Below are 56,144 nucleotides of genomic sequence, written 5' to 3'. Positions count from 1 at the left end.
GAGCCCGCGGAGCCGTCCGAGCCCGCGGAGCCGTCCGAGCCCGCGGAGCCGTCCGAGCCCGCGGAGCCGTCCGAGCCCGCGGAGCCGTCCGAGCCCGCGCCGCCCGTCGAGCAGCCCGCTCCCGCTCCCGCACCGGAGCCTGCGCCTGCTCCGGCACCCGAGCCTGCTCCGGCACCCGAGCCAGCTCCGGCACCCGAGCCTGCACCGGCACCCGAGCCGGCGCCGGAGCCTGCACCGGAGCACCCCGGCCAGGGGTGCGAGAATGGCACCCTGCCGGGCGGTCTGCGCACGGCGCAGTCGCGGCCGCGGCCGACCCGGAGGGGCGAGGGCGACTAGCCCCGCCCGATCAGCTCCCGCTCAGCGCCTGGGCGGCGGGTCGCCCAGCTCGACCTCGACCCGCGGACCGGCCTCGCCGTCGGCCTCGACCAGGTCGAGGGCACCGGTGACGACCCCGGCGGCGCGCAGGTCGCGCTCCACCGCCCGCACGGCGGCGACGGTCGCGGCCGAGCCGGTGACCGTGCCCGCGACGACCGGGGTGCGCATGCCGACCTTGGCGGTCGACTTGGCCCCCCGCAGGCCGGCGAGGACCGCGGCCGCGACGGTGACCACGGCGGGGTCACCCGCGGTGCCGGCCTCGCCGAGCTCGTCGGCGACGGGCCAGGCGGCGTGGTGCACCGAGCCCTGCTGCCACCACGACCAGACCTCCTCGGTCGCGTAGGGCAGGAAGGGCGCGAGCAGCCGCAGCTGCACGTGCAGGGCCGTGGCGAGGGCCGCGCGGGCCGAGGCGGCGCCCGCGGCATCGCCGTCGGCGTACGCACGCTCCTTGACCAGCTCGACGTAGTCGTCGCAGAAGTCCCAGAAGAAGCGCTCGCTGACCTCGAGGGCCGTGGTGTAGTCGTAGGCCTCGAAGGCGGCGGTCGCCTCGTCGACCGTGCGGGTCAGGCGGGTCAGCAGCGAGCGGTCGAGCGGCTCCGTGACCGCGTCGGCACCGACCTCGGTGGCGCCCACGCTGCCGATGACGAACTTCGCGACGTTGAGGACCTTCATCGCGAGCCGACGACCGACCTTCATCTGGGTCTCGTCGAAGGGGGAGTCGAGGCCGGGCCGGGCCATGGCAGCACGCCAGCGAACAGCGTCGGCACCGTAGCGCTCCAGGATGTCCGTCGGGACGACGACGTTGCCCTTGGACTTCGACATCTTCTTGCGGTCGGGGTCGACCACGAAGCCCGAGATCGCGGCGTGGTGCCACGGCACCGTGCCGTTCTCGTGGTGCGCGCGGACCACGGTCGAGAACAGCCAGGTGCGGATGATGTCGTGGGCCTGCGGGCGCAGGTCTATCGGGAAGGTGCGGCTGAACAGGTCGTCGTCGCGCTCCCAGCCGCAGACCAGCTGCGGGGTCAGCGACGAGGTGGCCCAGGTGTCCATCACGTCGGGGTCGCCGACGAACCCGCCCGGCCGGCCGCGCTGGTCCTCCGAGTAGCCCGAGGGCGCCTGTGTCGAGGGATCGACGGGCAGCTGGTCCTCGCGCGGCATCAGCGGGTGGGCGTGGTCGGGCTGGCCCTCGTCGTCGAGGGGGTACCAGACGGGGAACGGGATGCCGAAGAAGCGCTGGCGCGAGATCAGCCAGTCGCCGTTGAGGCCCTCGATCCAGTTGGTGTAGCGGTGGCGCATGTGCGCCGGGACGAAGTCGATCTCGGTGCCGCGCTCCACGAGCTCGCGTCGCAGGTCGGCGTCGCGGCCGCCGTTGGTGAGGTACCACTGGCGCGTCGCGACGATCTCCAGCGGCTTGTCGCCCTTCTCGTAGAAGTTCGCCATGCGCTGGGTGGCCTTCGGCTCGCCGTCGAGGTCGCCGCTCCCGCGCAGCAGCGAGACCATCGCCTCCCGGGCGCTGAAGACGGTCTTGCCTGCGAGCTCCTGGTACGCCGCGTCGGCCTGCTGCAGCCAGTCGGGGGTCTCGCGCGCGAGCCGGCCGTCGCGGCCGACGACCGTGCGGACGGGCAGCTGCAGCTCGCGCCACCACTGGACGTCGGTGAGGTCGCCGAAGGTGCAGCACATCGCGATGCCGGCGCCCTTGTCGGGCTCGGCCGCGGGGTGGGCGAGCACCGGGACCTCGACGCCGAAGACGGGCGAGGTGACGGTGGTGCCGAACAGCGGCTGGTAGCGCTCGTCGTCGGGGTGGGCGACGAGCGCCACGACCGAGGGGATGAGCTCGGGGCGGGTGGTCTCGACGAAGATCGGGCCGTCGGCGCCGTGGTAGGCGACGCGGTGGTAGGCGCCGGCGTACTCGCGCGCCTCGAGCTCGGCCTGCGCGACGGCGGTCTGGAAGGTGACGTCCCACAGCGTGGGGGCCTCCTGCAGGTAGGCCTCGCCACGGGCGAAGTTGCGCAGGAAGGCCCGCTGGCTCACGGTCTGCGCGGTGCGGCCGATGGTGGTGTAGGTCTGGCTCCAGTCGACCGAGAGCCCGAGCCGGCGCCACAGCGCCTCGAAGACCTGCTCGTCCTCCTCGACCAGCTGCTCGCACAGCGCGACGAAGTTGGGTCGGCTGACCGCGACCTGCCGCTTGGGGTCGGGCTTCTCGGGCGGGACGAAGTCGGGGTCGTGGGGCAGCGAGGGGTCGCAGCGCACGCCGAAGTAGTTCTGGACGCGACGCTCGGTCGGCAGGCCGTTGTCGTCCCAGCCCATCGGGTAGAAGACCGCCTTGCCGCGCATGCGCTGGAAGCGTGCGACGAGGTCGGTGTGGGTGTAGGAGAAGACGTGCCCGACGTGGAGGCTGCCGCTGACGGTGGGCGGCGGGGTGTCGATCGAGTAGACCTCCTCGCGCGGCCGGGTGCGGTCGAAGGCGTAGGTGTCGGCGTCCTTCCAGGCCTGCGACCACCGCTCCTCCAGCCCCTCCAGCGCGACCTTGTCGGGTACGACGACCGCGGCGGGGGCGGTCGTCGTGCCGGACGTGGTCTGCTCGTCGCGAGGGGCGTCAGTCATGGCGCGAACGATACGGAGGGCCCCACGCTGGTCGCGAACCAGTTCCCGGGAAGTCGCTGGACAGCGCGGGCCGGGGCCGGTGAGGCTCGGGCATGGCCGCGCTCCACCTGACCGACGACCCCGCCGAGGCGCTGGCGCTCGCCACGCCCCTGCTGCGTCGCGACCCGCTGCGCAGCAGCGTCGTGGCCACCACCCTGCGGCGCGACGTGCGGCGTCGCGAGGCCGGGGAGCCCGCACCGGCCGGGCGGCCGTACTGGTTCGCGATCGTCCACGAGGGCGACGACCCGGTCGGGATGGTGATGCGCGCCGCGGAGCGTCCGCCGCACCCGCTCTTCGTGCTCGCCACCCCCGAGCGCGACCTCCGGGCCCTCGCCCAGCTGCTGCACGCGCGCGGCGAGGACGTGGGCGCCGTCAACGGCGTGGAGCCGTTGGCCCACCACCTCGCCGAGGAGTACGCCGCGCTCGCCGGCCGACGCGTCGCCGTGGCGATGCGCACGCGGCTGCACCGGCTCGGGCGGCTGCGCCCGCCCGCCGGTGTGCCCGGAGGCCTGCGGCCCGTGCGGCCCGACGAGGTCGACCTCGCTGCCGCGTGGCTCGACGACTTCCACCGCGACGTCGAGGTGCAGGCGGGACGCGAGCCCCGGGCAGGGTCGCCGACCGACCCCCGCGAGGTGCTGCTGCGCGTCCGCGAGGACCGGCTGTGGTGGTGGGAGGACGGCGAGCCGGTCCACGTCCTCGGCGCAAACCCGCCGGCCGAGGGCGTGGCGCGCATCGCGCCGGTGCACACCCCGGCGCCGCTGCGCGGGCGCGGGTACGCCGGGGCAGCCGTGGCGGCCCTGGCGGAACGGCTCGCCGCGCAGGGCGCCGAGGTGTGCCTGTTCACCGACCAGGCCAACCCGGTGTCGAACCGGCTCTACGAGCGGCTGGGCTTCGAGCCCGTCACGGACATGGTCGACCTGCTCCTAGACTCGAGGGGCCATGACTGATGCTCCGCAGGCGCGCCCCGCCCCACGACCGGCAGAGACCTACGCCGAGGTGGAGGACGCCCTCCTCAGCCGCTGGCCCGAGACCAGGCTCGAGCCGACCCTCGACCGCGAGCGGGCGTTCTGCGAGCTGCTGGGCGAGCCGCAGCGCGGCTACCCGGTGGTGCACCTCACCGGCACCAACGGCAAGACCTCGACCGCACGCATGGTGGAGCGGCTGCTCATCACCCTCGGGCTGCGCACGGGCCGGTTCACCAGCCCTCACCTGCAGTCGATGACCGAGCGCATCGTGCTCGACGGCGAGCCGATGAGCGAGGATGCGTTCGTGGGCGCCTTCAACGACGTCGCCCCGTACACCCACCTCGTCGACGCCGACCGGCCCCACCCGCTGTCGTTCTTCGAGACCGTCGTCGGCATGGCGTACGCCGCCTTCGCCGACGCCCCCGTCGACGTCGCCGTGGTCGAGGTGGGCATGGGAGGCGCCTGGGACGCCACCAACGTGGCCGACGCGACCGTGGCGGTGCTGACGCCGGTCGCGGTCGACCACGCCCGCTACCTCGGTGACACCCCCGAGCAGGTGGCGCTGGAGAAGGTCGGCATCGTCAAGCCCGGCTCCCGCGTCGTCAGCGCCGTGCAGCTGCCCGGCGTCGCCGAGGTGCTGGCCCAGCGCTGCCAGGAGGTCGGCGCGACCCTCGAGCTGGAGGGCGTCGGCTTCGGCGTCGCCCGCCGCACCCCGGCCGTCGGCGGCCAGGTGGTGTCGCTGCAGGGGCTGCGCGGCTCCTACGACGACGTCTTCCTGCCGCTCTACGGCGCCCACCAGGCTCACAACGCCGCGCTCGCGCTCGCGGCGGTCGAGGCCCTCGTCGGGGGCGAGGACCCCCTCGACGCCGAGGCCGTGGAGCAGGCGTTCGCCGAGGTGACCTCGCCCGGGCGGCTCGAGATCGTGCGTCGCTCGCCCACGATCGTGCTCGACGCGGCCCACAACCCGCACGGTGCCGAGGCCCTGGTCGAGGCGCTCGACGACTCCTTCACCTTCAACCCGCTCGTGGGGGTGGTGGCGGTGATGGAGGACAAGGACGCCGAGGGGCTGCTGGCCGCGCTGGAGCCGCAGCTGGCCCACGTCGTGTGCACGCGCAACAGCAGCGACCGGTCGCTGCCGGTCGCCGAGCTGGCCGAGGTGGCCCGGGGCATCTTCGGCCAGGACCGCGTCAGCGAGACCGCCACGCTGGCCGACGCGGTCGACCAGGCCGCGGCCCTGGCCGAGGCCGGTGGAGCGCTCGGCGAGGCCATCGGCTCCGGCGGCGTGCTGGTCACCGGCTCGGTGGTCACGGTGGGCGAGGCCCGGGCGCTGCTGACGAGGGAGCCCGTCTGATGCAGCGCCGACTCTGCGCCGCGATCCTCACCATGCAGGCCCTGGTGCTCGCGCTCACGACGCCGGTGCTCATCACCGTCGCCGACGTGCCGACCGGGCGCGCCGTCGCGCTCGGGATCGGCCTCGCCGTGGCAGCGATCCTGCTCGCCGGGCTGCTGCGCTTCCGCTGGGCCTACGCCCTCGGCTGGGTGCTGCAGGTCGCGAGCATCGCCGTCGGCCTGCTCGTGCCGGTGATGGTGACCCTCGGCGTGGTCTTCCTGGCGCTGTGGGCGACGGCGTACCTCCTCGGGGCCAAGATCGAGCGCGAACGGGCGGAGTGGACCCGCACCGGCAACTTCCCCGGCCGGCCCCCGGAGGGGACCGCGTAGGGCGGTAGGTTGCCGCCATGTCGCAGCGCACCCTGGTCCTGCTCAAGCCCGACGCCGTGCGGCGGGGCCTCGTCGGCGAGGTGCTCGGCCGCTTCGAGGCCAAGGGCCTGAGCCTGGTCGCCCTCGAGCTCCGCCACATCGACGCCGCGCAGGCCGACCGCCACTACGCCGAGCACGTCGAGCGCGACTTCTACCCGCCGCTGCGCGACTTCGTCACCAGCGGACCGCTGGTCGCCGCTGTGCTCGAGGGCGACGAGGCGATCGAGGTGGTGCGGGCGCTCAACGGCGCCACCGACGGCCGCAAGGCCGCCCCCGGCACCATCCGCGGCGACCTCTCGCTGTCCAACCGCGAGAACCTCGTGCACGGCTCCGACAGCCCCGAGTCGGCCGAGCGCGAGATCGCGCTGTGGTTCCCCGACCTCTGATCCCTTGACCGGCGTCGCCGGGCCGGGGTGAGGTGGTACATGCCTCTCGGGACCCGTACCGGCGCGCTGCTCGGCACCGCCGCCCTCGCCTCCACCCTGCTCGTCGCCCCGGTGACGGGCCCCTCGCCCAGCCCGGCGCAGGCGGCGCCCGGGCCACGTCCGGGCGGCTCGACCGTGGTCGCGGGCATCGACGTCGACCGCGCCACCATCCCGCGGTTGCAGCGGGCCATGGACGGCGGGCGGCTGAGCTCGGTGCGCCTGACCCGATTCTACCTCGACCGCATCGCCCGGCTCGACCGCCGGCTCGACGCCGTGGTCACCGTCGACCGGCGGGCGGTGGCCAAGGCCCGCGCCGCCGACCGGGCCCGTGCCCGCGGCGCCGACACCGACGACCGCCCGCTGCTCGGCATCCCCGTGCTGGTCAAGGACAACATCGGCACCGACGGCATGCCGACGACGGCGGGGTCCCTGGCGCTGCGCGGCAGCACGCCGCCCGACGCGTTCGTCGTGCGCCGCCTCGAGGCGGCCGGGGCCGTCGTGATCGGCAAGACCAACCTGTCGGAGTGGGCCAACTTCCGCGGCGCCCAGTCGTCGAGCGGCTGGAGCGCCGTCGGCGGGCAGACCTCCAACCCCTACGTGCTCGACCGCAACCCGTGCGGCTCGAGCTCCGGCAGCGGCGCTGCCGCGGCCGCCTCGCTGGCGACGGTCACCCTCGGCACCGAGACCGACGGCTCCATCGTGTGCCCGGCGGGCCAGAACGGCGTCGTCGGGCTCAAGCCCACGCTGGGCCTGGCCAGCCGCACCGGCATCGTGCCGATCAGCCCCGAGCAGGACACCGCCGGCCCCATCACCCGCAACGTCACCGACGCGGCGGTCGTGCTGGGGGCGCTGACCGGCGTCGACCCCGACGACGACGCCACGGCCGACCAGGTGGGGGAGGTGGCTGACGACTACACCGCCGACCTCGGCCGGGCCTCCCTCCGCGGTGCCCGCATCGGCTACTGGGACGCCTCGGCGGGTGCCTCGCCCGAGACCGAGCGGGTGATGGAGCGCGCCGTGGCCCGGCTCGAGCGCCTCGGGGCGGCCGTCGTCGACGTCGAGGTCGACGTCGAGGCGGCGTACGAGCCCGAGACGGTCGCGCTCGAGACGGAGTTCAAGGCCGCGATCGCCGACTACCTGCGGACCACCGCGCCGCGGTTCCCGAAGTCCCTCGCCGACCTGATCGCCTTCAACGAGGCGAACGCCCGGCGCGAGCTGCGGTGGTTCGGTCAGGAGACCTTCGAGAGCGCCCAGCGGCGCGGGCCCCTGAGCGACCCCGACTACCGGGCGGCCCGTGAGCGGGCCACCACGACCGGGCAGCGCGCGATCGACGAGACGGTCGCCGCGCACGACCTCGACGCGATCCTCGCCCCGACGAACAGCCCGGCGTGGCCGACCGACCTCGTCAACGGCGACCACTTCCTGCTCGGCTCCTCGACCCCGGCGGCCGTCGCGGGCTACCCCAACCTCACGGTCCCGGCCGGCTACGTCGAGGGCCTCCCGGTGGGCATGAGCCTGTTCGGTCCGCGGTGGAGCGAGCCCACGCTGCTGGCTCTCGGCCGCGCCTGGGAGCGGGCCACCGACGTGCGCCGCCCCCCGCGCTACCTGCGCGCCCTGCCGACCGGCTGACCTGCGGCGAACCACCGCTGACCGGGCGGCGTGTCGGCGCAGCCCCGGCCCACCCGGCTCATAGCCTCGCCTCACGGTGGGGTGCGCGCCCCGTCGCTTCCCCGGCTCTCGACGCAGCGAGGCGTTCACATGGCAGGCAGTCTCATCGGCCGCGACATGGCCGTCGACCTTGGAACCGCCAACACCCTGGTCTACGTCCGCGGTCGTGGCGTGCTCGTCGACGAGCCCTCCGTCGTGGCGATGAACGAGCAGACCCACGAGGTGCTCGCGGTCGGCCACGAGGCCAAGCGCATGGTCGGGCGCACCCCCGACGGCATCGCCGCGATCCGACCGCTCAAGGACGGTGTCATCGCCGACCTCGACGCGACCGAGGAGATGCTGCGCTTCTTCATCCAGCAGGTGCACAAGCGCCGCTACTTCGCCAAGCCCCGCATGATCATCTGCGTGCCGAGCGGTGTCACGGCCGTCGAGCAGCGTGCCGTCAAGGAGGCCGGCTACCAGGCCGGCGGCCGGCGGGTCTACATCATCGAGGAGCCGATGGCCGCCGCGATCGGCGCCGGGCTGCCCGTGCACGAGGCGACCGGCAACATGGTCGTCGACGTCGGCGGCGGCACCACCGAGGTCGCCGTCATCTCCCTCGGCGGCATCGTCACCACCCTCAGCGTGCGCACGGCCGGCGACGAGCTCGACCACGCGATCGTGGCCTACATGAAGAAGGAGCACTCCCTGATGCTGGGGGAGCGCACCGCCGAGGAGATCAAGATGACCCTCGGCTCGGCCTTCCCGCTGGCCCAGGAGCGCCAGGCCGAGGTCCGGGGTCGCGACATGGTCTCGGGCCTCCCGCGCACGGTCACCGTCTCCAGCCCCGAGATCCGCCGGGCCATCGAGGAGCAGCTGCACAGCATCGTCGACGCGGTGCGCACCACCCTCGACCAGACCCCGCCCGAGCTCGCCGGCGACATCATGGACCGCGGCATCGTGCTGACCGGCGGCGGCGCGCTGCTGCTCGGTCTCGACGAGCGGATCCGCCACGAGACCGGCATGCCGGTGCACATCGCGGCCGACCCGCTCACCTCGGTGGCCCACGGGGCCGGCAAGTGCATCGAGGAGTTCGAGGCGCTGCAGCAGGTCCTCGTCGCGGACCGGGGGCGCTAGGCCGTGGCCGTACGACGACTCCGCCGCGGCGCATCGACGTCGCGCCCGGTGGTGCGCGCGCACGAGCGCGGCGGCTTCGGGCGCCAGCGCAAGCGCGGCTCGGGCCGGGTGGTGGGTGCGATGCTCACCGCGTCGGTCGTGGTGCTGACCCTCGACGCCAGCGGCCAGGCGCAGGCGCCGTTCTCGCTGGCTCGCGACGTCGTCGGCGACGTCGTCGGCCCGGTCGAGTCGGCGACCGCCGTCGCCACCCGCCCGCTGCGCGAGGCGGCGGGCTACATGAGCAGCAACCGCGACCTGCGCGACGAGGTCGCGACGCTGAGCTCGGAGAACTCCCGGCTCCGCGCGCAGGCCGACCAGCTGCCGCTCGACCGCAACCGGCTCGCCGAGCTCGACGGGCTGATGACCAAGGCCAACGAGACCGGCTACTCCCTCGTGGCGGCCCGCGTCGTGGCCATGGGCCCGATGCAGTCGTTCTCGCGCACGGTCACCATCGACGCCGGCAGCAGCTCGGGCCTGCGCCGCGACATGACCGTGCTCAACAACGACGGCCTCGTGGGCCGCGTCGTCGAGGTCACCCGCTCGACCGCCACCGTCCTGCTGGTGGTCGACACCGAGTCGGTCGTCGGCGCCCGTCTCGGATCCAACCAGGAGATCGGCTTCCTGCGCGGCCGCGGCGTCACCGACGCCCGCAGCCGCCTCGACCTCGACCTCGCCGACAACACCGTGACCCCCGCCAAGGGCGACGTCGTCGTCACGTGGGGCAGCCAGGGCGGACGACCCTACGTCTCGGGCATCCCGATCGGCACGGTCGAGTCGGTGTTCTCGACGCCGCGCGAGCTGTCCAAGCAGGCCGTCATCGACCCCTACGTCGACTTCACCTCCCTCGACGTCGTCGGCGTCGTGGTCCCCGGCGACACCGAGGGCGACCGCGTCGTCCTCAACGGCACGAAGGGCGAGCGATGAGCCACCTGACCCGACTGCTGCTGGCGTCCGTCGTCGTCGTCCTGGCCGTGGTGCTCCAGGTCGCCGCGCTGCCTGTCGTCGCTGTCAACGGCGTCGTGCCCAACCTGGTGCTGCTCGTGGTGGTGGCGGCCAGCGTGGTGCGCGGGCCCGGCTACGGCGCCGTGGTCGCCCTCGTGGCCGGCCTGCTGCTCGACCTCGCGCCGCCCGCCGACCACGTCGTGGGGCAGTGGGCACTGGCCTTCGTCGTCGCGGCGGCCCTGGCCGGACGGGTCCGCTCGGAGGTCCGTGACTCCCCGCTCGCCGTGGTCGGGCTCGTCGCCGTCTGCTCCTTCGTCGCCTCCTCGCTGTTCGCGCTGACCGGGCTGGTGCTCGGCGACCTCACGCTGCCGCCCGGCCAGCTGCTGCAGGTCGTGCTGATCGCGCTGCTGTGGGACGTCGTGGTCGCCCCCGTGGTGGTGCCGCTGCTGCTGCCCGTCTTCGAGCGCCCCGTCAGCCACGAGTTGGCCGCCTAGGTCCATGGCCGCCGTCCTCATCCGTCGCCACGCCTCCGAGAAGAGCAGGCTGCGCCTGTTCGTCGTGCAGGCCCTGGTGCTCTCGCTCTTCGTCACCCTCTTCGCCCGGCTCTGGTACATGCAGGTGCTCACCGGCGAGGGCTACCAGGCCGCCGCTGCCGAGCAGTCGGTGCGCGACGTCGTCGTGCAGCCCGCCCGCGGACTCGTCGTCGACGACATGGGCCGCCCGCTGGTCGCCAACCGCAGCAGCTGGGTCGTCACGGTCGACCGCACCCTCGTCGGCAAGCTCGACGAGGAGCGTCGCGAGGCCGTGCTGCGCCGGCTGGCCCGCGTGGTCGACGTCGACGTCGACACCATCGAGGCCCGCATGGTGCTCTGCGGCCAGGAGGGCTCGGTCGCCGGCACCTGCTGGAACGGCTCGCCTTACCAGCCCGTGCCGGTGGCCACCGACGTCGACCAGGACGTCGCGGTCAAGCTGCTCGAGCGCACCGAGGAGTTCCCCGGGGTGCTCGCCCAGCAGGAGAACGTCCGCGCCTACCCCGCGCCCTACGGCATCAACGCCGCCCACGTGCTGGGCTACCTCAGCCCCATCACCGGCGGCGAGCTCGAGGAGGCCGAGGCCGACGGCGACACCTCCGTCAACGGCGCCTCCGTGGTCGGTCGCTCCGGCGTCGAGAAGTCCTACGACGCCGAGCTGCGCGGCACCCCGGGCTACACCCAGGTCACGGTCGACTCCCAGGGTCGCGTGCTCGGTGAGTCGGGCGAGGTCGAGGCCGTCCCCGGCAGCACCCTGGTCACCTCGATCGACGCCAAGGTGCAGTCGGTGGTGGAGAAGCAGCTGGCCGGCACGATCTCGACCGCGCGCGGCACCGTCGACCCCGTCACGGGGCGCACCTTCGTCGCCGACAGCGGCGCCGCCGTCGTGCTCGACGTGCGCACCGGGCGCATCGTCGCGATCGCGAGCCAGCCCACCTACGACCCGACCGTTTGGTCGGGTGGCATCAAGCAGGCGCAGCTCGACCGGTTGTACTCCGAGGAGGCCGGCACGCCGCTGCTCAGCCGCGCCACCCAGGGCCAGTTCGCCCCCGGCTCCACCTGGAAGCCCTTCGTGACGGCCGGCGCGATGATGGACGGCTACGGGCCCGGCACGGTGCTCCCGTGCTCCTCGAGCTTCCAGGTCGGCAACCGCGCCTTCAAGAACATGGAGTCGGCCTCGCACGGCTACATCGACTTCGCCAAGGCGCTCGAGGTCTCCTGCAACACGTTCTTCTACCGCATCGGCTTCGACGAGTGGCAGAAGTACGGCAGCGACCCGAGCGACGTGAAGGCCGAGGACCCCCTGGTGTCGATGGCCAAGACGTTCGGCTTCGGCACGACCACGGGCGTCGACCTGCCCAGCGAGGCGAGCGGCCGCATCGCCGACCGTCGCTGGAAGAAGGCCTACTACGAGCAGATGAAGGACTACTACTGCGAGCTCGGCGAGGAGCCCGGTGAGGACTTCCAGCACCGCTTCGCCCGCGAGTTCTGCCAGATCGGCAACGAGTACCGCGTCACCGACGCGGTCAACTTCTCGATCGGCCAGGGCGACACCGTCGTGACGCCGCTCCAGCTCGCCCGTGGGTACGCCGCCCTCGGCAACGGCGGGGTGCTCTACGAGCCGCGCGTGGCCAAGGCCGTCGTCAGCCCCGACGGCGAGCAGGTGCGGGAGATCGCGCCGAAGGTGCAGGCCCGGCTGCCCGTCCGCGAGGACGTGCTGTCCTACATCGACGACGCGCTCGCGCGGGTGACCACCGAGGGCACCATGGCCTGGCGGATGGAGGGCTTCCCCAACGAGCAGGTGAAGGTGCGCTCCAAGACCGGCTCCGCCGAGGTCTACGGCAAGCAGAGCACCTCGTGGGTCGCCTCCTACAACGACGACTACGCCGTGGTGATGATGGTCAGCCAGGGCGGGACCGGCTCCGGCACCTCCGGCCCGGCGATCCGCAAGATCTGGGAGTCGCTCTACGGCGTCCAGGGCGACCGCGTCGTGCCCGGCAGGGCCGCCATCGCCGGCACCCGCCCGCCGGAGGCGCTGCCCACCTTCGCCGAGGACGGCTCGATCCTGCCCCCCGCCCGCGAGGAGGAGGTCGAGCGATGACCGTCCTGCCCCTGCAGCGCCTGTCGGTCTCCCGCAGCCGCGTCGTGGTCCCGCCGCTCGACTGGACGATGCTCGGCGCGGCCGGCGCGATCACGCTCATCGGCACCCTGCTGGTGTGGTCGGCCACCGCCACCAACGAGCTGCTCGTCGGCGGCGACTCCACCGCCTACCTGCACCGCCACCTCGTCAACGTCGCCATCGGGCTGGTGCTCGCCCTGGCGGTCTTCGCCGTCGACCACCGGTGGGTGCGCATCCTGGCGCCCCTGGTGTACGCCGGCTCCGTCCTCGGCCTGCTGCTGGTCCTGGTGATGGGCTCGACCATCAACGGCTCCCGCTCGTGGCTGGTCATCGGCGGGCTGTCGATCCAGCCGGCCGAGTTCGCCAAGCTGGCCGTGGTCACGATGATGGCCATGGTCGTGGCGGAACGCGTCGAGAACTCGCGCCAGCGACGCGTCGGTCTCGTCGACGTCGCCCTCATGGGGGCGATCGCCGGCGTCCCGGCGGTGCTGATCATCGCCCAGCCCGACCTCGGCACCATGCTCGTGCTCTCGGCCACCGTGTTCGCCGTGCTGGCCGTGGCCGGCGTGCCGCGGCGCTGGCTGGCCGCGCTGGTCGGGGGCGGCGTCGCCCTGGCCGGCCTGGTGATCGCCCTGGGGCTGCTGAAGACCTACCAGCTGCACCGCTTCCTGGCCTTCATCGACCCCGACCTCGACCCGCTGGGTGCGGGCTACAACACCACGCAGGCACGGATCGCGATCGGCAACGGCGGGCTGTTCGGCCAGGGTCTGTTCGACGGGTCGCAGACGCGCTCGCGCTTCGTGCCCGAGCAGCACACCGACTTCGTGTTCACCGTGGCGGGCGAGGAGCTCGGCCTCGTCGGGGCCGGGCTGCTCATCGTGCTCTTCGGCGTGCTGCTGTGGCGTGCGCTGCTCGTGGCCCGGAGGGCCGACGACATGTTCGGCCGCGTGGCCGCGGCCGGCATCGCGTCGTGGTTCGCGTTCCAGACCTTCCAGAACATCGGGATGTGCCTGGGCATCATGCCGGTGACCGGCGTGCCGCTGCCGCTGGTCTCCTACGGCGGCTCGTCGATGTTCGCCACGATGATGGCCATCGGGCTGCTGCAGAACATCGCGGTGCGCGGACGCGGCGCCGGCTGGGGCGTCCGGGGCCGCTGAGCCCGGTGCCGGTGGTCAGGCGGCCGGCAGCGTGAAGCTGAAGGTCGAGCCGGCGCCGTCGTTGCGGCGCGCCGACATCCGCCCGCCGTGCATCGCCACGATGCGGCGCGTCAGCGACAGCCCCAGGCCGGTGCCGCGGCTGCGCCCCTCGTCGGGGCCGCGGTGGAACTCCTCGAAGATCGCCTCCTCCTGGCCCTCGGGGATCCCGATGCCCTCGTCGCTGACCTCGACCCGCACCCAGCCCGGCTCGTGGTCGTCGAAGGAGCTGAGCCGCACGACGGGCTGCTGGTCGGCCGCGGTGTACTTCACGGCGTTGTCGACGAGGTTGTCGAGGAGCTGGCGCAGCAGCCCGGGGTCGGCGTGGACGACGTGGTCCAGCCGCAGGTGGATCCGCGGCCCGCTCGTCCCGTCGGCGTGGGTGCGGCGGCTCTCGACCAGGGCGGCGGCCGCCTCGGCGAGCGCCACGGGCTCGGGGTCGGGCTGGCCGTGCTGCAGCACGGTGTAGGAGAGCCAGTCCTCGATGACCTGGCGCATCCGCACGCTCGCCTCGCGTGCGCGCACCAGCGCGGCCTCGGCCTCCTCCGGGGACGCGTCGGGCTCGACCGCCAGCTCGAGCCAGCCGTCGAGCACGGTCAGCGGCCCGCGCAGGTCGTGCGCCACCAGGCCGGCGAAGTCGCCGAGCTCGCGCAGGCGCTCGCGCTGGGAGGTGACGTCGCGCAGCAGCACGGCCCGGGGGTGGTCGTCCTCCCGGTCGTCGAGCTCGTGGACGAGCCGGGTGACCACGACCTCGACGACCCTGGTGCGGCCGTCGACCTCGAGCTGCAGCTCGTGCGGCTCGGGGCCCGGGTGGCGCAGCAGCCCGCGCATCGCCTCCTCGTCGATCGCCCGCCCGTCGGCGTCACGGACGTGGAACAGGTCGGTCCACGCCACGTCGGGGTCGCGGGGGAGCGGACGGCCCAGCAGCTGCCGGGCCGCGGCGTTGTGGGCCCGCAGGCCGCTCCGCCCGAGCAGCAGCACTCCCTCGGCCATGGTGTCGAGCACCGTGCTGAGCAGCTCGCGACGGCCGTCGGACTCGCGCCCGCGGCGCGCCAGCTCCTCGATCAGCGCAGCGCGCTGCTCGCGCATCAGCGCCAGCAGCAGCGCGAAGCCGGTGCTGGCCATGACCAGCAGGTCGACGATGGTCGCCGCGGGGAGCGGACCCTCGTAGCCGAAGCGCAGCCCGGGCACGTAGGTCATGGCGGCGGCGAGCAGGGCGACCAGCAGCGAGGCCCAGGCGGCGCCGCGCACCGTGAAGGCGAGGCCGGCCCACACGCTGGGCAGGAGCAGCAGCCACGACAGCGGCAGCGTGGAGTCGAGGTAGGTGCCCACCACGCACGCCACCGCGACCGCCACCACGAGCGCCGTGCTCCACCAGCGCGCCGGGGGCAGCGGGCTGCGTCGCGCCGGGGCGAAGAGCACGGCGAAGAGCAGCGCGCCGACGAAGCAGAACACCGAGCTGCGCAGCACCCACCAGACAAGCACCACGGAGTCGAGGTCGGCGAGGTCGAGCCGGGGGTAGCCGGCGACCAGGCCCACCAGCGTCGTCGAGAGCAGGGTCGCGCCGAGGTAGGCCCCGATGTCGGACTGGCGCTCCGGGCGCCACCCGGGGGTCGCGAGCCACCGCCGCAGCAGCACGGCCATGAGCAGCGGCTGGGCGGTCGCGGTCACGGCCGTCCACGTCGCCTCCGGGACGGCGTACCCGAAGGCGAGGGCGGTGCCGGCGGTGAGGCCGGTCATGGCCACGAGCAGCAACGCGAACCACCGGCGGGGCAGCTCCCACAGCGTCATGAGCAGCACGAAGCCGACACCGCCGAGCGGCCACACCTCCGAGACGCGGGGGTCGACGAACCCGTCGAGGCCCAGGTACGGCGCGGCCAGGTAGGCCACCGCAGCGATGGCGACGTGAGCAGCACGGAACCCTCGAGCGTCGTCGCTCGCGCCCTGACCGTGCGGTGGCATGGGTCCCCCTTCCCGGCCGTGAGTGTAGGTGCCGGACGGCCGCGGCAGGACCGAGTCGGGCGAACCCCACCCGGCCCACTAGGATCGTCCGCAGGGCCGGTGGTCACGTCATGCGCCCTGCCGACCTCCCCGTCGACCGAGAGGCCGTCCTTGCTCGCGCTCGTCGCCCTCCACGTCCTCGCGGCCGGCGTGGCGCCGGTGCTGGTCGGCCGGCTCGGAGCACGGGCGTTCCTCCCGCTCGCCCTCGCGCCGCTGGCGACGGTGGTGTGGGCGCTCGGCCACACCGGCACGGTGCTCGACGGCGGCCGGGTCGCCGAGGTGCGCCCGTGGGTTCCGGTTCTCGGCATCGAGCTCGCCTTCTCGCTCGGCGCGCTGCAGTGGCTGATGACGCTGGTGGTGTGCGGCATCGGCGTGCTCGTCATGGCCTACTGCGCGTGGTACTTCCGCAGCGACGCCCCGGGACTGCGCGGGTTCGCGGCCGGCTTCACCGCCTTCGTCGGCGCCATGCTCGGCCTCGTCGTCGCCGACGACCTGCTGCTCGTGTTCGTCTTCTGGGAGCTCACCACCGTCTTCAGCTTCCTGCTGATCGGCTTCGAGCCGACGTCTCGCTCGAGCCGCCTCGCCGCGATCCAGGCCCTCGTCGTCACGACGCTCGGCGGGCTGGTCATGTTCGTCGGGATGCTGCTGCTCGGGCTCGAGGCCGGCACCCTGCGGATCTCCTCGATCCTCGCCGACCCGCCCTCCGGGCCCGCGACGACCGTGGCGGTCCTGCTCGTCCTGGTGGGGGCGCTGAGCAAGTCGGCACAGGTGCCCTTCCACTTCTGGCTGCCCGGCGCCATGGCGGCCCCGACCCCGGTGAGCGCCTACCTGCACGCCGCGTCGATGGTCAAGGCCGGCCTCTACCTCGTCGCCCTGCTCGCGCCGGCCTTCGCCGGGGTGCCCGGCTGGCACCTCGTGCTGCTGACCCTGGGCACCTCGACGATGCTCGCCGGCGGCTGGCGGGCGCTGCGGCAGAACGACATCAAGCTGCTGCTGGCCTACGGCACGGTCAGCCAGCTCGGCTTCCTCACCGTGGTGCTCGCGATCGGCAGCCGCACCGCGGCCCTCGCCGGCGTCGGCATGCTGCTCGCCCACGCGTTGTTCAAGGCCACGCTGTTCATGGTCGTCGGCATCGTCGACAAGCTGAGCGGCACCCGCGACCTGCACCGGCTCTCCGGCGTCGGTCGACGGCTGCCCGTGCTGGCGGTCGCCGGCGTGCTCGCGGCGGCCTCGATGGCCGGCCTGCCGCCGCTCCTCGGCTTCGTCGGCAAGGAGACGATCTGGGCCGCGCTGCTCGAGCTGGCCGACGGCGAGACCCCGGGCGTGCCCGGCTGGGCGGGCTGGCTGGTCCTCCTCGGGCTCGTCGCCGGGTCGGCGCTGACCGCGGCCTACAGCGCGCGGTGGGTGTGGGGCACCTTCGCGGACAAGTCCGGCGTGGAGCCGACCGCCCTGAAGCCGCTGGCCGCGCCCTTCGCGGTCTCCCCGGTGCTGCTCTCGGGCCTCGGGGTCGTGCTGGGCTTCGCCGGCGCGGCTCTGACCGCCGTGGTCGCGCCGTACGCCGACACGCTCCCCGCCCGCGGCCACGACGAGTACCTCGCGCTGTGGCACGGCCTCGAGCTCCCGCTGCTGCTGTCCGCGGTCACGGTCGTCGGCGGTGCGCTGCTCTTCCGCGCCAACGACCTCGTCTGCCGGCTGCAGCACCGGCTGGCACCACCGGTCAGCGCCGAGGGGGCCTACCGCTACGCGATGCGGGCCGTGGACCGGTCGGCGGTGGAGGTCACCGGTGCCTTCCAGCGCGGCTCGGTGTCGTTCTACCTCGCGATCATCCTCGGCGTGATGCTGGCGGTGCCCGGCTCGGTGCTCGTCGTCGGGCTGGTCACCCGCGAGGAGCCGCTCGCGGTGCGGCTCTGGGACCGCCCCGCGCAGCTGCTCGTGGCGCTGGTGATGGTCGCCGCCGCCGTCATGACGGTGCGCTCCCGACGCCGGCTGCGCGCCGTGGTGCTCGCCGGCGTCTGCGGCTACGGCTGCGCGGTGCTCTTCCTGCTGCACGGCGCGCCCGACATCGCGCTGACCCAGGTGCTCGTCGAGACCGTCACGCTCGTGGTGTTCGTGCTGGTGCTGCGACGCCTGCCCGACTACTTCACCGACCGCCCGCTGCGGGTCACCCGCTTCGGCCGCATGGCGCTCGCCGCGGGTGTCGGCGTCGCCGTCGCCGGCTTCCTGCTCGTCGCCGGCAGCGACCGCGCGGCCACACCGATCTCGGCCGCCTTCGCCGAGATGGCCTACGAGTTCGGCTACGGCCGCAACGTCGTCAACGTGACCCTCGTCGACATCCGCGCCTGGGACACCTTCGGCGAGATCTCGGTGCTGGTCGTCGCCGCCACCGGCGTGGCCAGCCTGATCTTCCTCGACTCGCGCTCGACCTCTATCCGCCGGGTCTTCGACATCCCGTACCCCGAGGGCGTCGAGAAGCAGGCGACCGGCCCGGGACGACGGGTGTGGTTGCCGGGCCCGCGCACGCTGAGCCCCGACCGGCGCTCGATCATCTTCGAGGTGGTCACCCGACTGGTGTTCCACACCATCATGGTGTTCTCGGTCTACCTGCTCCTCGCCGGCCACAACCTGCCCGGCGGCGGGTTCGCGGCCGGCATGGTCGCGGGTCTCGCGCTGATGGTCCGCTACCTGGCGGGTGGGCGCTACGAGCTCGACGAGGCCGCCCCGGTCGACGCCGGCGTGCTGATCGGCACCGGCCTCTTCGTGGCGGCGCTGTCGGGCCTCGGCCCGGTCGCCTTCGGCGGCTCGGTGCTGCAGACCGCCGACGTCTACGTCGACGTCCCGCTGGTCGGGGGCGAGCTGCACCTCGTCTCGTCGGTCGGCTTCGACATCGGCGTCTACCTCGTCGTCGTGGGCCTGGTGCTCGACCTGCTGCGCACCTTCGGCTCGCGCCTCGACCGGCAGATCCTGCGGGCCGAGCGCGAGGCCGCCGACGCCGCCGACGCCTCCGATGCCTCACACGTCTCAGACGCCGCCGAGCAGGGGGTGGGGTCCTGATGGAGGTCAACCTCGTCCTCGTGGCGACCACGGCGGTGCTGTGCGGCGCGGGCGTCTACCTCATGCTCGAGCGCAGCCTGACCCGCGTGCTCGTCGGCCTGCTGCTGCTCAGCAACGGCGTCAACCTCGCCCTGCTCGCGGCCAGTGGCCCGGCGGGGGAGTCGGCGTTCTACGGCTCCGCCGAGCCCGCCGACATGGCCGACCCGCTGCCCCAGGCGCTCATCCTCACCGCGATCGTCATCACCCTGGGCACCGTCGCCTTCGTGCTCGCGATGGCCCACCGCAGCTGGCAGCTCAACCAGCACGACGACGTGCAGGACGACATCGAGGACGCCGCCATCCGACGCCTCGCGATCGACGACGCCACCTCCGACAGCTACGGCCTGACCACCCGCTCGCAGGACGAGCCCGACGACAACACCGAGGTGCCCGACGGCACCGAGGACGACGGCGACCACGGGCAGTCCCGCCCCCGCGAGGGGGGCCCGTGAACGACTACAGCGCCCTCGTGCCCCTTCCCGTCGTGCTGCCGCTGCTCGGCACCGGGGCCGCTCTGATGCTCTCCCGCTTCCCGCGCGCCCAGCGCACGGTCAGCGTCGTGGTCCTGGTCGCCGTGGTGGTGGTGGCCTCGGTGCTGCTGTGGGCCGCCGACGCGCAGGGGCCGCAGGTGCTCTGGCTGGGCGGCTGGGTCGACCTCGGGATCGCGCTGGTCGCCGACCGGCTGGCGGCACTGATGCTCCTGGTCTCGTCGGTCGTCACCCTCGCGGTGCTGCTCTTCTCGCTGGGCCAGGGCATGACCGGCGACGAGGAGGAGACGCCGGTCTCGATCTACCACCCGACCTTCCTGACGCTCGTCGCCGGCGTCTCCAACGCCTTCCTGGCCGGCGACCTGTTCAACCTGTTCGTCAGCTTCGAGATGCTGCTGTTCGCCAGCTACGTGCTGCTGACGCTCGGCGGCACGAGCGCACGGGTGCGCGCCGGCACGATCTACGTCGTCGTCAACGTGCTGTCGTCGATGCTCTTCCTGGTCGCCATCGCCACGACGTACGCCGCCGTCGGCACGCTCAACATGGCGCAGGTCGCGGTGCGCCTCGACGATCTGCCCGCGTCGACGAGCCTGATGATCCAGCTGCTGCTGCTCGTCGTGTTCGCGATCAAGGCCGCGGTCTTCCCGCTGTCGCTGTGGCTGCCCGACAGCTACCCGACCGCCCCGGCGCCAGTGACGGCCGTGTTCGCCGGGTTGCTGACCAAGGTCGGCGTCTACGCGCTCATCCGCACCCAGACGCTGCTGTTCCCCGCCAGCCCGCTCAGCGACCTGCTGCTCTGGGCCGCGCTGGCGACGCTGCTCATCGGCATCCTCGGCGCGGTCGCGCAGTCCGACATCAAGCGCATGCTGTCGTTCACGCTCGTCAGCCACATCGGCTACATGATCTTCGGCGTCGGCCTGGCCACCGAGGCCGGTCTGTCCGGCGCGGTGTTCTACGTCGCGCACCACATCACCATCCAGACCGCGCTGTTCCTGGTGGTGGGGCTCATCGAGCGGCGGGCCGGCAGCACCGCGCTGCTCCGGCTCGGCGGCCTCGCCCGGCTCTTCCCGCTGCTCGCGGTGCTCTTCTTCGTGCCGGCGATGAACCTCGCCGGCATCCCGCCGATGTCGGGCTTCCTCGGCAAGGCCGGGCTGCTGCAGGCGGGCCTCGACCAGGGCTCCTGGCTGGCCCTGGTGCTGGTGGCCGGGGGCACGCTGACCAGCCTGCTCACGCTGTACGCCGTGGCCAAGACGTGGGCGCTGGCCTTCTGGCGCTCGCCGGAGCAGGCCCACAAGATGGCCGGCATCCTCGTCGAGCCGGGCGGTGACGCGGCGGCCGAGGCCCAGGCCCCGGTGCGCGAGCACCGCGGCCACGTGCACGTCGGCGCCGTCGCCTTCGGCCAGGGCGACCTCGAGGCCGCACGCGAGGTCACCGACGCCGCCTCGGGGGAGCGCGACCTGCACCAGCTGCTGCAGGACGACGCCCTCCCGCACCGGCTGCCGTGGCTGATGACGTGGCCGACCGCCGCGCTGGTGGCGGTCAGCCTCGCCATCACCGTGGTGGCCGGCCCGCTGTTCGGCTACACCGACCGCGCCGCCGCCGACCTGCAGCAGCGGGCGCCGTACCTCACCGCGGTCGACGAGGCGGGTGGCTCGTGAGTCCCTACACCCGCACCACGCGCCGCGGCCAGGTGCGTCCGTCGCGCTACCGGGCCGTGCAGTGGCCGATGGTGGTGTGGCTGGCGCTGGTGTGGACGGTGCTGTGGGGCACCTACAGCGCGCTGTCGGTGCTCGGCGGCGTCGTCGTCGGCGTCCTCGTCTGCTACGTCTTCCCGCTGCCGCCGCTGCGGATGCGGGTGCGGCTGCGTCCCGGGGCGCTGCTCGTGCTGGTCGGCAGGTTCCTCGGCGACGTCGTCGCGGCGAGCGTCGAGGTCGCCCGGATCACCGTCAGGCCGCCGGTGCCGCTGCGCAACGCCATGGTGCAGGTGCCGCTGCGCACCGAGTCCGACATCGTGCTGGCCGTGGTGGCCGAGCTGGTCTCGCTCGTGCCCGGCAGCGTCGTGGTCGAGGCGCACCGGCCCACGCACACGCTCTTCCTGCACGTCATCGACGTGCGCGACGAGGCCAAGGTCGAGCAGGTGCGCGAGCGGGTGTGGGCGCAGGAGGCCCGGGTGGTGCGGGCGTTCGGCGCCGACCTGTCGCCGCTGGAGCAGCCGGCCCGGGGCAGGGAGGTCGCCCCGTGAGCTGGCTCGACGCCCTCGACACCTGGGTCCTCGGCGCGAGCGCCGTGGTGCTGGCCGTGGCCGCGCTCGTCGTGCTGTTCCGGATCACCCGGGGCCCCACGATGCTCGACCGCGCCATCGCCTTCGACGTGCTGGTCGCGATCACCATCTGCGGCGTGGCGCTCGACGCCGCCCTGCGGCGCGACGCCGAGAACCTCCCCTTCCTGCTGGTCGCCACCCTGCTGGGCTTCGTCGGCTCGGTCTCCGTCGCGCGCTTCAGCCCCGGCAGCGACGACGTCGAGGCCGACGACGCCGACGGGGACCCGGGAGGTGGTCCCGATGAGCGGTGAGGTCGTCGGCCAGGTCCTCGACCTGCTGGGGGCGGTCGCGCTGCTGCTCGGCTCGCTGCTGAGCCTGGTGGCGGCCGTCGGGCTGCTCCGCTTCCCCGACCTGCTGACCCGGATGCACTCGGCGACCAAGCCACAGGTGCTGGGGCTGCTGCTCGTCGCCCTCGGCCTCGGGCTCGAGCTGCGCGACGCGGGTGCGTCGGTCGTGCTGGCGCTGGTCGTCGTGGCCCAGATGGTCACGGCGCCCGTGGCCGGTCACATGCTCGGCCGTGCCTCGTACCGCGCCGGGCAGGTGCGCACCGACCTGCTCGTCGTCGACGAGCTCGGCGACGCCACCGCCCGCCGCGACGACCAGCGTGGAGCGCCCTAGGCCCCGTGCTCGGGCGAGCGCGGCGCGGGGAGCCGCACGCTCACCGTGGTGCCGGGGCCGTCGTCGTTGCGCCGCGCCGAGATGCTGCCGCCGTGGCGGCGCACGATCCGCTTGCACAGGGCCAGGCCGAGACCGGAGCCCTCGTACTCGCCGTCGACGGTCGAGGCACGACGGAACGGCTCGAAGACCGCCGTCTCCTCGCCCGCGGGGATGCCGATGCCGCGGTCGACGACCTGCAGCCGCACCCACCCCGACCGCTCGTCGGGGCCGCTGGTGACGGTGACGTCGGGCTGCTCCCCGGGGCGGGTGTACTTGACCGCGTTGCCGACCAGGTTGGCCAGCAGGTGGCGCAGCAGGGTGCGGTCGGCGACGACGCTGTCCTCGGCGCGCAGCCGCAGCGTGGCGGCGTCGTACGTCGCGGCGAGCTCGGCCAGCAGCGGCGCGAGGGCGATCGTCTCCGGTGACAGCGCACCTTCGCGGGCCACGGTGTAGGCGAGCCAGTCCTCGATCTCGGCCGTCATGCGCTGCGTCGCCAGCAGCCCGCGGCGCACGGCCTCGGCGGCACCGTCGGGGTCGCTCACGAGCTGGTCCTCGGCCACCTCGAGCCAGCCCATCACGGCGGTCAGCGGGGTCTTGAGGTCGTGGGCGGCGACCGCGGCGAAGCTGGTGAGCTCCTCGATGCGGTGGTGCTCCTGCGTGGTGTCGCGCGCGATGGCGACGATGCCGTCGGCGCCGGCGTACTGCACGGGCGCGAGGTGGACCGAGAGGATCCGGGTGGCGTCGTCCTCGGCGTCGACCGAGTAGCTGAAGCCACCGGGCAGGGCGCGCGGCCGACCGACCCACTTCCTCGGCTCGGTGTGCAGCCGGGTGTCGCCGAGCAGCGCGACCGCGGCGCGGTTGTGCAGCTGCACCTCGCCGTCGCCGTCGACGAGCACGAGCGCGTCGCTGATCGACTCGAGCAGCGTCTGGAGCAACCCCGCCTGGTCGACCGCTGCCTGGCGCCGGCGCACCACCTCCTGCGAGAGCCGGTCGCGCTGGTCGCGACCGAGCGAGAGCACCAGCGCGACGGCGACGAACGCCGCCATCAGCGCGGTCATCGACCACGCGTCCGTGGTCGTCTGCAGCCCCGTGGCGACCAGCACCGCCTGCACCGCCGCGACCACCACGCCGGCGACCAGGCCGAACGCCGCGGCCGCCCACGGACCGAGCCGCAGCCCGGCCAGGACCGCCGGGACCAGCACCAACCACGAGAGCGTGAGGTCGGGCAGCAGCAGCACCGCGGCGACGACCGCCGTGGTGGAGCCCGTCGCGGCGAGGACGTCGCGGCGACGGGTGCGCGAGACGTCCTCGCGGGGGCGCCGGTGCACGAGCAGCAGCAGGCAGACCACGCCGACGAAGGCGTACGCCGCCCCGAGCAGCGCCCACACCGCGGTCGCGAGGCCCGGCGGTACCGCGACGAGCGAGCCCGCCAGCGAGCCCACGGCACACGCCTGCAGCACGGTCACCACGTCGCCGGCCCGGTGCGGTGCGCAGGTGCCGCTGCGTCCGCGCCAGCGCACCACCGCGAGCGCGACGACCGCCTGCAGCAGGGTGGCGACGACCTCGCGGACGGCGTCGAGCCGCGGCACGCCGAGCACGACCAGCAGGGGCACCGCGAGCTGCAGGCCGAGGGCCGCCGTCGCGACGAGGCCGGCCAGCCGCCAGCCACGGGCGGCCGGGACGCCCCACGACAGCAGCACCCACAGCAGCACCAGCGGGCTCGCGAGGCGCACCAGGGCGACGCTGCCGTCGCCCGTCGTGGCCGCGCCGAGCAGGACCTGGGCCCCGAAGAGCACCGGGACCAGCAGGGCGCAGGAGAGCCAGGCGGCCGCGAAGGCAGGCGTCGAGAGACGTCGCGACGGACGCCACTGCGCAGGCTCGTTCGCCAAGCCTCAGCCCCCCGGCTGCTCGGACTGGTGGTGGGCACCACCGCGTGCCTGGGCAGGCACGTAGGCTGGAACCTCCCCGAACGCCGGAAGGTCTATGCATGCCCGTCTCACCTGGTGAGTCGCTGTTCCCCCAGCTCGAGCCCCACCTCGCGAGCGTCTCCAAGCCCATCCAGTACGTCGGCGGCGAGCTCAACAGCGTCGTGAAGGACTGGTCCGAGGCCGAGGTGCGCTGGGCGCTGATGTACCCCGACGCCTACGAGGTCGGCCTGCCCAACCAGGGCGTGCAGACGCTCTACGAGGTGCTCAACGAGGCGCCGGGCGTCCTCGCCGAGCGCACCTACGCGGTGTGGCCCGACATGGAGGCGGTGATGCGCCGTGAGGGCATCGCGCAGTTCACCGTCGACGGTCACCGGGCCGTCCGCGACTTCGACCTGCTCGGCGTGTCCTTCGCCACCGAGCTCGGCTACACCAACCTGCTGACCGCGATCGACCTCGCCGGCATGGCGCTGCACGCCGCCGACCGCGGCGACGACGAGCCCGTGGTCGTGGCCGGCGGGCACGCCGCCTTCAACCCCGAGCCGGTCGCCGACTTCGTCGACGCGGTCGTGCTCGGCGACGGCGAGGAGATCGTGCTCGCGATCAGCGAGGTCTGCCGCGAGTGGAAGGCCGAGGGCCGCCCCGGCGGTCGCGAGGGCCTGCTGCTGCGCCTCGCCGCCAGCGGCGGCGTCTACGTCCCGCAGCTCTACGAGGCGTCGTACGACGGCTCCGGGGCCCTGGTCGGCACCCGGCCGACCCGGCCGGGCGTGCCCGACCGGGTGCGCAAGCACACGCTGATGGACCTCGACTCCTGGCCCTACCCGCGCAAGCCGCTGGTGCCGCTGGCCGAGACCGTCCACGAGCGGTTCAGCGTCGAGATCTTCCGCGGCTGCACCCGCGGCTGCCGCTTCTGCCAGGCCGGCATGATCACGCGGCCGGTGCGCGAGCGCTCGATCGAGACCATCGGCGAGATGGTCGACAACGGCATCCGGCAGTCGGGCTTCGAAGAGGTCGGGCTGCTGTCGCTCTCCAGTGCCGACCACACCGAGATCGCCGAGGTCGCCAGCGGGCTGGCCGACCGCTACGAGGGCACCAACGTGTCGCTGTCGCTGCCCTCGACCCGCGTCGACGCCTTCAACATCACCCTGGCCAACGAGTTCTCCCGCAACGGTCGTCGCTCCGGGCTCACCTTCGCCCCGGAGGGCGGGTCGGAGCGGATGCGCAAGGTGATCAACAAGATGGTCACCGAGGAGGACCTCATCCGAACGGTCGCGGCGGCGTACTCCCACGGCTGGCGGCAGGTGAAGCTCTACTTCATGTGCGGCCTGCCCACCGAGACCGACGACGACGTGCTGCAGATCGCCGAGCTCGCCAAGAAGGTGATCGCCAAGGGCCGCGAGGTCGCCGGTCACAACGACATCCGCTGCACGGTGTCCATCGGCGGCTTCGTGCCCAAGCCGCACACGCCGTTCCAGTGGGCGCCGCAGCTCGATGTCGAGACCACCGACGAGCGGCTGCGCAAGCTGCGCGACGAGGTGCGCTCCGACCGGCGCTACGGCCGCGCCATCGGCTTCCGCTACCACGACGGCAAGCCCGGCATCATCGAAGGCCTGCTCTCGCGCGGCGACCGTCGCGTCGGTCGCGTCGTCGAGGCGGTGTGGCGCGACGGTGGTCGCTTCGACGGCTGGAGCGAGCACTTCAGCTTCGAGCGCTGGCACGACGCCGCCGTGCGCGAGCTCGGTGCCCAGGGGGTCGACCTCGACTGGTTCACCACCCGCGAGCGCGGCTACGACGAGGTGCTCCCGTGGGACCACCTCGACTCCGGCCTCGACAAGGACTGGCTCTGGCAGGACTGGGAGGACGCCCTCGACCCCGACTCCGTCGACGTCGAGGACTGCCGCTGGACCCCCTGCTACGACTGCGGCGTGTGCCCCGAGATGGGCACCGACATCCAGGTGGGGCCGACCGGGGCCACGCTGCTCCCGCTCAGCGTGGTGTGACGCTCAGGCGACGCCGGCGAGGTCGAGCAGGCGGGCCATGACGGTGGGACCGTCGCGGCGCAGCGCGTTGTGCAGCAGGTCGGTGCGCCAGGCGCGCACCGAGGGCAGCAGGTCGAGCGTCGCCTCCGAGTGCTCCGCCAGCACGAACGGGTCGTCGGTGTAGACGGCGGCCGCGCCCGGCAGGTCGACGGCGGCGAGGGCGTCGGCGTCGTACAGGTGGGGCCAGGCCTCCTCGGCGACCAGCGCGGCCGTGGCGGCGTACGACGCGAGGCCGGGGTCGTCGACGAAGTGCCAGGAGAAGACGTGCTCGCCGGTGAGGCCGACGTGGTCGGGGAGACCGGCCAGGGCGCGCTCGGCGGCCCAGGCGGTCGTCGCCCCGTCGGCGTAGCAGGACTCGTGGACCACGGCGTAGAGCGGGTTGCGCGCGGAGAAGGGCAGCAGCGCCACCGCGTCGTGGGCGAACGCGGGGGAGCGGGGGTCGCGCTCCAGCAGGTGGTGCACCGCCTCGCTGCCGCCGTGCAGGCCGAGCTGGTTGCCGATCGTGCGCAGCAGCCGCGCCGTCAGCGGGGCGCCGTCGGGACGGACGACGTCGCCGGCCTCGCAGGCGGCCAGGGCCGCGGCCAACCGGTCGCGGTCCTCCGGGTGCCGGGCGAGATGGCGGGCCTCGAGGCGGGCGACGGCGCGGAAGGTGGCGGCGTACACCTCCTCGGGCGGGAGCCCCACCGGCGGCAGGCCCCCGGTGAAGAAGGTCTCGCGGAGGCTGTCGGGGAAGCGCGAGCGGTAGTGCAGCGCGCAGAAGCCGCCGAACGACTGCCCCAGCAGGCTCCAGCGGCGCACGCCCAGGTGCTCTCGCAGCGCCTCGGCGTCGCGCACGATCGCATCGGCCCGCACGTGGCGCAGGTACGCCGCCTCGGCCGCCGGGTCGGCGGTGGCGCCGGGCGCACGCCCCCACGGGGTGGACAGCCCGGTGCCGCGCTGGTCGAGGAGCAGCACCCGGTAGTGCTGCAGCGCGGTGCCGAGCCAGCTGGGGGAGACCGGGTCGAGCGTGGGTCGTGGCGCCTCGTGGCCCGGGCCACCCTGCAGGAACAGCAGCCACGGCCGGTCCTCACCGCCCTCGGCGGTGACCTCGCGGGCGAAGACCTCGAGCGTGGTGCCGCTCGTCGGGGCGTCGTGGTCGAGCGGGACGACGAGGCGGTGCTCGACGAGGCGGGCGCTCACGTGCGGATCCCCTCGGGCAGCTGGTCCTCGACGTGCTCGGGCCGCGCGACCGACAGGCCCACCAGCAGCTGCGGCACCGACAGCAGGAGCAGCAGCAGGAGCGGCACGGTCCAGCCGCCCGTGGCGTCGTGGACGATCCCCATGCCGAACGGTCCCACGGCCGCGAACAGGTAGCCCACCGACTGCGTCCAGCCCGACAGCGCCGCGGTGCCCTCGGGCGTGCGCGCCCGCAGGCCGATGAGGGTGAGGATGACCGGGAAGGCGCACAGCCCGATGCCGACGAGCACGGCCCAGACCCAGGCGCCGCCGACGGGCAGGAGCACCAGGCCGCCGTACCCGAGCGGGTAGCACAGCATCAGCGCCCACATCAGTGGGCGCTGGTCGTCGGTGGCGGCGACCAGCCGCGGGATGACCAGCGAGAGCGGGATGCTCAGGCCCCCGATGACGCCGACGAGCACGCCCGCCGTGGCGGGGGAGAAGCCGGCGTCGCGGTAGACGACCGCGAACCAGCCGTAGACGGCGTACGCCTGCAGCGACTGCAGCCCGAAGAACAGCGCCATCCGGCGGCCGAGGGAGGTGCGGCCGACGGCGAGGACGCTGATGCCCTGCCGGGGTGCCGCGCCGGGGTCGCGCCGGTCGCGGGTCAGCAGGCCCAGCCACGGGACGGCGGCGACGGCGGCCACCAGGGCCCAGGTGAGCAGACCGGTGCGCCAGCCGCCGACGGCCTCGCCGATCGGCACCGTCAGCGTGAGCGCCGCGGTGAGGCCGACCGCGAGCGCGGTGGTGTAGACGGCGGTGAGGGGCCCGACCTGGTCGGGGAAGTGCAGCTTGACCAGCGACGGCAGCACCACGTTGGCGGTCGCCATGCCGGCCAGGGCCAGCAGCGACAGCGCCAGGAACGGCAGCTCGGAGCCGACCTGGCTGCGCCACGACAGCCCGACGGTGACCGCGACGAGGGCCAGCAGGGTGAGCCGGTGCGGTCCGACCACGCGGGCCAGGCGGGGTGCCAGTGCGCCGAACAGGGCGAAGGCGAGCACCGGCAGGGTCGTCAGCAGCCCGGCCTCCGCCCCGGAGAGACCGAGGTCGGGCCGCAGGTCGTCGAGCACCGGCCCGACGCTGACGGCGGCGGGCCGGAGGTTGAGCGCGAGCCCGACGATGGCGACGACGACGAGCCATCGGCGCGGGTCGCGGGCGGTAGCGGGGTGCGGGGGTGAGTCCACGGGGAGCCAGTGTCCCCGACGCGCGCCGGGCCGCCGCAGCGAGGGCGCGTCGGGGCCCCAGGGGTCACGGCGGGTGGCACGCTGGGCCGGTGACGGCCACGAAGCCCCCCGCCACCCCCTCGCGCCCCGTCCGCCACGTCTCCGACGACCAGCGCCGGGCCCGGTCCTGGCGGCGGCACGCGCTGGGGAGCCCGGTCGCCTCGGTCGAGGAGGCCGTCACCTCGGTCGTGTGCCTGCACGCCACCGAGCCGCACAGCGTGCACCTGTCGGCGGCCGTGCGCAGCGGGGCCACCCGCGAGCAGGTCGGTGCCGCGCTGTACGACGACCGCTCGGTCGTCAAGCAGCTGGCGATGCGGCGCACGCTGTTCGCCTTCCCCCGCGACCTCCTCCCCGCCGTCTGGGGCAGTGCCTCCCGACGCGTGGCGACGCAGCAGCGCACCCGCCTCGCGAAGGAGGTGGTGATGGAGGGCCTCGCCGACGACGGTGCGGCGTGGCTGCGCGAGGCCGACGACGCGGTGCTCGAGAGCATCGCCGCCGACGGCCCCGCGACCACCAGCGAGCTGCGCGCCCGGGTGCCCGCGCTCGACGCCCGGCTCGGCCTCTGGGCGGGCGCCAGCACTCCCGTCGCCGCCCGGGTGCTGACGGTGCTCGGTGCGGAGGCGCGTCTGGTGCGCGGCACCAACGAGCTGGGCTGGCGCTCGGCCCGGATCCGCTGGACCCTGCCCGCCGACTGGCTGGGCGCGCCGCCCGAGCCCCTCCCGGAGGCCGAGGGGTACGCCGCCCTCGTCGGCCGCTGGCTGGCCCGGTTCGGCCCCGGCACGGAGGCCGACCTGGTGTGGTGGCTGGGCGGCACCAAGGGCGCCGTACGCCGCGCCCTCGGCGACGTCGGCGCCGTCCCGGTGACGCTCGACGGCACCGAGGAGCACGGCTGGCTGCTGCCCGACGACCTCGACGACGAGCCCGCGCCGGCGCGCGGCGTGGCGCTGCTGCCGGTGCTCGACCCGACGCTGATGGGCTGGCGGGGCCGGCAGTTCTACCTCGACCCGGTCGACGTGCCCTACCTGTTCGACACCAACGGCAACGGCGGCACGACGGCCTGGGTCGACGGTCGCGTCGTCGGCTGCTGGGTGCAGGACCCCGACGGCACGGTGCGGGTCGTGCTGCGTCGCGATCCCGGGGCGGAGGCCCGCGCCGCCCTCGACGAACGGGCGGCGTGGCTCTCGGCGTGGTTCGACGGCGACGTCGTCAACTCGGTCTACGCCTCCTCGCAGATGCGCGGGGCGCTGCTGCCGTAGCGGGCACGTAGGCTCCTCGGCCGTGTCCCCGCCACGCGAGCAGCCGCCCCAGCAGCCACCCCCGGTGCAGCGGCTGCGGCTGCGCTACGCCAAGCGGGGTCGGCTGCGCTTCACCAGCCACCGCGACTTCAGCCGGGCCTTCGAGCGGGCCCTGGTGCGGGCCCGGGTGCCGATGGCCTACTCGTCGGGGTTCAACCCCCACGCCCGCATCTCCTACGCCGGTGCGGCGCCGACCGGCTCGGCCAGCGAGGCGGAGTACCTCGAGATCGCCCTGGCAACCCGCGTGGAGCCGGCTGACCTGCACCGTGACCTCGACGCGTCGCTGCCACCCGGCCTCGACGTGGTCGAGGTCGTCGAGAGCAGCGGCACCAGCCTGGCCGACCGGCTCGAGGCCTCCGTGTGGGAGCTGACGCTGCCCGAGTGCGACGTCGCGACCGCTGCCGGGGCGGTCCGGTCGCTGCTCGACACGCCCGAGGTGCACGTCGAGCGGATGACGAAGAAGGGCCTCCGGTCCTTCGACGCCCGAGGCGCGGTGGTCACCGCCGAGGTCCTCGGCGAGGCACCCGAGCGACCCGGGTGTGCGATACTCCGAGTGGTCCTGCGGCACGGCGTGCCGTCCGTGAGACCCGACGACGTTCTCGCCGCGCTGCGTGAGACCTCTGGACTCCAGGTGGCCGCTGCCCTCCAGCAGCGGGTGGCCCAGGGTCCGCTGGACGACGCGGACGGCACGGTGGGAGACCCGTTGACACCCGACCGCGACGCGGCCGGCCGGTGAGGTGACAGCTCGCCGAGCGGCCCGGCGACCGCGGTCGGTGCACCAGGTCTCCCTTCGACGCGACACCGCGGAGGGTGCCGTCGCCCGACAACAGACTTCGCGTGTCCCGCGAGACCCGGCCTCCCGCCGGGGGCTGACGCGGTACACGCCGACCCGCACCACCCGGTGACGACCGGGGGTGCAGAGGAGCCCACCGTGCTCGACGACGACCCCACCACCCCCACGAACGACGACGCCGCCCCGGCTGCTGACGACACCCCCGCGGAGGCCGGCACCCCGCCCGCCGAGGCGCCGCGCAAGCCGGCCGTGAAGCGGGCCACCCGCACCCGGCGCACCACCACCCTGACGACGGGTGACGCCCCTGCCGCCCAGGACGCGCCGGCCGACGACGTCCCCGCCGAGGACACGGCCCCCGCCGCCGACGCCGCTCCGGCCAAGAAGACGGCGCGCAAGACGGCGGCCAAGCGCACCACCAAGGCCGCTGCTGCCAAGACGACCACCACGGCAGCGACGGCGAAGAAGACCGCGGCCAAGCGCACCACCAAGAAGGCCGCGGCTGCCGAGGTGCCCGCCGCCGACCTCGACGCCCCGGTTCCCGACGGGGTGACCGACGGGGCGCCCGACGAGGCGCCTGCGACCGACGCGCCGGCCGCCCCCGTCCCGCTCTTCCAGGCCCCGCCTCCCGCGCCGCGAAAGCGCGCCGCCAAGAAGACGGCGGCCCCGGCCGACGCCCCGGACGGCGCTGCAGCCGACGCCGGAGCCGACGAGCCCGCCCCCGCCGCGAAGCCGGCTGCCAGGAAGAGCACCCGCAAGACCGCGGCCTCGAAGGCCGCCCCCGCCGCCGAGGCGACCGAGTCGACCGAGTCGACCGAGGCGACCGACGAGCACGCGACCGAGAAGCCCGCGAAGAAGAAGTCGGCCAAGAAGAAGTCGTCGAAGAAGAGGGCCGAGGCTGATCCGGTCGAGGAGCCGGTGGAGGACCCCGAGGCCCCTGAGGACTCCGAGGAGGCCGTGCCGGCGCCGGCAGGTGCGGACGAGACCGACAATGCGCCGGCCGAGGGCGACACCACGTCCGACGACGACGACGACCAGCAGGAGTCGGGCGGCAACCGGCGGCGCCGTCGCCGCGGCGGCCGCCGTCGTGGCCGCCGCTCCGACGAGGGCGACCAGGGCGACGACACGACCGACGGCCCCGACGCGGCTGGCTCGTCCGAGGCGTCCCAGGACGACGCGGGGGAGCAGGACGACGCTGCCGACGACTCCGAAGGTGAGCAGGGCGAGGGCGGCTCGGGCAGCTCGCGACGCCGTCGTCGCCGCCGGCGCTCCGGTGGTGGCGACTCCGCCGGCAACGGCGCTCCGGCCCGCAGGCCCGAGGACGAGATCACCAGCGTCAGCGGCAGCACCCGGCTCGAGGCCAAGAAGCAGCGGCGTCGCGAGGGCCGGGAGGCAGGGCGTCGCCGGGCCCCGATCGTCAGCGAGGCCGAGTTCCTCGCCCGCCGCGAGGCGGTCGACCGCGTCATGGTGGTGCGCCAGCGCGACGACCTCACCCAGATCGCGGTGCTCGAGGACGACGTGCTCGTCGAGCACTACGTCGCCCGCGAGTCGCAGACCTCGATGATCGGCAACGTCTACCTCGGCCGCGTCCAGAACGTGCTGCCCTCGATGGAGGCGGCGTTCGTCGACATCGGCAAGGGCCGCAACGCCGTGCTGTACGCCGGCGAGGTCAACTGGCAGGCCCTGGGCCACAAGGACGGCCAGCCCCGCAAGATCGAGTCGGTGCTCTCGTCGGGCCAGACGATCCTGGTGCAGGTCACCAAGGACCCCGTCGGCCACAAGGGCGCTCGCCTGACCGGGCAGATCAGCCTGCCGGGCCGGTTCCTCGTCTACGTGCCCGAGGGATCGACCTCGGGCATCTCGCGCAAGCTGCCCGACACCGAGCGCAGCCGGTTGAAGACCCTGCTCAAGCAGATCGTCCCCGAGGGGGCGGGCGTCATCGTCCGCACCGCGGCGGAGGGCGCCAGCGAGGAGGAGCTGACCCTCGACGTCGAGCGGCTCACCGCCCGCTGGCAGGACATCGCCGGCAGGGCCGCGACCGGCAAGGGCCCCAACCTGCTCTACGGCGAGCCCGACCTGACCCTGAAGGTGGTGCGTGACCTCTTCACCGAGGACTTCGGGCGCCTCGTCATCCAGGGCGACGACGCGTGGGAGCTCGTCGACGGCTACGTCGCCCACATGGCGCCCGAGCTGCGCGACCGGCTGCACCGCCACGAGGTGGCCGAGGAGGGCCCCGACGCAGGCAAGGACGCTTTCGCGGCGTACCGCATCGACGAGCAGATCGCCAAGGGCCTCGACCGCAAGGTGTGGCTGCCCTCGGGCGGGTCGCTGGTCATCGACCGCACCGAGGCGATGACGGTGGTCGACGTCAACACCGGCAAGTTCACCGGCTCCGGTGGCAACCTGGAGGAGACCGTCACCAAGAACAACCTCGAGGCCGCGGAGGAGATGGTGCGTCAGCTGCGGCTGCGTGACATCGGCGGCATCATCGTCATCGACTTCATCGACATGGTGCTGGAGTCCAACCGCGACCTGGTGCTGCGGCGCCTGGTCGAGTGCCTCGGGCGCGACCGCACCCGCCACCAGGTCGCCGAGGTGACCTCGCTCGGCCTGGTCCAGATGACGCGCAAGCGCATCGGCACCGGCCTGCTCGAGGCCTTCAGCGACGAGTGCTCCCACTGCAAGGGCCGCGGGCTGGTGCTGCACGACCACCCGATCGAGCCCTCGACGACCTCCCGGTCCGACGACGACGGCAGCCGGGGCCGCGGCCGGGGCGGCCGGGGTGGTCGCGGTGGTCGCTCCGGCGGCAACGGGGGCAACAACGGCAACGGGGGCAACGGCGGCAACGGGGGCAACGGCGGCGGCAGCAACGCCGGCAACGGCGGCGGTGGTGCGCCGGGAGGCGGCCAGCAGGCCCGCCCGACCGGCCCGCCCTCACCCGCCGACCTGGCCCACAGCCGGCCACCGGAGGAGCGTCCCGAGGAGGCGCCCGCCGAGCAGCCGGTCGAGACGCCTGCCGAGCCGCCTGAGCAGCCGGTCGAGCAGCCGGTCGAGCAGCCGGTCGAGCAGCCGGCGCCCGCCGACAGCGGCCCGCGCGTGGTGACGTCCACCCGGCGCCGTCGTGCGGGTCGTCCCGCCGGCCAGCCGGTCGTGCAGTCGTCGGCGCCGGAGCAGCCGGCCGAGCCCGTGCAGCCCGCCGAGCCCGAGCAGGCGGTCGAGCCCGAGCAGCCCTCCGAGCCCGTGCAGGCGGTCGAGCAGCCCGCACCCGCCGACAGCGGTCCCCGGGTGGTGACGTCCACCCGGCGCCGTCGTGCGGGCCGTCCCGCCGGCCAGCCGACCGTCCAGGCTCCCGAGCCCGCGTCGGACCCCGCGCCGGAGCCCGAGCCCGAGCCCGCGATCGAGGCCGCTGTGGCGTCTGAGCCCGCACCCGTCCGCGTCGTCGCCAGCAGCCGACGTCGGCGTGCGGCCGGCCGACCCGCCGGCCCGCCGGCGGAGGTGGTCGAGGGGGTCGAGGGGGTCGACGAGGCCGAGACCGACGAGCTCGTCGAAGGTGCCGTCGACGAGGAGGGCGCCGTCGGGCACGTGCCCGTCAAGCGCAAGGGATCGCGCCGACGCTGAGGGTGGACGAGGGGGCGAGCCGTTTTGACCCCCTCGCGAGCCCGCCGGTACAGTTGACCTCCGGCGTGCCGCCGTGCGCCGTTGTAGCGCTGGCCGCGCCCCGCCCCCGTGCGGTTGACGCGCGGGAGCCCTCATGACATCCAGACCGAGGAGAGTGAACCCGCCGTGTACGCAGTCGTGCGCGCTGGCAGCAAGCAGCAGAAGGTTGCCGTGGGCGACGTCATCGAGATCGACAAGACCGCGACCGGCGTGGGCGAGACCCTAACGCTCCCGGTCGTCATGGTCGTCGACGGCGAGAAGGTCACCTCGACCGGTCTCGACGGTGCCGGGGTGACGGTCGAGGTCCTCGGCGCCACCAAGGGCCCGAAGATCGTCATCCAGAAGTACAAGAACAAGACCGGCTACAAGAAGCGCCAGGGTCACCGTCAGAAGTACACCCAGGTCAAGGTCACCGACATCACCGTCTGAGCCACCACGCTCCGAGCTAAGGACACTCCTCATGGCACACAAGAAGGGTGCGGCCTCCACCAAGAACGGCCGCGACTCCAACGCCCAGCGCCTGGGCGTCAAGCGGTTCGGCGGCCAGCTGGTCAACGCCGGCGAGATCATCGTCCGCCAGCGCGGCACGCACTTCCACCCGGGCAGCGGCGTCGGCCGCGGCGGCGACGACACGCTGTTCGCGCTGGTCCACGGCAACGTCGAGTTCGGCGTGAAGCGCGGCCGCAAGGTCGTCAACATCGTCCCGGCGGGCCAGTAGCACCAGGTCCATCTGCACCGAAGGGCGCTCCTGAGACGATCGGGAGCGCCCTTCGGCGTTCCCAGCAGCACCACCCGAGAGAGGCACCCCGTGGCAGTCCCCACCTTCGTCGACCGCGTCCGGCTGCACGTCGTGGCCGGCCGGGGCGGCAACGGCGTGGCCTCGGTGCACCGCGAGAAGTTCAAGCCCCTGGGCGGGCCCGACGGCGGCAACGGCGGCCCCGGCGGCTCGGTCGTGCTGCGGGTCGACCCCGACGTCACCACGCTGCTCGACTACCACCACCAGTCGCGGCGCGTCGCCACCCACGGCGGCCACGGCGCCGGCGCCCACCGCAACGGCGGCCACGGCGACGACCTGGTGCTGCCCGTGCCCGACGGCACCGTGGTCACCGACGAGCGCGGCGAGGTCGTCGCCGACCTCGTCGGCCCCGGCACCGAGATGGTCGTCGCCGAGGGCGGCCGCGGCGGGCTCGGCAACGCCGCGCTGGCCTCCGCCAAGCGCAAGGCGCCGGGCTTCGCCCTGCTCGGCGAGCCGGGCGAGGACCGCGTCATCCACCTCGAGCTCAAGGTGGTCGCCGACGTCGGTCTGGTCGGCTTCCCCAGCGCGGGCAAGTCGAGCCTGATCGCGGCGCTGTCGCGGGCCCGTCCCAAGATCGCCGACTACCCGTTCACGACGCTGGTGCCCAACCTCGGCGTGGTGACGGCGGGCGAGACGACGTACACCGTGGCCGACGTGCCGGGGCTCATCGAGGGCGCCAGCGAGGGCCGCGGCCTGGGCCACGACTTCCTGCGCCACGTCGAGCGCTGTGCCGCCCTGGTGCACGTCGTCGACCTCGCCACCATGGAGCCGGGCCGCGACCCGGTGGGTGACCTCGAGGTGATCGAGCGCGAGCTGGCGCAGTACGGCGGCCTCGACGACCGGCCGCGCCTGGTGGCGCTGAACAAGGCCGACGTGCCCGACGGGCGCGACATGGCCGACATCGTGCGAGCCGACGTCGAGGAGCGCGGCTGGCCCGTGTTCACCGTCAGCGCGGCCAGCCACGAGGGGCTGCGCGAGCTGTCGTTCGCGATGGCCCGGCTGGTGCAGGAGCGCCGGGCCCAGGCGCCCGCCGCCCCGCCCGAGCGGATCGTCATCCGCCCGCGCAGCACCGAGAGCGGGCCGGAGTTCGCCGTCAAGCAGACCGGCGAGGGCTGGCGGGTGCGCGGCACCAAGCCCGAGCGGTGGATCCGGCAGACCGACTTCAGCAACGACGAGGCGGTCGGCTTCCTCTCCGACCGGCTCAACCGCCTCGGCGTCGAGGCGGCGCTGGTCGACGCGGGTGCCGTGGAGGGCGACACCATCCTCATCGGCCATCCCGACAACGCGGTCGTCTTCGACTTCAAGCCGGGCATCGAGGCGGGGGCGCAGTACCTCGGCCGTCGCGGCGAGGACGAGCGCTTCACCGAGGAGCGTCCGGCCGCCCGCCGGCGCCGGGAGATCGACGCCCTGATGGACGACCGCGCCGAGGGCGAGGAGCGCGCCGACGTGGCCCGCCGTCTGGACGAGGCACCCGAGTGACCCGCGCCGGCGTCGCCGCTGCGCAGCGGGTCGTCGTCAAGGTCGGCTCGTCGTCGCTCACCACGGCGGCGGGGGGCATCGACCCCACGCGGGTCCGTGCGCTGGTCGACGCGCTCGCCGGCGTACGGGCGCGGGGTGCCGACCTCGTGCTCGTCTCCTCCGGTGCGATCGCCGCGGGCCTCGCCCCCCTCGCGCTGCGACGACGGCCGCGCGACCTGGCCCGCCAGCAGGCTGCGGCCTCGGTCGGGCAGGGCCTCCTGGTGCACCGCTACACCGAGGAGTTCGCCCGGCACGGCCAGGTGACCGGCCAGGTGCTGCTGACCGTCGACGACGTCACCCGTCGCCGCCACTACCGCAACGCCCAGAGCACCTTCGACAAGCTGCTCGAGCTCGGCGTGGTGCCGATCGTCAACGAGAACGACACCGTCGCCACCGACGAGATCCGCTTCGGCGACAACGACCGGCTCGCCGCACTCGTCGCCCACCTGGTGCACGCCGACCTGCTGGTGCTGCTCTCCGACGTCGACGGGCTGTACGACGCCCCGCCCTCGCGGCCGGGGGCGGCCCGGGTCGCGGAGGTGCACGACCTGCGGGCGCTGGCGGGCGTCGAGGTCGGCCGTGCGGGCGCCGCGGGGGTCGGCACGGGCGGCATGGAGACCAAGCTCGATGCCGCCCGCATCGCCACCGGCGCCGGCATCCCCGTGGTGCTGACCGACATGCCGACGGCGTCGGCAGCCCTCGCCGGCGACGAGGTCGGCACCCTTTTCCACCCCACCGGCCGCCGCCGCCCGACCCGGCTGCTGTGGCTGGCGCACGCGACCGAGCCGCGGGGCCGGCTCGTGCTCGACGCGGGCGCCGTCCGTGCCGTGGTCGAGCGCCGCGCCTCGCTGCTGCCCGCCGGCATCACGGCCGTCACGGGGTCGTTCGTCGCGGGGGAGCCCGTCGAGCTGGCCGCCGACGACGGCCTGGTGGTGGCCCGTGGCCTCGTCAACTACGACGCCGAGGAGCTGCCCACGCTGCTCGGCCGGTCGACCCGCGAGCTGGCCGCCGCGCTGGGGGCGGCGTACGAGCGCGAGGTCGTGCACCGCGACGACCTGGTGCTGCTCTCCTAGCACCGGTTTCTCCCGGTTCCGCCCCGCTCAGGGGTGCTTCTCGGACACACTTGCCTGCGTCGGACGCGGCCGCCTGACCGCCCGACCGAGGAGGACAGCGGTGGAGCAGTCGGTGCGGCACTGGCACGTGACCGTGACGGTCGCGGGCGAGCCCCTCGAACCGTTGATGGCGCGGGCAGCGCTGCAGCGGCTCAGCGAGGACCGGCCCTTCCTCGACTCGGTGTCGACGACCGGCGACTCCGCCGAGATCCGGTTCTGGGACCAGGGCGCGAGCATGCTCGACGTCGCCTCGCTGGCGATGCGGCTGTGGGCAGAGCACCGCGAGTCGGCCAACCTGCCCGACTGGGAGGTCGTCGGGCTCGAGGTGGTCGAGAAGTCGGTGCACGACCGTCGCAGCAGCGAGGCCCACGCCTGACACGGCCGCGCGGGGCCTACCCTCGTGCCATGCCCGAGAGCTCCTTCGCCGACATCGCCGCGCGGGCCCGGGCCGCGTCGCTGCGCCTCGCCGTCGCGACGCGCGCCACCAAGGACGCTGCGCTCCACGCGATGGCCGACGCCCTGCTGACCGACGCCGAGGAGGTGCTGTCCGCCAACGACGACGACGTCACGACCGCCCGTGACGCCGGCACCGGCGAGCACCTCGTCGACCGGCTCCGCCTCGACCAGGCCCGCCTCGAGGCGATGGCCGCGGGGCTGCGCGACGTCGCCGGGCTGCCCGACCCCGTGGGCGAGGTCGTGCGCGGCTCGACCCTCGCCAACGGCCTGCAGCTGCGGCAGGTCCGGGTGCCCTTCGGCGTGGTCGGCATGGTCTACGAGGCGCGCCCCAACGTCACCGCCGACGCCGCCGGTATCTGCCTCAAGAGCGGCAACGCGGTGCTGCTGCGCGGCTCCTCGAGCGCGGCGCGCTCCAACGCCGCGATCGCCGAGGCGTTGCGCGCGGGTGTCGCGGCCGCCGGCCTGCCCGCCGACGTGGTGCAGCTGGTGCCGGGCGAGGGCCACGACGGCGTCAAGGAGCTGATGCGGGCCCGCGGCCTGGTCGACGTGCTGATCCCGCGCGGGGGAGCCGGCCTGATCGACCGCGTGGTCGAGGAGTCGACCGTGCCCGTGATCGAGACCGGTGTCGGCAACTGCCACGTCTACGTCGACCGCGACGCCGACCTCGACATGGCCGAGGCCATCGTGCTCAACGCCAAGACCCACCGCACCTCGGTCTGCAACTCCGCCGAGTCGCTGCTGGTGCACGCCGACGTCGCCGAGACCTTCGTGCCGCGGATCGTCGCGGCGCTGCACGACGCCGGGGTGACGATCCACGGTGACGTCGCCTTCGCGTCGTACGACGGGGTGGTGGCGGCCACCGACGACGACTGGGGCACCGAGTACCTCGCCCTGGAGGTCTCGGCCGCCGTCGTGCCCGACATCGACGCGGCCCTCGCCCACGTGCGGCGCTGGTCGTCGTCGCACTCCGACGCGATCGTCACCGACTCCCACGCCGCGGCGCAGCGGTTCGTCGCCGAGGTCGACTCCGCCGCGGTGCTGGTCAACGCCTCCACCCGCTTCACCGACGGCGGCGAGTTCGGCTTCGGGGCCGAGATCGGCATCTCGACGCAGAAGCTCCACGCCCGGGGCCCGATGGGACTGCCCGAGATGACGTCGACCAAGTACGTCGTGACGGGCGCCGGCCACACGCGGTGAAGCTGCTCGCCCTGACCTTCGGGTTCGGGATCCTCTCCGCGAGCGTCCCGGTGTTCAACATGGAGGCCTACCTCGCGCTGGTCTACGCGCGCGCCGACGACCAGGGCGCGCTGCTGCTCGCCTTCGTGGGCTCCGTCGGGCAGAACCTCGGCAAGCTGGTCTGGTACTACGGCTCGCAGGGAGCGACCGAGGTCGGGTTCGTGCGGCGCCGCATGGACAAGCCCAAGCGGCGGGCGCAGCTGGAGCGCTGGCGCGGCCAGGTCGAGGGCCGGCCGTGGCGCAGCGGGCTGCTCAACTTCGTCTCCGCGGCCGTCGGCTTCCCGCCCTTCTTCGCCATGGCGGTGCTCGCCGGCATGCTCCGCATGAACGTCGTGGTCTTCGTGGTCACGGGCATCCTCGGACGCACCATCTTCTTCGCCGCGCTGCTGCTGGGGGTCGGGCTGCTCGTGCGGTGAGCGCAGCCCGGTACGATCCGTGCCATGTCGACGCTGTCCACGACCGTGCTCCAGGTGCTCGTCCCCCTCTCCGAGGCCGGTGGCGAGGGCGAGAGCGGTCTCGCCCAGGCCGTCCTCATCGGTCTCGGCGCCCTGGTGGTCCTGCTGGCCCTGGTCTTCGGGGTGGTCTCCTTCGGCAAGGGACGCGATCACTCCTGAGCGCGCAGGACCCCGCGGTCACCGCGGACGCCCCCGGTCGTGACCGCCCGCGCCGCGTCGGCGTCATGGGCGGCACCTTCGACCCCATCCACCACGGCCACCTCGTCGCCGCCAGCGAGGTCCAGGCGTGGTTCGACCTCGACCAGGTCGTCTTCGTGCCCACCGGCCAGCCGTGGCAGAAGGCCGCGCGCGAGGTCAGCACGGCCGAGCACCGCTACCTGATGACGGTGGTCGCCACGGCGTCCAACCCCCGGTTCACGGTGAGCCGCGTCGACATCGACCGCGGCGGTCCGACGTACACCATCGACACGCTGCGCGACCTGCACGAGGTCTTCCCCGACAGCGAGCTCTACTTCATCACCGGCGCCGACGCCCTGGCCGAGATCTTCACCTGGCGCGACGCCAGCGAGCTCTTCGCCCTCGCGCGGTTCGTCGGGTGCACCCGCCCCGGCTACGAGATGAGCCCCGAGGCCGTCGCCGGCATCCCGACCGACCGGGTCACCATCCTCGAGATCCCGGCGCTGGCGATCTCCAGCACCGACTGCCGCGACCGCCGCGCCAAGGGTGACCCCGTCTGGTACCTCGTGCCCGACGGTGTGGTCCAGTACATCGCCAAGCACGATCTCTACGCCGAGGAGACCCTGTGACCGCCACCGACGCCGCCGTCGAGCTGGTCCACGTCGCTGCCCGGGCGGCCTCCGACAAGCTCGGCGAGGACATCGTCGCCTTCGACGTCTCCGAGCAGCTCGCCATCACCGACGCCTTCCTGCTCGTCTCGGGCAGCAACGACCGGCAGGTCCGCGCGATCGTCGAGTCGGTCGAGGACACCATGCGTGCGTCCGGCGCCAAGCCGGTCAGGCGCGAGGGGCACCACGAGGGCCGGTGGGTGCTGCTCGACTTCGCCGACATCGTGGTGCACGTGATGCACGTCGAGGAGCGCGAGTTCTACGCCCTCGAGCGGCTCTGGCGCGACTGCCCGGTCATCGCGCTGCCCGCCGACGTGACCTCCGGGCGCGGGTGAGCGGGCGTCGCCTCGTCGTGCTGCGCCACGGCCGGACGGCCTGGAACGCCGAGGGGCGCGCGCAGGGCCACGAGGACATCGGCCTCGACGACCTCGGCTTCCGGCAGGCCGAGGCCGCTGCCGCCGTGCTGGCGCGGTTCGAGCCCACGGCGCTCGTCAGCAGCGACCTCGCCCGAGCCCGGCAGACCGCGGCCGTGCTCGAGGAGCAGACCGGGCTGGCGGCCCTGGAGGACCCCCGGCTGCGGGAGTACGACACCGGCGCCCGCACCGGCCTGACCCGCGAGGAGTACGTCGCCCGCACCGGCGAGGACCACGCCTGGGACGGCCACCACCTCGTCGAGGTGCCCGGCGCCGAGCCGGTCGACTCCGTCGCCGCCCGCATGGGCCCGGCCCTGACCGACGCGCTCGCCCTCGTCGGCGACGACGAGACGGGCGTCGTCGTCACCCACGGCGCCGCCATGCGGGTCGGCGTCGCCGTGCTCCTCGGCCTGCCCCCGGCGGCGTACGACGTGCTCGGCGCGATGAGCAACTGCGGCTGGGTCGAGCTGCGCGAGCACGGTGCCGCCCGGCTGCGGCTGGCGGCCTACGACCGCACCGCTGCGGTCTAGTCCGAGGGTCCCGACGCAGGCTTAGCCTGAGGCGGTGCCGTTGCGTCGCGTCCTCCTGCTGGTGGCGATGCTGCTCGCCCTGGGCGCCACCGCCTCCACCTCGGCGGCGCCCACCTCCGACGCCGTGCGCTTCGCCGCGGTGGGCGACTTCGGGGCCTCCGCCAACACCGCCTCGGTGCTCAACGGGATCAACGCCCAGGGCTCCGACCTCACGGTCGCCCTCGGCGACTTCTCCTACGGCACCACCGGCGCCGAGGAGACGTGGTGCGACTTCGTGAAGTCCCGGCTCGGGGCCAAGCACCCGTTCGAGCTCATCTCCGGCAACCACGAGAGCAACGGGCTCAACGGCAACGTCAACGACTTCTCCGCCTGCCTGCCCAACCAGCTGCCCGGCCTCGTGGGCACCTACGGCCGGCAGTACTACGTCGACGTGCCCCAGGAGCGGCCGCTCGTCCGCTTCCTGCTGGCCTCGCCCGGCCTGACCTACCCGACCCAGGGCGGCGGCCAGGCGCAGTGGACCTACCCAGCGGGCTCCGCCCGCTACCAGTGGGTTGCGCAGACCATCGACCAGGCGCGGGCCCAGGGCATCCCCTGGGTCGTCGTCGGCATCCACAAGCCGTGCCTGAGCGTCGGCGTCTACCCGTGCGAGTCGGGCGCCGACCTCAACGCCCTGCTGGTCGAGAAGAGGGTCGACCTGGTGCTCAGCGGTCACGAGCACCTCTACCAACGCTCGAAGCAGCTCGGACTCTCCGCCGGGTGTGCCTCGCTCGCGGTCGGGTCCTTCAACCCGCAGTGCGTCGTCGACGCCGACGACAACATGACCAAGGGGGCCGGCACGGTCTTCGCCACCATCGGTACCGGCGGGGTCGGTCTGAGGGACGTCAACGCCGCCGATCCTGAGGCCGGCTACTTCGCGGCGCTCTCGGGCGCCAACCAGCAGCCCAGCTACGGGTTCGGTGACGTCTCGTTGACTCGTAAGCGGCTGGCGCTGCGGTTCGTTCCGGGTTCCGGCACCTTCTCCGACGCCTTCGCGATCACCGTGGACGACACGCCACCACCGCCCAACCAGGACCCGTCGGCGTCCTTCACCGCTGACGTCCGGGACCTGACGGCGACCTTCGACGCGACAGGCTCACGAGACCCCGACGGCGCGGTCGTGTCCTACGCATGGGACTTCGGCGACGGCACCTCCGGCAGCGGCGCCACGGCGACACGAACCTATGCCACTCCCGGGAGCCGCACGGTGCGGCTCACGGTCACCGACGATGACGGGGCGAGCGCGACGACGACCCGCGAGGTCGTGGTCACGAGCCCCCCGCCGGCATCCCTGCTCGCCCGCGACGCCTTCGAGCGACAGGTCGGCGGCGGGTGGGGGTTGGCCGACGTCGGGGGTGCGTGGACGGTCTCGGGCGGGGGGGCGACCCGCTTCCGTGTCACGGACGGCGCGGGCACCCTGCAGGTCCCGAGCTCGACGAGCCTGGTGGCCGACCTGGGATCCGCGCGCAGCAGCTCGACCCGGGTCGACACCGAGTTCTCGGTCGACAAGCTCGCCGAGGGCACCTACGTCGCGGTCGTGGGTCGCCGCACGTCGGCCTCGGGCTACTACGCCGGTCGGCTCGCGCTGAAGGCCAACGGGCAGGGCACGCTCTACCTCGTCCGCGGCTCGTCGGTGAGCCTCGGCAGCGTCGTGCCCGGATTCGCCTTCGCCCCGGGCGTGCGCTACCGACTCGCCGTGCAGGTCACCGGCACCAGTCCGACCACGGTGTCGGCCAAGGTCTGGCGGGCCAGCGACCCCGAGCCGAGTGCGTGGCAGCGCACCGGCACCGACAGCGGCACCGGGCTGCAGGAGGCGGGCACTCCCGGAGTCTTCTCCTACCTGCCGGGTGCTGCGTCCGCCTCGGCGCCCGTCACGGTCTCCTTCCACGACCTGACCGTCACCGACCCGCGCTGACGGAGCGCCCGTGTACCTCAGCGAGCGTCCCCAGGTGGTGGCGAGCGCCCACGACGCCGGTGGTCGGTGGCGCGGTCGCCGCGTGGCTCCGGCGGTGGTGCTCCTCGGAACCGTGAGCCTGCTGACGGACGTCTCGAGCGAGGCCACCGCCGCCGTGCTCCCGCTCTTCCTCACCCTGGGGCTCGGGCTGTCGCCCCTGGCCTACGGCCTCGTCGACGGCGTCTACCAGGGCGCGTCGGTGCTGGCACGGGTCGCCGGCGGTGTCGTCGCCGACCGTTCCGACCGCCCCAAGTGGGTGGCTGTGCTCGGCTACGCCACCTCGGCCGCAGCCAGGACGGTGCTGCTCGTGACCACGGGCGCCGCGGCGGTGGCCGCCGTGCTGGGCGTCGACCGCGTGGGCAAGGGGCTGCGCACTGCGCCGCGCGACGCGCTCATCGTCGCGGCGAGCGACCCGAGGCGGCTGGGGGAGGCGTTCGGGGTGCACCGGGCCCTCGACACCACGGGCGCGGTGCTCGGCCCGCTGGTGGCCTTCGGGGTGCTGCTGGTGGTGCCGCAGGGCTACCGCGCCGTCTTCGTGGTCAGCCTGGCGGCCGCCGTCCTCGGACTGGCGGTCCTCGTGCTCCTGGTGCCCGACCTGCGACCGTCACGGGCCGCCGCGGTCCGTGGTGCCGTCGCCGCGCGGCCCTCGTTGGGCCTGCTCCGTCGTGGACCGCTCGGTCGGGTCGTCGCGGCGGCCGGGCTGCTGTCGCTGCTGGGCATCGGCGACGGGTTCCTGTTCCTCGCCCTGCAGCAGCGCAGCGACCTGGCCCTCGAGCTGTTCCCGCTGCTGTTCGCCGGCGTCAACGTGGTCTACCTCGTGCTGGCCGTGCCGCTGGGTCGGCTCGCCGACCACGTCGGACGGCTCCGGCTGCTGGTGCTCGCCCACCTGCTGCTCGCAGCGGCGTACGCCGTCGCCGCGGTCCCGGGCGGCCCGCCGGTGCTGGCGGTACTGGGATGCCTGCTGCTGCTCGGGGCGTTCTACGCGGCCACCGACGGGGTGCTCGCGGCGGCCGCGGCCGGCACCGTCCCGGCCGGCTCCCGCGCCACGGCGATCGCGACCGCGCAGTCGGTGGTCGCCCTCGGTCGCGGGGTCGCGTCGATCGGCTTCGGCTGGCTGTGGCTGTGGAGCGGCCCGGTCGTCGCGCTCGCAGTGCTCTCGCTCGGGGTGCTGGCGGCGCTCCCGGTGGCGTGGTTCGTCGCGCGTCCCCTGAGCAGCCCGGCATGAGCACGCGCTCCCGTCTCGGCGTGCTCGGTCTCGTCGTCGCGGTCGTCCTCGGTGCCACCGCCTGGTACCTCCTGCGCGCACGGGAGGACGCCGTACGACCACCAGGGGCGCCCGCTCGAGGGCTCGCGGTGGTGTCGCCGGGCTCGCTCGCCGGTGCGCCCCGGATCGTCTTCCGCAGCACCGCCCCCGACGCCACCTACGGCCAGGTCGCCGCCGTCGCCCTCGACGACCCCGACGGACCCCGCGGCTTCGTCGGACCCACCTGCGACCGGGTCGCCCAGACCGGCGAGACGATGGTCTGCCTGCGAGCGACGACGGGCATCACGTCGGCCCACGTCGCCGAGGTCCGTCGGCCCGACGGCTCGAGCCGCGAGGTCCGCCGGCCCGGGGTGCCGAGCAGGGCACGCGTGTCGCCAGGCGGGACGGCCTGGGCGAGCACGGCCTTCGTCGCAGGTGACTCCTACGCGACAGCCGGCTTCTCGACCCGCACCTTCATCACCGGGACCAGTCGAGGCGAGGGCCTGCACGTCGAGGACTTCGCGCTCCGGCACCAGGGACGGACCATCACGCCGGTCGACCGGAACTTCTGGGGGGTCAGCTTCGTCGACGACGACCGCTTCTACGTCACCGCGTCCTTCGGTGGTCGACCCTGGCTCGCCCGGGGCAGCGTCGCCGACCGGTCGGTCGAGACGATCGGGGTCCAGGGCGAGTGCCCGTCCGTCTCGCCCGACGGCACCCGGGTCGCGCACAAGCTGCGCCGCTCCGACGGAGGCTGGGCGATCAGGGTCATCGACCTCCGCAGCGGCGACCTGGTCGACCTGCCCGGCGAGCGCAGCGTCGACGACCAGGTCGCCTGGCTCGACGACAGCTCCCTGCTGTACGCCCTGCCGCGCCAGGGCAGCGAGGCCGGACAGTCCGACGTCTGGGTGGCCGCCGCCGACGGGTCCTCGTCGGCGCGGGTCCTCATCGAGCAGGCGTCGTCCCCGAGCGTCGTCGGCGTCGCAGCCACCCCTGATTAGCCTCGCGGACACCCCGCCGCTAGTATTTTGGTCGTTGCCCAGGCGGTACGTCAGCCGGGCACCCGGGGCTGTGGCGCAGCTGGTAGCGCATTTGCATGGCATGCAAAGGGTCAGGGGTTCGAGTCCCCTCAGCTCCACCGGACATCACGAAGGCCACCGCGACAGCGGTGGCCTTCGTCGTTCCCGGGCGCCGGGCGCAGCTGGTATCGGCAGCGCCTTCTCTGGGCGATGGCATGCAAAGGGTCAGGGGTTCGAGTCCCCTCAGCTCCACCGGACATCACGAAGGCCACCGCGAGAGCGGTGGCCGTCGTCGTACGGTGACCCCGTGCTCGTCATCGCCTCGGTCCTCGCCGTCGTGGCCGCTCTCGTCCACGTCTACATCTTCGTCCTCGAGGTGCTGCAGTGGGAGCAGCCGTCGACCAGGCGGGTGTTCGGCACCACCGAGGAGACGGCCCGGATCACCGCGCCGATGGCCCTGAACCAGGGGTTCTACAACCTCTTCCTCGCGTTCGGGGCCGTGGCGGGCGTCGTCGCCCTCGGCATCGACCGGTCGGTCGGCGCCTCGCTGATCGTGCTCAGCGTCGGCTCGATGCTCGGGGCCGCACTGGTGCTGGTCGTCAGCGACCGCAGCAAGGCACGCCCCGCGGCCATCCAGGGCGGCGCTCCGGCGGTGGCGCTGCTCTGCCTCGCCATCGGTCTCGTCTAGAGCGGGCGGGCGCCACCGGGTCTCGAACCTCAAGCAGCGCGGTGCTGCGCTGTCACCAGGTGACAGCGGAGCACCGCGCTCATGTCTGGCGGCGGGGCTGCGACGAGGCTTCGCGGCCCTTCGAGACGGTTGCTGCGCAACCTCCTCAGGGAGCAGTGGGACGGGTGCTGCGCGACCCCTTGAGGGAGCAGTGCGCCCGGCTCCGCCCGGTGGCCTAGGTTGGGCCCGTGGCACTGAGCGACGCGGACGTCGAGGGCGTCCTGGAGCACATGAACGCCGACCACGCCGACGGGAGCCTGGCGATCGTGCGGGCGTACGGCTACCCCGCGGCGACCGGGGCGGAGATGACGGGTGTCGACGACCACGGCGGCACCTGGCACGTGGTCGACGCGGGCGGGGCGGAGGCGATGCTGCGGGTGACCTGGCCGGGCGGGCCGGTCGACGGCACCGACGGCGTGCGTCGTGAGGTCGTCGCGCTGGTGCGCGCCGCCCGTGGCGATGAGTTCAGGTGACCTGGCGGGTCGGACCGGCATGACCAGCACGCACACCCTCGCCGTCGACGGCGCGACCCTGACCTACGACGTGCACGGTGAGCGGCGCGACGGCGAGGTCCCGCTGCTGCTCATCGGCTCGCCGATGGACGCCAGCGGCTTCGGGACCCTGCTGACGCACCTGGGCGACCGCGTCACCGTCACCTACGACCCCCGCAACACCGGACGCAGCACGCGCGACGACCGGACCGCCGGGGTCAGCGCCGAGCAGCACGCCGCCGACCTGCACGCCCTGGTGCAGCACCTCGGGGCGCCGGTCGACGTCTTCGCCAGCAGCGGCGGCGCCGACAACGCGCTCGTGCTGGTCGCCCGTCACCCCGACGACGTCCGGCTGCTGGTGGCCCATGAGCCGCCGATGGCGGGGCTGCTGCCCGACCGGGCAGAGCTGCGCCAGGTGTGCGACGGCGTCGTGGCGGCGTACGACGAGGGCGGCACGGGCCCGGCGATGGCCCGGTTCATCGCGCTGCCGATGCACCGCGGCCCGGTCACGGAGGACTACCTGCGCGCCCCGGTCCCCGACCCGGCGACGTTCGGCCTCCCCACCGACGACGACGGCTCGCGCGACGACGCGATGGTCGCCAACATGCGCGACGGCGGCATCGACCTGGTGCCCGACGTCGAGGCGATCGGCGCTGCACCGACGCGTGTCGTGGTCGGCGTGGGGGAGGAGTCGGGTGGGCCCGACGACGGCGAGGAGCCGGCGCGGGCGGCGTACAGCATCGCCGCGGCGCTGGGCCAGCAGGCCGTCGTGTTCCCCGGCGGCCACGCCGGCTTCCTCGGCGGCGAGTTCGGCCAGACCGGGAAGCCGGCCGAGTTCGCCGCCCGCCTGCGCGAGGTGCTCGCGACCTAGGCGACGACGAAGTCGTCGAGGGTGACGGCGGCGCAGCGCCGTTGGTACTCCTCGACCAGGCCGGGCCAGTTGGTCGCGATGCGGCCGTCGTCCTCGCGGTACCAGCTGTGGCACGACGCCCAGACGCTCTCGCGCAGCCGGCGTTGCACCTCGTCGTCGAAGTCCTGCTCGACCTCGGGCCGTACGTCGGCCGCGCGGGCGCCCGCCGCCTCGAGCTCGCGCAGGACGCGCACGACGACGTCGGCTCCGGCCTCGAGCATGTTGACGATCGAGCTGCCGCCCAGGTTGGTGTTGGGGCCGTAGACGCAGAACAGGTTGGGGAAGTCGGGGACGCAGAGGCCGAGGTAGGCGTGCGCTCCGCCCTTCCAGCGGTCGTGCAGCTCGGCCCCGTCGCGTCCGCGGATCGTCATCGGGGCGAGGAACTCGGTGGCGGCGAACCCGGTGCCCCACACGATGACGTCGGCCTCGTGCACCTGCCCGTCGGCGTCGCGCAGGCCGTGCGGCAGCACCTCGTCGACGGCCGCGGTGACCAGCGAGACGTCGTCGCGGGCCATGGCGGGGTACCACGTGCTGCTGAAGAGCAGCCGCTTGCAGCCCAGGGGGTAGTCGGGCTCGAGCCGGGCGCGCAGCCCGGGGTCGCGCACCTGGGTGCGCAGCGTGAGCCGCCACAGCCGCTCGACGACGGACTTGAGTGCGGTGTCCTCGACGAGCGCGCGGTTGAACGACTCGGTCACCCGCCAGACCAGCTCGCGCTCGGCCGGCTGCAGCAGCCGGTCGAGCCAGGTGCGGCCGCCGTCGGGCTTGGGCACGACGTACGGCGCCGAGCGCTGGAAGACGGTCGTGTGCGCCGCCTCGGGGGCGATGGCCGGCACCACCTGGATCGCGCTGGCGCCGGTGCCGACGACAGCGACCCGCGCGCCGGCGAGGTCGACGTCGTGGCGCCACTCGGCGGTGTGGAACGCCGGCCCCTCGAAGGACTCCAGGCCCGGGAGGCGCGGCACGGCGGGGCGGGAGAGCTGGCCGACCGCGCTGACCAGCACGTCGCACTCGAGCTGCTCGCCGGAGGCCAGGAGGAGCCGCCACGTCGTGGAGTCGTCGGACCAGGACGCCTCGGTGACCTCGACGCCGAACCGGACCAGGTCGTGCACGCCCTCGCGCCGGGCGGTCCGCTCGATGTAGTCGCGGATCTCGGGCTGCCGCGAGTAGCGGTCGGACCAGTGGGGTTGGGGGCGAACGACCACGAGTACAGCGCCGACGGCACGTCGCACGCGGCGCCCGGGTAGGTGTTGGCCTGCCACACCCCGCCGACGCGGTCGGCCTTCTCGAGCACCGTGACGTCGGTGAAGCCCGCCCGCCTCAGCGCGATGGCGGTGCCCAGCCCGCCGAACCCCGCCCCGACCACGACCACGCGACTGCTCGGCATGGCCCGAGGCTAGTGGCTGGGGCTAGCGACGCGCCCGCAGCACGACCGGCACGAGGAGCAGCGACAGCACGCCGCCGCCCAGCGCGAGCACGGAGTACGACGACCCGGCCACGACGAGACCTGACAGCGCGGCCGCCCCGGCCCCGCCGAGGGCGACCAGCACGTCGAGGCTGCCCTGCACGCGACCCCGCTCCTCGGGGGTGGTGGCGTCGACGACGAGGGTGGTGCCGGCGATGAGCCCGATGTTCCAGCCCAGGCCGAGCAGCACCAGCGCCAGCACCAGGCCGACCAGGCCGTCGGCCGGTGCGAGCGCCGCGGTCACCCCGGCCAGCAGCAGCACGACCCCTCCGGCCGCGGCCATCGGCACACGCCCGACGCGGTCGACCAGGGGTCCGGTGACGAGCGACGGCAGGAACATCGCGGCCACGTGCAGCCCGATCACCAGCCCGACGGCCGAGAGCCCGTGGTCGTGCTCGCGCATGTGCACCGGCGTCATCGTCATGATCGCGACCATCGCGACCTGGGTGACGACCATCACCGTCGCGCCGACCGCGAGCCCGGCCCGGGCCCCGGCGGGCACGCCCGCGGCCGAGCCGTCCTCGCGCGGCAGCGAGCGCGCGACGAGGAACGGGTCGGGCCGCAGCAGCGCCACCAGCACCAGGCCCGCAGCGGCGTACGCCGCGCCGGAGAGCAGGAACGGCCCGGTCAGGGGCGGCAGCCCGAGACCGGCGGCGAGGTCGCCCAGGGGGCCGACCAGGTTGGGCCCGGCGACGGCGCCCAGGGTGGTGGCCACGAGCGCCGTGCTGACCGCCGTGCCGCGCTCGGCCGGCAGGGCCAGGTCGGTGCCGGCGTAGCGCGCCTGCAGGTTGGTGGCGGTGCCGGCGCCGTACGGCACCATCGCGGCGAGCGCGAGCCACGCCTGGTCGGTGGCGGCGCCGACGACGACGCCGGCAGCCCCCACGGCACCGACGAGGAAGCCCGCCCCCAAGCCGGTACGACGCCCCAGCCGCTGGGTGGTGCGCCCGACCGCCCACGCGGCGACGGCGGAGCCGAGCGTGATCAGCGCGATCGGCAGGCCGGCGGCCCCGGGGCTGCCGAGCAGGTCGGCCGCGAGCAGCGCGCCGACGGTGATGCCGGCAGCGAGGCCGGCGCCGCCCAGCACCTGGCTGGCGACGACGACCCGCAGCGTGCGGCGCTGCAGCGCCGCACGCGACGTCGCGTCGAGGAGGGTGCTCACTCCCCGCGCTGGTGGCGGTAGGGGTCGTAGCCCAGCGACGGGTCGACGCCGCCGAGCTGCGAGAGCAGCTCGCGGGCGCGCTGCGCGTGCTTGTGCTCGCACAAGAGCTCGTAGCGGGTGGCCACGACCTGGCTGACGGAGGTGAAGTCACGGCGGCCGCGCGTCGCGGCGTAGCCGGCGGCCGACATCACGGCGAAGAACACAGCGCCGAACGCCATGCTCGAGACGATCACCGACAGCGCGCCCGTGGTGGTGAACAGGGCGAAGATCAGGCCGATCAGCAGGCCGACCCAGAGCCCGGAGCCGATGCCGCCGAGGATGACCTTGCCCCAGGTGAGCCGGCCCGTGACCCGCTCCACCTGCCGCAGGTCGGTGCCGACGATGAGGATGTCCTGCACGGTGAAGTCGTGGTCGGCGAGGTGGTCGACCGCGCGCTGGGCCTCGGCGTAGTCGTCGTAGGTGCCGAGCGACTGGGGGAACTCGAGGGTGAGCGGGGAGGTGCGGGAGCGTCCGAGCGGTTGCTGCGTCATGACCCGATCATGCCTGCGACCCCCCAGGGTCGGCGCCGCGCGGTCAGGTGATCGTGAGGCCGCCGTCGACGGCGAGCGTCTGCCCGGTGACGTAGCCGCCGGCGGGGGAGGCGAGGAAGACGGCGGTCGCGGCCAGCTCCCGCGGGTCGCCCTTGCGGCCCGCGGGCACCCGTTGCATCGCCAGGTCGAGGTAGCCGTCGGGGTAGGTGTCGGTCATCTCGGAGGTGAAGAAGCCGGGCGCGATCGCGTTGACGCGGATGCCCTTGCGCCCGGTCCACTGCTGGGCCAGGTCGCGGGTGAGCCCGATGAGCGCGGCCTTGGAGGCGGAGTACGCCGCCTGCGGCAGCCCCGCGGTGGTGAGGCCCAGGACCGAGGAGATGTTGATGATCGACGAGCCGGGCTGCATCACGCGTCCGCACGCCTGCGCCATCCAGTAGCAGCCGTTGAGGTTGACGTCGATGACCTGGCGGAACTGCTCCGGGGTCTCGCGGGTGGCCGGTACGGCGGTGCCGATCCCGGCGTTGTTGACCAGCACGTCGACCCGGCCGAAGGTCTCCACGGCGGCGTCGACCAGCGCCTGGCACGCCTCGGGGGAGGCGACGTCGGTCTCGACCGAGAGTGCGCGCCGACCGGCCGCCTCGACCAGCGCCGCCGTCTCGCCCAGGCGGTCGACCCGGCGCGCACCGAGCGCCACGTCGGCGCCGGCCTCGGCGAACCCCTGGGCGAAGGCGACGCCGAGCCCGGAGGACGCCCCCGTGACGACGACGACCTTGTCGGTCAGCGAGAACAGGTCGGTCAGCGGTGCGCTCATGGCGCGATCATGCCTTGCGCCCGGAGCGGCTCCGCGCCTGCCAGGCCGAGCGCACCATGTCCTCGAGGGAGTGCCGCATCTCCCACTCGAGGTCGCGGCGGGCGGCCTCTCCGGTCGCCACGATCCGGGCCGGGTCGCCGGGACGGCGCGGGGCGACCTCGGGGGTGAAGTCGCGGCCGGTGACGGCGCGGATCGCGGTCATGATTTCGGCGACCGACGAGCCGTCGCCGCTGCCGAGGTTGTAGACGGGCTCGAGCTCCTCGCCCGCGGCGAGGCGCTGGGCTGCCACCACGTGGGAGTGCGCGAGGTCGGCGACGTGGACGTAGTCGCGCACGCAGGTGCCGTCGGGGGTGTCGTAGTCGTCGCCGTTGATGCGGGGGGTGCGTCCGGCGAGCAGCATCTCGAAGACGATCGGGAAGAGGTTGTGCGGGCTGGTGTCGTAGAGGTCGTCGCTGCCCGAGCCGACGACGTTGAAGTAGCGCAGCGACGTGTGGCGCAGCCCCGTGGCGCGGGCCTGGTCGCGGATCAGCCACTCGCCGACCAGCTTGCTCTCGCCGTACGGCGACTCCGGTCGCGTCGGCGTCTGCTCGGTGACCAGGTCGGTGTCGGGGGTGCCGAACGTGGCCGCGCTGGAGGAGAACACCACCGCCCCGACGCCGGTGCGGGCCATCGCGTCGAGCAGGCTCACGGTGCCGGTGACGTTCTGGGTGTAGGTGTGCAGCGGGCGCTCGACCGAGACCCCGGCGTACTTGAAGCCCGCGAGGTGCACCACACCCTCGACGTCGTGCTCCTCGAGGGCCGCGGCGACCCGGTCGGTGTCGACGATGCTCGCCTCGACGAGCGGCGCGTCGCCGACGAACTCGCGGTGGCCGCTGGAGAGGTCGTCGAGCACCACGACGTCGATGCCCTGCTCGCGGAACGCCCGCGCCACGTGCGAGCCGATGTAGCCCGCTCCTCCGGTCACCATCCAGCTCATGGGCCCACCCTCTCACCCGCGGGGTGCCCGTGACGTACGGCGCGTCGGGGGTACGGTGCGTGACGGTTGAGGTGGCTCAACCGTCACACGGGACACACCGCAGGAGGCCCGCGCATGATGATCGTCCAGGCGGCCGAGGAGCAGCTCCGGCTCGACGTGAACTGGATCGACTACCTCATCGTCGGACTCTACTTCGCCTTCGTGCTCGGCATCGGCTTCGCGGCCCGGCGCGCGGTGAGCAGCAGCCTCGACTTCTTCCTCTCGGGGCGCTCGCTGCCGGCCTGGGTGACCGGTCTCGCGTTCGTCGCGGCCAACCTCGGTGCGGTCGAGATCATCGGCATGTCGGCCAACGGGGCGCAGTTCGGCATCCCGACGGTGCACTACTTCTGGGTCGGCGCCGTGCCGGCGATGCTGTTCCTCGGCATCGTGATGATGCCCTTCTACTACGGCTCCAAGGTGCGCTCGGTGCCGGAGTTCATGCGCCGTCGCTTCGGCACCGGCGCCCACCTCGTCAACGCGCTCAGCTTCGCGCTGGCCCAGCTGCTGATCGCCGGCGTCAACCTGTTCCTGCTGGCCACGGTGGTCGAGGTGATCCTCGGCTGGCCGCTGTGGGTCTCGCTCCTCGTCGCCGCGGCGATCGTGCTGTCGTACACCACCCTCGGCGGGCTGTCGGCCGCCATCTACAACGAGGTGCTGCAGTTCTTCGTCATCGTCGCCGCGCTGCTGCCGCTGACCCTGGTCGGCCTGCACGTGGTGGGGGGCTGGGACGGCCTGAAGGCCCGCGTCGCCGAGAGCACCGGGGGCTCGGCTCAGCTGTCGTCGTGGCCGGGCACGGCGCTGACCGGCTTCGACAGCCCGTTCTGGTCGGTCGTCGGCATCGTCTTCGGTCTCGGCTTCGTGCTGTCCTTCGGCTACTGGACGACCAACTTCGTCGAGGTGCAGCGGGCGATGGCCTCGAAGTCGATGGCCTCCGCGCAGAGCACGCCCATCATCGGCGCCTTCCCGAAGATGTTCGTGCCGTTCATCGTCATCTTCCCGGGCATGATCGCTGCGGTCCTGGTCAACGAGATCTCCGAGCCCAAGAACTCGGGCGGCACGCCCGACTACAACAACGCGTTGATCTACCTGATCCGCGACCTGCTGCCCAACGGCATGCTGGGCCTGGCGATCGCGGGCCTGATGGCGTCGTTCATGGCCGGCATGGCCGCCAACATCTCGGCCTTCAACACGGTCTTCTCCTACGACCTGTGGGAGACCTACGTGGTGAAGGACCGCGAGGACGCCTACTACCTGCGCACCGGCCGGATCGCGACCTGCGTCGCGACGGTGGTGGCCATCGGCACCGCGCTGTTCGCCTCGCAGTACTCCAACATCATGGACTACCTGCAGACGCTCTTCGGCTTCTTCAACGCCCCGCTCTTCGCCACCTTCATCCTCGGCATGTTCTGGAAGCGGATGACGGCGACGGCCGGCTGGGTGGGCCTCGTCTCGGGCACCCTGGCGGCGGTGCTCGTGGCGGTGCTGAGCGACGGCACCCTCGGCGTGCTGTCGATCGGGGTGCTCCCGCTGTCGGGCCAGGGCGCGAGCTTCGCGGCCGCCGGCGCGGCCTTCGTGGTCGACATCGTCGTCAGCGTCGCGGTCACCCTGGTCACCGCGCCGAAGCCCGAGAGCGAGCTGCGTGGTCTCGTCTACTCGTTGACCCCCAAGGCAGACTTCCACGACGACACCGACGTCGACCTGTCGTGGTACCAGAAGCCCACCACGCTGGCCGGCATCGGTGCGGTCACCGTGATCGTCCTCAACGTCCTCTTCTGGTGAGGGAGCAGCCATGAGCGAGCAGAAGAAGTCGGCCGGCGCGTTCGACATCCGCAACTTCATCGGCCTGCTGCTGGGCCTGTACGGCGTCATCCTCGTCGGCGCGCAGTTCCTCGACTCCGAAGAGGCGCTGGCGAAAGCCGACGGCCTCCGCGTGAACCTCTGGACCGGGATCGCCCTGCTGGTGACGGCCGCGATCTTCTTCACCTGGGCTCGGCTGCGCCCGCTGGTGGTCACAGGTGGCGACCGTCCCGAGGACATGAACCCCGGGCACTGAGCCGTGCTCGAGTCGCTCCCGCCGGCGCGCCGCCGGCTGCTCGTGGTCGCGGTCGGCGCCGTCGTCCTCGCCGTGGTGGTGGGCGTCGTGCTGGCCGTCACCGGTGGGGACGGGCCCGAGGTCGTTCAGGCCGAGCCGGGCCCGGTCGTGCTGGTGCCCGGCTACGGCGGCGGCCCCGACTCCGTCGAGCCGCTGCGCCAGGTGCTCGCCGCCGCCGGCCGCGACGTCGCGGTGGTCGACACCCCGGGTGACGGCACCGGCGACCTCCGCGAGCAGGCCGAGGTGGTGGCCGACGTCGTCGACGACGCCCTCGAGCGGTACGACGCCTCGTCGGTCGACGTCGTTGGCTACTCCGCCGGCGGCGTGGCCACCCGGTGGTACGTCCGCGAGCTCGGGGGCGACGCCGTCGTACGCCGCGTGCTCACGCTGGGCTCTCCACACCACGGCACCGACAACGTGACGGCAGCGCTGCAGGCTGCGGGCTCGTGCCCGGAGGCCTGCGAGCAGCTGGCGCCCGACAGTGACCTGCTGCGACGGCTCAACGCCGGCGACGAGACGCCCTCGGGGCCGCTGTGGGCGACCCTGCGCACGGCCGACGACGACGTGGTCGTGCCGGTCGACAGCGCGGTGCTCGACGGCGCCGTCAACGTGCTGGCGCAGGACGTGTGCCCCGGGGTCACCGCCACCCACGGCGACCTGCCCGCAGCGGCGGCGACCAGGGCCATGCTCGCCGCCACCCTTGGCGTCCCCGAGCCGTCGGCGCCGACGAGCTGCCCGGGCTGAGCCGCCGGGCTTGCGCTAGCTGTAGTTCCTCGTGACGTTGTGAACGCGGTCGGCTGGGGTGAGGCCTCCGATGCCAGTGTGGGGTCGGTGGTGATTGTAGAAGTGGACCCAGTCGGC

Annotated in this window: 51 protein-coding genes, 1 tRNA gene and 1 pseudogene; 41 read left to right on the top strand and 12 right to left on the bottom strand. The window is 73.8% G+C overall.

The window, feature by feature from the left end:
• Positions 1-357: 357 nt before the first annotated feature.
• A complete protein-coding gene (gene valS / locus ACYU8I_RS14565) occupies positions 358-2,979 on the bottom strand; it encodes a valine--tRNA ligase (RefSeq protein ID WP_460842107.1) in 2,622 nt (873 codons plus the stop codon).
• Positions 2,980-3,071: 92 nt separating this feature from the next.
• Between valS and ACYU8I_RS14560 the strand changes: the two genes are divergently transcribed.
• The 10 genes from ACYU8I_RS14560 (at position 3,072) to rodA (ending at position 13,737) form a co-directional block, all read left to right on the top strand.
• Positions 3,072-3,965, top strand: coding sequence for a GNAT family N-acetyltransferase (locus ACYU8I_RS14560; protein WP_460842104.1), 894 nt, complete (start codon positions 3,072-3,074; stop codon positions 3,963-3,965).
• The gene (locus ACYU8I_RS14555; RefSeq protein ID WP_460842102.1) at positions 3,958-5,334 is read left to right on the top strand and encodes a bifunctional folylpolyglutamate synthase/dihydrofolate synthase; all 1,377 of its coding nucleotides are present in this window, start codon (positions 3,958-3,960) and stop codon (positions 5,332-5,334) included. Before ACYU8I_RS14560 ends, ACYU8I_RS14555 begins: the two co-directional genes overlap by 8 nt.
• A complete protein-coding gene (locus ACYU8I_RS14550) occupies positions 5,334-5,702 on the top strand; it encodes a DUF4233 domain-containing protein (protein WP_460842101.1) in 369 nt (122 codons plus the stop codon). The genes ACYU8I_RS14555 and ACYU8I_RS14550 overlap by 1 nt, the downstream gene beginning before the upstream one ends.
• 17 nt (positions 5,703-5,719) lie before the next feature.
• Positions 5,720-6,127 carry a nucleoside-diphosphate kinase gene (ndk, locus tag ACYU8I_RS14545; protein ID WP_460842098.1) on the top strand — a complete coding sequence of 136 codons (408 nt, stop codon included), beginning with the start codon at positions 5,720-5,722 and terminating at the stop codon, positions 6,125-6,127.
• A gap of 39 nt (positions 6,128-6,166) precedes the next feature.
• Positions 6,167-7,795 (top strand): amidase, encoded by a 1,629-nt coding sequence (locus ACYU8I_RS14540; RefSeq protein WP_460842097.1) that lies wholly within the window; start codon positions 6,167-6,169, stop codon positions 7,793-7,795.
• Positions 7,796-7,924: 129 nt separating this feature from the next.
• Positions 7,925-8,950, top strand: a complete 1,026-nt coding sequence (locus ACYU8I_RS14535; RefSeq protein WP_460842095.1) for a rod shape-determining protein — start codon at positions 7,925-7,927, stop codon at positions 8,948-8,950.
• 48 nt (positions 8,951-8,998) lie between these two features.
• Positions 8,999-9,913 (top strand): rod shape-determining protein MreC, encoded by a 915-nt coding sequence (gene mreC / locus ACYU8I_RS14530; protein WP_460842093.1) that lies wholly within the window; start codon positions 8,999-9,001, stop codon positions 9,911-9,913.
• On the top strand, positions 9,910-10,425 hold the full coding sequence (gene mreD / locus ACYU8I_RS14525) for a rod shape-determining protein MreD (RefSeq protein WP_460842091.1): 516 nt from the start codon (positions 9,910-9,912) through the stop codon (positions 10,423-10,425). Before mreC ends, mreD begins: the two co-directional genes overlap by 4 nt.
• A 4-nt stretch (positions 10,426-10,429) precedes the next feature.
• The gene (gene mrdA, locus ACYU8I_RS14520) at positions 10,430-12,562 is read left to right on the top strand and encodes a penicillin-binding protein 2 (RefSeq protein ID WP_460842088.1); all 2,133 of its coding nucleotides are present in this window, start codon (positions 10,430-10,432) and stop codon (positions 12,560-12,562) included.
• Positions 12,559-13,737 carry a rod shape-determining protein RodA gene (rodA, locus tag ACYU8I_RS14515; protein WP_460842086.1) on the top strand — a complete coding sequence of 393 codons (1,179 nt, stop codon included), beginning with the start codon at positions 12,559-12,561 and terminating at the stop codon, positions 13,735-13,737. Before mrdA ends, rodA begins: the two co-directional genes overlap by 4 nt.
• A gap of 15 nt (positions 13,738-13,752) precedes the next feature.
• On the opposite strand, the gene ACYU8I_RS14510 is transcribed toward rodA, so the two are convergent.
• Positions 13,753-15,735 carry a sensor histidine kinase gene (locus tag ACYU8I_RS14510; protein ID WP_460842084.1) on the bottom strand — a complete coding sequence of 661 codons (1,983 nt, stop codon included), beginning with the start codon at positions 15,733-15,735 and terminating at the stop codon, positions 13,753-13,755.
• A 150-nt stretch (positions 15,736-15,885) separates the two neighbouring features.
• Between ACYU8I_RS14510 and ACYU8I_RS14505 the strand changes: the two genes are divergently transcribed.
• From ACYU8I_RS14505 to mnhG, 6 genes are read left to right on the top strand one after another with little or no spacing between them, the layout of a single operon-like run.
• Positions 15,886-18,825: a Na+/H+ antiporter subunit A gene (locus ACYU8I_RS14505; RefSeq protein ID WP_460842082.1), complete on the top strand. Its 2,940-nt coding sequence runs from the start codon at positions 15,886-15,888 to the stop codon at positions 18,823-18,825.
• Positions 18,825-19,316 (top strand): Na(+)/H(+) antiporter subunit C, encoded by a 492-nt coding sequence (locus ACYU8I_RS14500; RefSeq protein WP_460842080.1) that lies wholly within the window; start codon positions 18,825-18,827, stop codon positions 19,314-19,316. Before ACYU8I_RS14505 ends, ACYU8I_RS14500 begins: the two co-directional genes overlap by 1 nt.
• Entirely contained in the window at positions 19,313-21,010 is a 1,698-nt protein-coding gene (locus tag ACYU8I_RS14495; RefSeq protein WP_460842078.1) for a Na+/H+ antiporter subunit D, read from the top strand. The genes ACYU8I_RS14500 and ACYU8I_RS14495 overlap by 4 nt, the downstream gene beginning before the upstream one ends.
• Positions 21,007-21,594 (top strand): Na+/H+ antiporter subunit E, encoded by a 588-nt coding sequence (locus tag ACYU8I_RS14490; protein WP_460842076.1) that lies wholly within the window; start codon positions 21,007-21,009, stop codon positions 21,592-21,594. Before ACYU8I_RS14495 ends, ACYU8I_RS14490 begins: the two co-directional genes overlap by 4 nt.
• The gene (locus tag ACYU8I_RS14485) at positions 21,591-21,923 is read left to right on the top strand and encodes a monovalent cation/H+ antiporter complex subunit F (RefSeq protein ID WP_460842075.1); all 333 of its coding nucleotides are present in this window, start codon (positions 21,591-21,593) and stop codon (positions 21,921-21,923) included. Before ACYU8I_RS14490 ends, ACYU8I_RS14485 begins: the two co-directional genes overlap by 4 nt.
• Positions 21,913-22,290, top strand: coding sequence for a monovalent cation/H(+) antiporter subunit G (gene mnhG / locus ACYU8I_RS14480; protein WP_460842072.1), 378 nt, complete (start codon positions 21,913-21,915; stop codon positions 22,288-22,290). Before ACYU8I_RS14485 ends, mnhG begins: the two co-directional genes overlap by 11 nt.
• Here the strand turns inward: mnhG and ACYU8I_RS14475 are convergent.
• Positions 22,287-24,218: a sensor histidine kinase gene (locus ACYU8I_RS14475; RefSeq protein WP_460842070.1), complete on the bottom strand. Its 1,932-nt coding sequence runs from the start codon at positions 24,216-24,218 to the stop codon at positions 22,287-22,289. The genes mnhG and ACYU8I_RS14475 overlap by 4 nt on opposite strands.
• A gap of 98 nt (positions 24,219-24,316) precedes the next feature.
• On the opposite strand from ACYU8I_RS14475, the gene ACYU8I_RS14470 reads away from it, so the two are divergent.
• Entirely contained in the window at positions 24,317-26,254 is a 1,938-nt protein-coding gene (locus ACYU8I_RS14470; RefSeq protein ID WP_460842069.1) for a TIGR03960 family B12-binding radical SAM protein, read from the top strand.
• 3 nt (positions 26,255-26,257) lie between these two features.
• Here the strand turns inward: ACYU8I_RS14470 and ACYU8I_RS14465 are convergent, their stop codons facing one another.
• Together ACYU8I_RS14465 and ACYU8I_RS14460 are read right to left on the bottom strand one after the other, a co-directional pair.
• Positions 26,258-27,472: an alpha/beta fold hydrolase gene (locus ACYU8I_RS14465; protein WP_460842067.1), complete on the bottom strand. Its 1,215-nt coding sequence runs from the start codon at positions 27,470-27,472 to the stop codon at positions 26,258-26,260.
• Positions 27,469-28,692 carry an MFS transporter gene (locus ACYU8I_RS14460; protein ID WP_460842064.1) on the bottom strand — a complete coding sequence of 408 codons (1,224 nt, stop codon included), beginning with the start codon at positions 28,690-28,692 and terminating at the stop codon, positions 27,469-27,471. The genes ACYU8I_RS14465 and ACYU8I_RS14460 overlap by 4 nt, the downstream gene beginning before the upstream one ends.
• An 89-nt stretch (positions 28,693-28,781) precedes the next feature.
• Here ACYU8I_RS14460 and ACYU8I_RS14455 point away from each other — a divergent pair, with 89 nt between their 5' ends.
• The 21 genes from ACYU8I_RS14455 (at position 28,782) to ACYU8I_RS14355 (ending at position 48,175) form a co-directional block, all read left to right on the top strand.
• Positions 28,782-29,987 carry a winged helix DNA-binding domain-containing protein gene (locus tag ACYU8I_RS14455; protein WP_460842062.1) on the top strand — a complete coding sequence of 402 codons (1,206 nt, stop codon included), beginning with the start codon at positions 28,782-28,784 and terminating at the stop codon, positions 29,985-29,987.
• Between the two features lie 22 nt (positions 29,988-30,009).
• Entirely contained in the window at positions 30,010-30,762 is a 753-nt protein-coding gene (locus tag ACYU8I_RS14450) for a TIGR03936 family radical SAM-associated protein (RefSeq protein ID WP_460842060.1), read from the top strand.
• 195 nt (positions 30,763-30,957) lie between these two features.
• Positions 30,958-34,434, top strand: coding sequence for an Rne/Rng family ribonuclease (locus ACYU8I_RS14445; protein ID WP_460842058.1), 3,477 nt, complete (start codon positions 30,958-30,960; stop codon positions 34,432-34,434).
• Positions 34,435-34,599: 165 nt separating this feature from the next.
• Entirely contained in the window at positions 34,600-34,902 is a 303-nt protein-coding gene (gene rplU / locus ACYU8I_RS14440) for a 50S ribosomal protein L21 (RefSeq protein WP_460842056.1), read from the top strand.
• A 31-nt stretch (positions 34,903-34,933) separates the two neighbouring features.
• On the top strand, positions 34,934-35,191 hold the full coding sequence (gene rpmA / locus ACYU8I_RS14435; protein WP_460842054.1) for a 50S ribosomal protein L27: 258 nt from the start codon (positions 34,934-34,936) through the stop codon (positions 35,189-35,191).
• Between the two features lie 90 nt (positions 35,192-35,281).
• Positions 35,282-36,748, top strand: a complete 1,467-nt coding sequence (obgE, locus tag ACYU8I_RS14430) for a GTPase ObgE (protein ID WP_460842052.1) — start codon at positions 35,282-35,284, stop codon at positions 36,746-36,748.
• Positions 36,745-37,860 (top strand): glutamate 5-kinase, encoded by a 1,116-nt coding sequence (proB, locus tag ACYU8I_RS14425; RefSeq protein WP_460842050.1) that lies wholly within the window; start codon positions 36,745-36,747, stop codon positions 37,858-37,860. The genes obgE and proB overlap by 4 nt, the downstream gene beginning before the upstream one ends.
• Before the next feature lie 100 nt (positions 37,861-37,960).
• Positions 37,961-38,275, top strand: coding sequence for a hypothetical protein (locus tag ACYU8I_RS14420; RefSeq protein WP_460842048.1), 315 nt, complete (start codon positions 37,961-37,963; stop codon positions 38,273-38,275).
• A gap of 29 nt (positions 38,276-38,304) precedes the next feature.
• Entirely contained in the window at positions 38,305-39,552 is a 1,248-nt protein-coding gene (locus tag ACYU8I_RS14415; RefSeq protein ID WP_460842045.1) for a glutamate-5-semialdehyde dehydrogenase, read from the top strand.
• A complete protein-coding gene (locus ACYU8I_RS14410; protein WP_460842042.1) occupies positions 39,549-40,007 on the top strand; it encodes a hypothetical protein in 459 nt (152 codons plus the stop codon). Before ACYU8I_RS14415 ends, ACYU8I_RS14410 begins: the two co-directional genes overlap by 4 nt.
• A gap of 24 nt (positions 40,008-40,031) precedes the next feature.
• Positions 40,032-40,205: a hypothetical protein gene (locus tag ACYU8I_RS14405; RefSeq protein ID WP_460842149.1), complete on the top strand. Its 174-nt coding sequence runs from the start codon at positions 40,032-40,034 to the stop codon at positions 40,203-40,205.
• The gene (gene nadD / locus ACYU8I_RS14400; RefSeq protein ID WP_460842145.1) at positions 40,202-40,852 is read left to right on the top strand and encodes a nicotinate-nucleotide adenylyltransferase; all 651 of its coding nucleotides are present in this window, start codon (positions 40,202-40,204) and stop codon (positions 40,850-40,852) included. The genes ACYU8I_RS14405 and nadD overlap by 4 nt, the downstream gene beginning before the upstream one ends.
• Positions 40,849-41,226, top strand: coding sequence for a ribosome silencing factor (rsfS, locus tag ACYU8I_RS14395; protein WP_460842040.1), 378 nt, complete (start codon positions 40,849-40,851; stop codon positions 41,224-41,226). The genes nadD and rsfS overlap by 4 nt, the downstream gene beginning before the upstream one ends.
• On the top strand, positions 41,223-41,834 hold the full coding sequence (locus ACYU8I_RS14390; protein ID WP_460842037.1) for a histidine phosphatase family protein: 612 nt from the start codon (positions 41,223-41,225) through the stop codon (positions 41,832-41,834). The genes rsfS and ACYU8I_RS14390 overlap by 4 nt, the downstream gene beginning before the upstream one ends.
• A gap of 34 nt (positions 41,835-41,868) precedes the next feature.
• On the top strand, positions 41,869-43,785 hold the full coding sequence (locus tag ACYU8I_RS14385) for a PKD domain-containing protein (protein ID WP_460842035.1): 1,917 nt from the start codon (positions 41,869-41,871) through the stop codon (positions 43,783-43,785).
• Positions 43,786-43,897: 112 nt separating this feature from the next.
• Positions 43,898-45,049: an MFS transporter gene (locus tag ACYU8I_RS14380; protein ID WP_460842034.1), complete on the top strand. Its 1,152-nt coding sequence runs from the start codon at positions 43,898-43,900 to the stop codon at positions 45,047-45,049.
• On the top strand, positions 45,046-46,068 hold the full coding sequence (locus tag ACYU8I_RS14375; RefSeq protein ID WP_460842032.1) for a TolB-like translocation protein: 1,023 nt from the start codon (positions 45,046-45,048) through the stop codon (positions 46,066-46,068). The genes ACYU8I_RS14380 and ACYU8I_RS14375 overlap by 4 nt, the downstream gene beginning before the upstream one ends.
• Before the next feature lie 64 nt (positions 46,069-46,132).
• Positions 46,133-46,205: transfer RNA gene (locus tag ACYU8I_RS14370), tRNA-Ala, on the top strand.
• A 188-nt stretch (positions 46,206-46,393) separates the two neighbouring features.
• Complete coding sequence (locus tag ACYU8I_RS14365; RefSeq protein WP_460842030.1) at positions 46,394-46,774, top strand: DUF1304 domain-containing protein; 381 nt, start codon at positions 46,394-46,396, stop codon at positions 46,772-46,774.
• Between the two features lie 227 nt (positions 46,775-47,001).
• A complete protein-coding gene (locus ACYU8I_RS14360) occupies positions 47,002-47,286 on the top strand; it encodes a DUF2470 domain-containing protein (protein WP_460842028.1) in 285 nt (94 codons plus the stop codon).
• Positions 47,287-47,305: 19 nt separating this feature from the next.
• A complete protein-coding gene (locus ACYU8I_RS14355; RefSeq protein ID WP_460842026.1) occupies positions 47,306-48,175 on the top strand; it encodes an alpha/beta fold hydrolase in 870 nt (289 codons plus the stop codon).
• Here ACYU8I_RS14355 and ACYU8I_RS14350 read toward each other — a convergent pair.
• The 6 genes and pseudogenes from ACYU8I_RS14350 to galE all read right to left on the bottom strand — a co-directional run bounded on the left by ACYU8I_RS14350 (position 48,172) and on the right by galE (position 53,152).
• Complete coding sequence (locus tag ACYU8I_RS14350; protein ID WP_460842024.1) at positions 48,172-49,416, bottom strand: flavin-containing monooxygenase; 1,245 nt, start codon at positions 49,414-49,416, stop codon at positions 48,172-48,174. The two genes, ACYU8I_RS14355 and ACYU8I_RS14350, sit on opposite strands and share 4 nt — an antisense overlap.
• A gap of 44 nt (positions 49,417-49,460) precedes the next feature.
• A pseudogene (locus tag ACYU8I_RS14345) lies at positions 49,461-49,535 on the bottom strand (hypothetical protein); the annotation flags it as partial.
• 85 nt (positions 49,536-49,620) lie between these two features.
• Positions 49,621-50,835, bottom strand: a complete 1,215-nt coding sequence (locus ACYU8I_RS14340; RefSeq protein WP_460842022.1) for an MFS transporter — start codon at positions 50,833-50,835, stop codon at positions 49,621-49,623.
• On the bottom strand, positions 50,832-51,365 hold the full coding sequence (locus ACYU8I_RS14335; protein WP_460842021.1) for a YflT domain-containing protein: 534 nt from the start codon (positions 51,363-51,365) through the stop codon (positions 50,832-50,834). The genes ACYU8I_RS14340 and ACYU8I_RS14335 overlap by 4 nt, the downstream gene beginning before the upstream one ends.
• Positions 51,366-51,408: 43 nt before the next feature.
• Positions 51,409-52,176, bottom strand: coding sequence for an SDR family NAD(P)-dependent oxidoreductase (locus ACYU8I_RS14330; RefSeq protein ID WP_460842019.1), 768 nt, complete (start codon positions 52,174-52,176; stop codon positions 51,409-51,411).
• A gap of 7 nt (positions 52,177-52,183) precedes the next feature.
• On the bottom strand, positions 52,184-53,152 hold the full coding sequence (gene galE, locus ACYU8I_RS14325; protein ID WP_460842016.1) for a UDP-glucose 4-epimerase GalE: 969 nt from the start codon (positions 53,150-53,152) through the stop codon (positions 52,184-52,186).
• A gap of 117 nt (positions 53,153-53,269) precedes the next feature.
• Here galE and ACYU8I_RS14320 point away from each other — a divergent pair, with 117 nt between their 5' ends.
• The 3 genes from ACYU8I_RS14320 to ACYU8I_RS14310 are packed head-to-tail and all read left to right on the top strand — an operon-like array spanning position 53,270 to position 56,027.
• The gene (locus ACYU8I_RS14320) at positions 53,270-54,970 is read left to right on the top strand and encodes a sodium:solute symporter family protein (protein ID WP_460842143.1); all 1,701 of its coding nucleotides are present in this window, start codon (positions 53,270-53,272) and stop codon (positions 54,968-54,970) included.
• A gap of 10 nt (positions 54,971-54,980) precedes the next feature.
• Positions 54,981-55,244, top strand: a complete 264-nt coding sequence (locus tag ACYU8I_RS14315) for a hypothetical protein (protein ID WP_460842014.1) — start codon at positions 54,981-54,983, stop codon at positions 55,242-55,244.
• Between the two features lie 3 nt (positions 55,245-55,247).
• Positions 55,248-56,027, top strand: coding sequence for an esterase/lipase family protein (locus ACYU8I_RS14310; RefSeq protein WP_460842011.1), 780 nt, complete (start codon positions 55,248-55,250; stop codon positions 56,025-56,027).
• A 15-nt stretch (positions 56,028-56,042) separates the two neighbouring features.
• On the opposite strand, the gene ACYU8I_RS14305 is transcribed toward ACYU8I_RS14310, so the two are convergent.
• Positions 56,043-56,144 (bottom strand): integrase core domain-containing protein (locus tag ACYU8I_RS14305; RefSeq protein WP_460842141.1); only part of this gene is annotated, 102 nt, incomplete at its 5' end.

It is taken from the genome of Nocardioides marmoraquaticus, assembly GCF_054777915.1.
The sequence above is the reverse complement of the archived record's forward strand: the minus strand, read 5'-3'. Positions and strand labels throughout refer to the sequence as shown.

Coding starts and splice junctions, on each gene's coding strand:
- ACYU8I_RS14470 (WP_460842069.1), top strand. CDS start 24,317: ATGCCCGTCTCACCTGGTGAGTCGCTGTTCCCCCAGCTCGAGCCCCAC.
- ACYU8I_RS14510 (WP_460842084.1), bottom strand. CDS start 15,735: ATGCCACCGCACGGTCAGGGCGCGAGCGACGACGCTCGAGGGTTCCGT.
- ACYU8I_RS14540 (WP_460842097.1), top strand. CDS start 6,167: ATGCCTCTCGGGACCCGTACCGGCGCGCTGCTCGGCACCGCCGCCCTC.
- ACYU8I_RS14330 (WP_460842019.1), bottom strand. CDS start 52,176: ATGAGCGCACCGCTGACCGACCTGTTCTCGCTGACCGACAAGGTCGTC.
- ndk (WP_460842098.1), top strand. CDS start 5,720: ATGTCGCAGCGCACCCTGGTCCTGCTCAAGCCCGACGCCGTGCGGCGG.
- mrdA (WP_460842088.1), top strand. CDS start 10,430: ATGGCCGCCGTCCTCATCCGTCGCCACGCCTCCGAGAAGAGCAGGCTG.
- ACYU8I_RS14315 (WP_460842014.1), top strand. CDS start 54,981: ATGAGCGAGCAGAAGAAGTCGGCCGGCGCGTTCGACATCCGCAACTTC.
- ACYU8I_RS14405 (WP_460842149.1), top strand. CDS start 40,032: ATGTCGACGCTGTCCACGACCGTGCTCCAGGTGCTCGTCCCCCTCTCC.
- rpmA (WP_460842054.1), top strand. CDS start 34,934: ATGGCACACAAGAAGGGTGCGGCCTCCACCAAGAACGGCCGCGACTCC.
- ACYU8I_RS14355 (WP_460842026.1), top strand. CDS start 47,306: ATGACCAGCACGCACACCCTCGCCGTCGACGGCGCGACCCTGACCTAC.
- ACYU8I_RS14555 (WP_460842102.1), top strand. CDS start 3,958: ATGACTGATGCTCCGCAGGCGCGCCCCGCCCCACGACCGGCAGAGACC.
- ACYU8I_RS14500 (WP_460842080.1), top strand. CDS start 18,825: ATGGAGGTCAACCTCGTCCTCGTGGCGACCACGGCGGTGCTGTGCGGC.
- rodA (WP_460842086.1), top strand. CDS start 12,559: ATGACCGTCCTGCCCCTGCAGCGCCTGTCGGTCTCCCGCAGCCGCGTC.
- ACYU8I_RS14415 (WP_460842045.1), top strand. CDS start 38,305: ATGCCCGAGAGCTCCTTCGCCGACATCGCCGCGCGGGCCCGGGCCGCG.
- mreD (WP_460842091.1), top strand. CDS start 9,910: ATGAGCCACCTGACCCGACTGCTGCTGGCGTCCGTCGTCGTCGTCCTG.
- valS (WP_460842107.1), bottom strand. CDS start 2,979: ATGACTGACGCCCCTCGCGACGAGCAGACCACGTCCGGCACGACGACC.
- ACYU8I_RS14535 (WP_460842095.1), top strand. CDS start 7,925: ATGGCAGGCAGTCTCATCGGCCGCGACATGGCCGTCGACCTTGGAACC.
- galE (WP_460842016.1), bottom strand. CDS start 53,152: ATGAGCTGGATGGTGACCGGAGGAGCGGGCTACATCGGCTCGCACGTG.
- ACYU8I_RS14550 (WP_460842101.1), top strand. CDS start 5,334: ATGCAGCGCCGACTCTGCGCCGCGATCCTCACCATGCAGGCCCTGGTG.
- ACYU8I_RS14560 (WP_460842104.1), top strand. CDS start 3,072: ATGGCCGCGCTCCACCTGACCGACGACCCCGCCGAGGCGCTGGCGCTC.
- ACYU8I_RS14375 (WP_460842032.1), top strand. CDS start 45,046: ATGAGCACGCGCTCCCGTCTCGGCGTGCTCGGTCTCGTCGTCGCGGTC.
- ACYU8I_RS14335 (WP_460842021.1), bottom strand. CDS start 51,365: ATGACGCAGCAACCGCTCGGACGCTCCCGCACCTCCCCGCTCACCCTC.
- ACYU8I_RS14320 (WP_460842143.1), top strand. CDS start 53,270: ATGATCGTCCAGGCGGCCGAGGAGCAGCTCCGGCTCGACGTGAACTGG.
- mnhG (WP_460842072.1), top strand. CDS start 21,913: ATGAGCGGTGAGGTCGTCGGCCAGGTCCTCGACCTGCTGGGGGCGGTC.